The 57,671-nt window shown below is 40.7% G+C and carries 49 protein-coding genes and 2 pseudogenes (1 of these 51 running past the window's edge); 18 read left to right on the top strand and 33 right to left on the bottom strand.

The window, feature by feature from the left end:
- From R7P36_RS15255 to R7P36_RS15300, 10 genes are all read right to left on the bottom strand, one after another.
- On the bottom strand, nt 1-251 hold a 251-nt coding region (locus tag R7P36_RS15255; protein ID WP_206937370.1), incomplete at its 3' end, for a transposase.
- 34 nt (nt 252-285) lie between these two features.
- Entirely contained in the window at nt 286-801 is a 516-nt protein-coding gene (locus R7P36_RS15260; RefSeq protein ID WP_203347280.1) for an SMI1/KNR4 family protein, read from the bottom strand.
- A 351-nt stretch (nt 802-1,152) separates the two neighbouring features.
- Nucleotides 1,153-1,560 carry a hypothetical protein gene (locus R7P36_RS15265; RefSeq protein WP_025767067.1) on the bottom strand — a complete coding sequence of 136 codons (408 nt, stop codon included), beginning with the start codon at nt 1,558-1,560 and terminating at the stop codon, nt 1,153-1,155.
- A gap of 75 nt (nt 1,561-1,635) precedes the next feature.
- On the bottom strand, nt 1,636-2,022 hold the full coding sequence (locus R7P36_RS15270; RefSeq protein WP_025634012.1) for a hypothetical protein: 387 nt from the start codon (nt 2,020-2,022) through the stop codon (nt 1,636-1,638).
- Nucleotides 2,023-2,024: 2 nt separating this feature from the next.
- Nucleotides 2,025-2,432 carry a hypothetical protein gene (locus tag R7P36_RS15275; RefSeq protein ID WP_025634011.1) on the bottom strand — a complete coding sequence of 136 codons (408 nt, stop codon included), beginning with the start codon at nt 2,430-2,432 and terminating at the stop codon, nt 2,025-2,027.
- A complete protein-coding gene (locus R7P36_RS15280) occupies nt 2,429-3,784 on the bottom strand; it encodes a hypothetical protein (protein WP_025767068.1) in 1,356 nt (451 codons plus the stop codon). The genes R7P36_RS15275 and R7P36_RS15280 overlap by 4 nt, the downstream gene beginning before the upstream one ends.
- Before the next feature lie 52 nt (nt 3,785-3,836).
- A complete protein-coding gene (locus R7P36_RS15285; protein WP_203347292.1) occupies nt 3,837-5,477 on the bottom strand; it encodes a DotG/IcmE/VirB10 family protein in 1,641 nt (546 codons plus the stop codon).
- Nucleotides 5,478-5,489: 12 nt separating this feature from the next.
- Nucleotides 5,490-6,566 carry a DotH/IcmK family type IV secretion protein gene (locus R7P36_RS15290; RefSeq protein ID WP_025634007.1) on the bottom strand — a complete coding sequence of 359 codons (1,077 nt, stop codon included), beginning with the start codon at nt 6,564-6,566 and terminating at the stop codon, nt 5,490-5,492.
- A gap of 59 nt (nt 6,567-6,625) precedes the next feature.
- Entirely contained in the window at nt 6,626-9,340 is a 2,715-nt protein-coding gene (locus tag R7P36_RS15295) for a type IV secretion system DNA-binding domain-containing protein (protein WP_206937375.1), read from the bottom strand.
- A gap of 1 nt (nt 9,341) precedes the next feature.
- On the bottom strand, nt 9,342-10,964 hold the full coding sequence (locus R7P36_RS15300) for a hypothetical protein (RefSeq protein WP_025634005.1): 1,623 nt from the start codon (nt 10,962-10,964) through the stop codon (nt 9,342-9,344).
- A 708-nt stretch (nt 10,965-11,672) separates the two neighbouring features.
- On the opposite strand from R7P36_RS15300, the gene R7P36_RS15305 reads away from it, so the two are divergent.
- The 6 genes from R7P36_RS15305 to R7P36_RS15330 are packed head-to-tail and all read left to right on the top strand — an operon-like array spanning nt 11,673 to nt 15,392.
- Entirely contained in the window at nt 11,673-12,035 is a 363-nt protein-coding gene (locus R7P36_RS15305) for a hypothetical protein (protein ID WP_025634000.1), read from the top strand.
- A 5-nt stretch (nt 12,036-12,040) separates the two neighbouring features.
- Nucleotides 12,041-12,418 carry a hypothetical protein gene (locus tag R7P36_RS15310; RefSeq protein WP_025633999.1) on the top strand — a complete coding sequence of 126 codons (378 nt, stop codon included), beginning with the start codon at nt 12,041-12,043 and terminating at the stop codon, nt 12,416-12,418.
- A 9-nt stretch (nt 12,419-12,427) separates the two neighbouring features.
- Complete coding sequence (locus R7P36_RS15315) at nt 12,428-13,117, top strand: DotI/IcmL family type IV secretion protein (RefSeq protein ID WP_054574978.1); 690 nt, start codon at nt 12,428-12,430, stop codon at nt 13,115-13,117.
- Entirely contained in the window at nt 13,114-13,734 is a 621-nt protein-coding gene (locus R7P36_RS15320; protein WP_025767073.1) for a DotI/IcmL/TraM family protein, read from the top strand. The genes R7P36_RS15315 and R7P36_RS15320 overlap by 4 nt, the downstream gene beginning before the upstream one ends.
- Nucleotides 13,731-14,609, top strand: coding sequence for a hypothetical protein (locus tag R7P36_RS15325; protein WP_025633994.1), 879 nt, complete (start codon nt 13,731-13,733; stop codon nt 14,607-14,609). Before R7P36_RS15320 ends, R7P36_RS15325 begins: the two co-directional genes overlap by 4 nt.
- A gap of 6 nt (nt 14,610-14,615) precedes the next feature.
- Nucleotides 14,616-15,392: a TfoX/Sxy family DNA transformation protein gene (locus tag R7P36_RS15330; protein WP_025633992.1), complete on the top strand. Its 777-nt coding sequence runs from the start codon at nt 14,616-14,618 to the stop codon at nt 15,390-15,392.
- Nucleotides 15,393-15,591: 199 nt separating this feature from the next.
- Here the strand turns inward: R7P36_RS15330 and R7P36_RS15335 are convergent, their stop codons facing one another.
- A complete protein-coding gene (locus R7P36_RS15335) occupies nt 15,592-17,835 on the bottom strand; it encodes an ATP-dependent helicase (protein ID WP_025633991.1) in 2,244 nt (747 codons plus the stop codon).
- A gap of 118 nt (nt 17,836-17,953) precedes the next feature.
- On the opposite strand from R7P36_RS15335, the gene R7P36_RS15340 reads away from it, so the two are divergent.
- From R7P36_RS15340 to R7P36_RS15355, 4 genes are all read left to right on the top strand, one after another.
- Complete coding sequence (locus R7P36_RS15340; RefSeq protein ID WP_025633990.1) at nt 17,954-18,559, top strand: transglycosylase SLT domain-containing protein; 606 nt, start codon at nt 17,954-17,956, stop codon at nt 18,557-18,559.
- Nucleotides 18,560-18,561: 2 nt separating this feature from the next.
- The gene (locus R7P36_RS15345; protein WP_077284299.1) at nt 18,562-21,177 is read left to right on the top strand and encodes a DNA topoisomerase; all 2,616 of its coding nucleotides are present in this window, start codon (nt 18,562-18,564) and stop codon (nt 21,175-21,177) included.
- Between the two features lie 15 nt (nt 21,178-21,192).
- Nucleotides 21,193-21,714 (top strand): hypothetical protein, encoded by a 522-nt coding sequence (locus tag R7P36_RS15350; protein WP_077284301.1) that lies wholly within the window; start codon nt 21,193-21,195, stop codon nt 21,712-21,714.
- Between the two features lie 74 nt (nt 21,715-21,788).
- On the top strand, nt 21,789-22,100 hold the full coding sequence (locus tag R7P36_RS15355; RefSeq protein WP_025767076.1) for a hypothetical protein: 312 nt from the start codon (nt 21,789-21,791) through the stop codon (nt 22,098-22,100).
- Between the two features lie 635 nt (nt 22,101-22,735).
- On the opposite strand, the gene R7P36_RS15360 is transcribed toward R7P36_RS15355, so the two are convergent.
- Nucleotides 22,736-23,245, bottom strand: a complete 510-nt coding sequence (locus R7P36_RS15360) for a hypothetical protein (RefSeq protein ID WP_213899629.1) — start codon at nt 23,243-23,245, stop codon at nt 22,736-22,738.
- A 421-nt stretch (nt 23,246-23,666) separates the two neighbouring features.
- A complete protein-coding gene (locus R7P36_RS15365; RefSeq protein ID WP_213899630.1) occupies nt 23,667-28,148 on the bottom strand; it encodes a hypothetical protein in 4,482 nt (1,493 codons plus the stop codon).
- Nucleotides 28,149-28,482: 334 nt separating this feature from the next.
- Between R7P36_RS15365 and R7P36_RS15370 the strand changes: the two genes are divergently transcribed.
- Nucleotides 28,483-29,787, top strand: coding sequence for an FRG domain-containing protein (locus tag R7P36_RS15370; protein ID WP_213899631.1), 1,305 nt, complete (start codon nt 28,483-28,485; stop codon nt 29,785-29,787).
- A gap of 212 nt (nt 29,788-29,999) precedes the next feature.
- Here the strand turns inward: R7P36_RS15370 and R7P36_RS15375 are convergent, their stop codons facing one another.
- The 3 genes and pseudogenes from R7P36_RS15375 to R7P36_RS15385 form a co-directional block, all read right to left on the bottom strand.
- The gene (locus tag R7P36_RS15375; protein WP_213899632.1) at nt 30,000-30,416 is read right to left on the bottom strand and encodes a hypothetical protein; all 417 of its coding nucleotides are present in this window, start codon (nt 30,414-30,416) and stop codon (nt 30,000-30,002) included.
- 235 nt (nt 30,417-30,651) lie between these two features.
- Nucleotides 30,652-31,083 (bottom strand): hypothetical protein, encoded by a 432-nt coding sequence (locus R7P36_RS15380; RefSeq protein WP_077284305.1) that lies wholly within the window; start codon nt 31,081-31,083, stop codon nt 30,652-30,654.
- A pseudogene (locus R7P36_RS15385) lies at nt 31,073-31,990 on the bottom strand (hypothetical protein). The gene R7P36_RS15380 and the pseudogene R7P36_RS15385 overlap by 11 nt, the downstream one beginning before the upstream one ends.
- 342 nt (nt 31,991-32,332) lie before the next feature.
- Here R7P36_RS15385 and R7P36_RS15390 point away from each other — a divergent pair.
- The gene (locus R7P36_RS15390; protein WP_025767120.1) at nt 32,333-32,788 is read left to right on the top strand and encodes a hypothetical protein; all 456 of its coding nucleotides are present in this window, start codon (nt 32,333-32,335) and stop codon (nt 32,786-32,788) included.
- A 146-nt stretch (nt 32,789-32,934) separates the two neighbouring features.
- On the opposite strand, the gene R7P36_RS15395 is transcribed toward R7P36_RS15390, so the two are convergent.
- Entirely contained in the window at nt 32,935-33,963 is a 1,029-nt protein-coding gene (locus R7P36_RS15395; RefSeq protein ID WP_176043453.1) for a DUF4238 domain-containing protein, read from the bottom strand.
- A gap of 269 nt (nt 33,964-34,232) precedes the next feature.
- Here R7P36_RS15395 and R7P36_RS15400 point away from each other — a divergent pair, with 269 nt between their 5' ends.
- Together R7P36_RS15400 and R7P36_RS15405 are read left to right on the top strand one after the other, a co-directional pair.
- Nucleotides 34,233-34,937, top strand: a complete 705-nt coding sequence (locus R7P36_RS15400; RefSeq protein ID WP_025767122.1) for a S24 family peptidase — start codon at nt 34,233-34,235, stop codon at nt 34,935-34,937.
- On the top strand, nt 34,927-36,216 hold the full coding sequence (locus tag R7P36_RS15405) for a nucleotidyltransferase (RefSeq protein ID WP_213899633.1): 1,290 nt from the start codon (nt 34,927-34,929) through the stop codon (nt 36,214-36,216). The genes R7P36_RS15400 and R7P36_RS15405 overlap by 11 nt, the downstream gene beginning before the upstream one ends.
- 368 nt (nt 36,217-36,584) lie before the next feature.
- Here the strand turns inward: R7P36_RS15405 and R7P36_RS15410 are convergent.
- From R7P36_RS15410 to R7P36_RS15425, 4 genes and pseudogenes are all read right to left on the bottom strand, one after another.
- A pseudogene (locus R7P36_RS15410) lies at nt 36,585-37,064 on the bottom strand (DUF4118 domain-containing protein); the annotation flags it as partial.
- Nucleotides 37,065-37,227: 163 nt separating this feature from the next.
- Entirely contained in the window at nt 37,228-38,067 is an 840-nt protein-coding gene (locus R7P36_RS15415) for a mechanosensitive ion channel family protein (protein WP_104965929.1), read from the bottom strand.
- An 81-nt stretch (nt 38,068-38,148) separates the two neighbouring features.
- The gene (locus R7P36_RS15420; RefSeq protein ID WP_039428122.1) at nt 38,149-39,117 is read right to left on the bottom strand and encodes a calcium/sodium antiporter; all 969 of its coding nucleotides are present in this window, start codon (nt 39,115-39,117) and stop codon (nt 38,149-38,151) included.
- Between the two features lie 12 nt (nt 39,118-39,129).
- The gene (locus R7P36_RS15425) at nt 39,130-39,933 is read right to left on the bottom strand and encodes an undecaprenyl-diphosphate phosphatase (protein WP_039428124.1); all 804 of its coding nucleotides are present in this window, start codon (nt 39,931-39,933) and stop codon (nt 39,130-39,132) included.
- A 672-nt stretch (nt 39,934-40,605) separates the two neighbouring features.
- On the opposite strand from R7P36_RS15425, the gene R7P36_RS15430 reads away from it, so the two are divergent.
- The 3 genes from R7P36_RS15430 to R7P36_RS15440 all read left to right on the top strand — a co-directional run bounded on the left by R7P36_RS15430 (nt 40,606) and on the right by R7P36_RS15440 (nt 43,827).
- Entirely contained in the window at nt 40,606-43,212 is a 2,607-nt protein-coding gene (locus R7P36_RS15430; protein ID WP_086484042.1) for an S-type pyocin domain-containing protein, read from the top strand.
- Between the two features lie 2 nt (nt 43,213-43,214).
- A complete protein-coding gene (locus tag R7P36_RS15435; protein ID WP_025767126.1) occupies nt 43,215-43,469 on the top strand; it encodes a bacteriocin immunity protein in 255 nt (84 codons plus the stop codon).
- A gap of 91 nt (nt 43,470-43,560) precedes the next feature.
- Nucleotides 43,561-43,827, top strand: a complete 267-nt coding sequence (locus tag R7P36_RS15440; RefSeq protein WP_025767127.1) for a hypothetical protein — start codon at nt 43,561-43,563, stop codon at nt 43,825-43,827.
- 372 nt (nt 43,828-44,199) lie between these two features.
- Here the strand turns inward: R7P36_RS15440 and R7P36_RS15445 are convergent, their stop codons facing one another.
- On the bottom strand, nt 44,200-45,135 hold the full coding sequence (locus R7P36_RS15445) for a nucleotidyl transferase AbiEii/AbiGii toxin family protein (RefSeq protein ID WP_025767128.1): 936 nt from the start codon (nt 45,133-45,135) through the stop codon (nt 44,200-44,202).
- Nucleotides 45,136-45,137: 2 nt separating this feature from the next.
- Nucleotides 45,138-45,542, bottom strand: coding sequence for a DUF6088 family protein (locus R7P36_RS15450; protein ID WP_025767129.1), 405 nt, complete (start codon nt 45,540-45,542; stop codon nt 45,138-45,140).
- A gap of 984 nt (nt 45,543-46,526) precedes the next feature.
- On the opposite strand from R7P36_RS15450, the gene R7P36_RS15455 reads away from it, so the two are divergent.
- On the top strand, nt 46,527-46,805 hold the full coding sequence (locus R7P36_RS15455) for a hypothetical protein (protein WP_077284317.1): 279 nt from the start codon (nt 46,527-46,529) through the stop codon (nt 46,803-46,805).
- Nucleotides 46,806-47,136: 331 nt separating this feature from the next.
- On the opposite strand, the gene R7P36_RS15460 is transcribed toward R7P36_RS15455, so the two are convergent.
- From R7P36_RS15460 to R7P36_RS15505, 10 genes are all read right to left on the bottom strand, one after another.
- Complete coding sequence (locus R7P36_RS15460) at nt 47,137-47,934, bottom strand: hypothetical protein (protein ID WP_025767132.1); 798 nt, start codon at nt 47,932-47,934, stop codon at nt 47,137-47,139.
- A gap of 42 nt (nt 47,935-47,976) precedes the next feature.
- On the bottom strand, nt 47,977-49,476 hold the full coding sequence (locus R7P36_RS15465; RefSeq protein ID WP_025767133.1) for a UvrD-helicase domain-containing protein: 1,500 nt from the start codon (nt 49,474-49,476) through the stop codon (nt 47,977-47,979).
- A gap of 121 nt (nt 49,477-49,597) precedes the next feature.
- A complete protein-coding gene (locus R7P36_RS15470) occupies nt 49,598-51,070 on the bottom strand; it encodes a S8 family peptidase (RefSeq protein WP_077284319.1) in 1,473 nt (490 codons plus the stop codon).
- 11 nt (nt 51,071-51,081) lie between these two features.
- Entirely contained in the window at nt 51,082-51,984 is a 903-nt protein-coding gene (locus R7P36_RS15475) for a hypothetical protein (RefSeq protein WP_025767135.1), read from the bottom strand.
- A gap of 136 nt (nt 51,985-52,120) precedes the next feature.
- A complete protein-coding gene (locus tag R7P36_RS15480; RefSeq protein ID WP_148299822.1) occupies nt 52,121-52,741 on the bottom strand; it encodes a hypothetical protein in 621 nt (206 codons plus the stop codon).
- Nucleotides 52,713-53,711 (bottom strand): recombinase RecA, encoded by a 999-nt coding sequence (recA, locus tag R7P36_RS15485; RefSeq protein WP_077284321.1) that lies wholly within the window; start codon nt 53,709-53,711, stop codon nt 52,713-52,715. The genes R7P36_RS15480 and recA overlap by 29 nt, the downstream gene beginning before the upstream one ends.
- 366 nt (nt 53,712-54,077) lie before the next feature.
- Nucleotides 54,078-54,953, bottom strand: coding sequence for a hypothetical protein (locus R7P36_RS15490; protein ID WP_139351515.1), 876 nt, complete (start codon nt 54,951-54,953; stop codon nt 54,078-54,080).
- Nucleotides 54,902-55,354, bottom strand: coding sequence for a hypothetical protein (locus R7P36_RS15495; protein WP_138058892.1), 453 nt, complete (start codon nt 55,352-55,354; stop codon nt 54,902-54,904). The genes R7P36_RS15490 and R7P36_RS15495 overlap by 52 nt, the downstream gene beginning before the upstream one ends.
- Nucleotides 55,344-55,664: a hypothetical protein gene (locus tag R7P36_RS15500; protein WP_025633960.1), complete on the bottom strand. Its 321-nt coding sequence runs from the start codon at nt 55,662-55,664 to the stop codon at nt 55,344-55,346. Before R7P36_RS15500 ends, R7P36_RS15495 begins: the two co-directional genes overlap by 11 nt.
- A gap of 44 nt (nt 55,665-55,708) precedes the next feature.
- Nucleotides 55,709-57,671 carry the 3' portion of a hypothetical protein gene (locus tag R7P36_RS15505; protein ID WP_077284323.1) on the bottom strand. It continues 953 nt past the right edge of the window, so only the last 1,963 of its 2,916 coding nucleotides appear in the window; the start codon falls outside the window, past its right edge — the gene reads right to left on this strand; its stop codon occupies nt 55,709-55,711.

Genomic DNA, 57,671 nt, shown 5'->3' on the forward strand with positions numbered 1-57,671 from the left:
CGTTCAAATACGCCAGCATCCCGCCACTCCTGAAATCGGCGATGAGCAGAGCTTGACGAGCATATACCGGTGGCATTCAGCGCATTCCACTGGCAACCCGTCCTGAGTACGAAGAAGATGGCGTTCATTGCAGCGCGATTATCAACCCGCTTGCGGTGCGTACCCAGAGGATGGTGAGTTTTATGCTCCGGGATGAGAGGAGCCATTTTCTCCCAGAGTTCATCACTGATTTGCCACTTGTTGCCTGCCATACGTTGCCCTCAGAAATTATCGTTATTCATTATATTATACGATAATTCCTTTTGGGATAGGCTCTAAATCCTTCTTGAAGTTAGAAATTAATTCAGCTAGAGAATCGGCAAGCTTTAAAGCGACCTTGTAGTCATAATCTATGAGAATTACCTGTCCGAAACTACCTTCCTCTGTTGGACTTAAATCAACGCAAATTAAACAAGATGAACAGTCATCCGCAATTGGGATTCTACTTTTGCCGAAGGTATACTCTTTATCTATACCTTTATCGGTATAACTGAGTACGTTTCCATCACCATCATGGCTATAGTTTTCTACAAGGCTTGAGGTCTGTCCGATAGAGAGTAAAGCGACGCCATAAGCAAAATTTGCTTGCTTCTCGGGGTCCTGCCCTTTAGATGTTTTGTACAGTTCAACTAAATCTTGTGGTAGCTCTCTACCCACATTACAGCGAAGCAAATTTATTTCTTCTTCCGACGCTGGCTCTAAGAACGCATCAGCAACTAGTGGTGCTTTATTAAGTATTTCTTTTCTTACTTGCTCGAACATTAATTTTCCCTCGTTTTCATTGTAATCTTCGGGTTTGAAAGAATAAGCTTCAAAATCGAAGCGATGGTATTAATCTATTTCTTCTGCACTGCTCCAACTCAAATACCAGAAGTCTTAGTTAGAATGAGTACTAGTTATGCGGAACATAGGAAACTCGTATTACCCCTATTAATTAGAGGTAATGCGAAATGCGGTTAACTTGAGCGAGTATGAGCAAAGAAAGAGCCGTTTCCTAACTTCTAAATTTCTCTGTTTCATGGGCATATTTGGGTCGGAGAGTTTTGACTGCTCATCACCGTGTTGCGCGCATTAGTGTAAAACTGGTAGATTAGAATTTTAATAAAATAAATGTTACATCTCTAGATTTTGAACGAATAACCCTTCACGATTCTTATACTTGTTAACGGCTCTTATATCAGTAGAAACGTAATCACCACCTTTATTATCAACTTGTCTAATCTCGTATCCTCCGCAATGAACAGAAATATTCGCTTCTATTGAATGCTCATTTTTTGTTTCACCATTTACTTTCTTTGCTGACGAAACCCATTGGAAGCAAAACCTATCTTGATTATCTAAATATTCCGTAAGAGCAACTGATGTCCCTTTATCCACTTCGAAATAATCAATTGATAATATCTTGGATATGCCAGGATATTGGTAAGATGGGTTCTCTACTGTTGGTTCACTTAGTTCGGTTTGATTAGCACAGCCAGCAATAACTGATAATGTCGATGCCATAAGTAGTATTTTCTTCATTTTTGTTCCTTGTAGATGATAAAATTAGCCCCACGATCTATTAACGCTTTCGATAGTGGGGTTGTGTATGTTTATCTAATTGTTTACGTTTTGAAGGTCACGATAATCAACAGACTCATCAGCACTTGAGATGCTTGCTGCCTCACCGAACATTGCTATGTAAGCACTTGGGAAAGTCAAAGCGGCCCCTGCTATACCACAGATTAGAACGAATTTTCCTACGCCCTTACTTTGTGGTGAGCTTTCTCGGCTATTCCATGCCCAGGTTGCAAGGCTAATGACAATCATTGCAATACCAATCCATAAGCCTATGGTATATGTAGCACTACCACCTGCAGCTGAAATTGCATCCACGTTTTTTGCAGCTTGCTCTAGCTTTGTTTCATTGGCTGCCATCGTAGTTACAGAGGTTAGTGCTAGAGCGATACCCAGGGCACCGGACCATTTCGTTAGTTTATTCATAGTTACTCCGTGCTATCTCCTTCATCGAAGATATAAGTTGTGTTAGAAGAGAGGTTTGCCCGACCAGATGAGTCGAGTGTTATTGGGTCCACTGTGTCACTAAAGGTAAATACCTCACCCACTAGATCTAAACCACCGTGGAAAGTTAATAATGCGCCAGCTATTGAGAAGGATATTGGCCATAGAACAGAAACATCATTATCCGCTTTGTTTGCTTTGTACCAACCGATGAAACCAAACACGACAAGACCGAGGCCAAGTACTGCTCTCAAATTCCAGAGAACTGCAATCCAAAGTCGAACATGTTTAATTACATTTATTCCGCCATCTGCAATGGTGGAGTTATGCGTTTCTGAAGCGAATGAACTACTGGATAATGTGTAAACAAACATCCAATACCACTTTTTCATCGAAGCGCTCCAATACAGTAAGTATCTGAACAGATTGTTCCGTCAGCCGAGATTTCTCTAACAGTTCCAATGAAGTCGTAGTATTTTCCTTTTTCTACGGAAATAGTTCTTTCGCCAGAGGTCTTGGTAAGATTTACGACTAGCGCACTGTTTAGGTCCTGCGACTTAGTGATCATTGCGTAGTCAGGAAGAAGAATTCGCCCATCCTTGTATGTTACTCCCGTACTTGGAACTACCATTTTTGGCGCTTCTATTGGCTGTACTACAGTCGAGCTAGATGCTATTGCCATCGTTGGCTGTACTACTTTGCTATTTACTTCTGTATTTTTACCAATATGTTGGGTGGTAGTCTTAGCAACCTGTACTGCCGTTGGCTTTGTAATCGATTCTTTAGCAGGTTTTACAACTTTCTTTTTAGACTGCTGAGAGCGTCGAAGGTTGGCTAGTTCAGTCGGCGTGTACTCCTGGCGTTCTTTATCAATAAAGTATTTGCTGCCAATAAGTAAAACTCCGTCTTCTCCCTCACCTTTAATGTTGGTGACTTTATGGTTGCCAATTTTTGATTTGAACGGCTCACTTTTGTAAAGAGTGATGTAATGTGGAGAGTTATCGGATCTATCTGGTGCACGTACAGCAAAAACCCCCTCAGCAATCTCATCCACAACGTTGAATTCTTTTAAGCGTTTACGCTCACTACTTCGCGCTGCTTTCGTATGTCCGTTTGAAAGGCTATTGTTTAATTTAGCAAACTCGCCTTCAAATGAATTTACATCGCTTTCCAATTTATCCAATCTATTGGTTAAACTAACGTTAAAAGTTTCTTGAGCAGAATTAAATTGATGATATGGCTTCAATCTCATTGTAATTGAGTCATCAATTTGTTGCTGTAAGGTCGAACTGATCGTCTGTGTAATATTCTGTGACGCAGCTTTCGAGGTTGACTTCACAATCTCACTTTTTTGCTTACCAAATTCATCCTTTACTTTGCTAGGAATGTCTATTTTAGTAATGATTGATTGAGCGATTTCTTGTCTTTGTAATTCAGTGATAGCACCAAACTCTTCAGACTTAGTAATCACATCTATTTCAGTCTTAATGAGTTCAGGCAATGATTGCCTGAGAGCGGTGATCTCACGCTCAAGATTTCTCTCTAGCTTTTGTATTTCTTCTACTTTGGAAGGGCCTCCAAAATCTGGTATCAAACCCATTTTATGTGCAGCTAAACTAGCACCACCAACAAGCAAAGTAGCTCCTACGACATAAACGAGTAACTTTACTTTTGGCTTTGCTGAGCTGCTTTGGCTTTTATTCGCTTTGCCAGCATTTGCGTCTTGAGCTTCGTTATCGCTCATGATGATCGCTCCTTGTTTTTAATTGAATAATGTATTATATAAAAGATCTAAATTAATTCCATAAACGAGTTTTGTTGTCACTCGGGATTGATACATTTTGCCCAATATTCGATTTGCGAATTTCAGAGCTTAGGTCAGTTTCTTCGGAATTAACTTCTGTTAGTCTATTTTGCTCCGCCATCATCTTGAGAAGATCGCTCTGATTCGGAGTTTGAATTTCATCCGTTTCTTGTACTTGATTCTCAAACAATAAGTACATAGTTTGACCTTTCGGTATCTCTACCTGAACAGGTCTTCTCGCATTATCGTATAGGATAGGTAAAAAGCCTTGTGCAGCTTTGGCGATACTATAAACAATTCTGTCTCTCGTATTATCAATCGCACCTGTCGAAGTTGTTGTTTCCCCATTTGATGTTGTCACTGTCGTATCAATGAGTGAATCCAAAAAACCTGTCATAAACAAACCAGCAAACATGCCACCAAACCTCTGGATGTAATGGTGGTCTACTTCACCTTCTATAAGCGCCTTTTCAGTTTCAGCAGATAATACCCAAGCTTTTACAGGGATTTGTTTCCCATCTCTAATAACAGACGTTACAGTTAAGGCAACACCTGGAGCTTGTTCTATAAGCTCCATTTCACCGAACGCAATACTACCTTCTGCTTTTCCGGTTAATAAACGAATTCTGATTGGGCCAGGAATGTCTGAGTCGATAGGCAAGGTGGTACGGGCATAAACCAACTCACCTGCATCAAATACTATAGACTCTTGGTCTACTTCAACTGGTGGCTGTCTATATTTTTCATTAGAGGTTTCTTTTTCATTGTCCGTATACCCAACTGTGTTTTCTTTCTTATAATAATTAGGATGAATCCCCATTTGAGTCTGACCTCCATCAGAACGATACAATGCTGAGGCCACTTCTTGTTCTGCATCACTCGGGTCAAAAACGAACTGTGATGTTTTACTATAAATGTCAGCCTTCTTACTATAAGTGATTTTGTACTTTTCGCCTGTATCTGGTGCGTAAGGGAGACCTGAAAATAATGCTTGTGCACCTTCTGATATCTTTTTTTGTCGCTCAGCTTCTAATTGTATCAACCGCTGACGCTCAGCATCGGCTTTGTCGTTTCGATTCTTTATTTCTTGAGCCTTTAAACTCATTTTAGTCGTTGCTAGTTCGTTTCGGAGATCTTCTAGCTGGCTTGAAGTTTCTATATCTTGTTTAGGCAACGGTAATTTTACGTCTCTACCTGCACTATTCTCTTCTGTATCTGAATTTGTCTTTTTAGACTCAGCATCTTTGCCAGACTTAACTTCTTGCCCCAGGGGATCAACCTCCTGCGACTTAGGCTTGTCAACTTCGGTTTTTGTATCTGGTCCCGTTGCTGATTCTTGTACGCGAGTTTTACTGATATGGCTCTCGCCATTAGTAGCAGCCTGTTTACGCGCGTTCTTCTCCCTTTCTTCGGTTTCTTTAGCGATAGGTGAATTTTCAGGAACACTGATTGTCCCATCAGTTGAGTTCTTAATCACATCGTCAGTTTTAACGACAGGTCTACCTGCTGTTTTATCACCTTTGCCCGAAAGGTCTTCTGTAACTTGATTGGAAGCCATATAGATTGCGTATCCAATCCCTCCGGCGGCTACTACAAACAAACCTACAACGATTGCTATTTTTTTTAATTTCATCGGTGAGAAGCCTTATAGTTCACTTGTATCCACAAACGCTTTTACTTTCTGTCGACCATCGCTAAACCAATAGAATGAACGGGGGTAAAGTTTGTAAAGGTTGTAATCACCGACACTTCCCTCTCTTACCAAAGAGCTACCTTTGCTTCTTAAAATGGCTGTTGTTCTGATATAAACAAATTCATTATATAAATAGGCTTGGCCATTGATTCCTTGCAATTTAGTTTCTTTGGCACCAGGCACACCTGTTGTCGTACCTGAAAGAAAAGAAAAGAATTCTGGACCAGCTTTATCAAGATCTACACTTGAAGTAGAACGGTATTGTATTGGCTTGGCGTTCGGGCCAATTAGTGGAATGATCACTTGTCTTCGAGAATTGTAGTAATCTGTTTTTTCAGAACTAATCATGAAAGGAATAGTTGTATCTAAACCCTTCAGCTGAAACCAGCCCGAATGAGTTACTCCAGGTAAACGAGCTTCCAAGCTATATGCGTTACCGGGTGTTTTTCCAGCCTCGAAGGCTCCCTGAGCTCCTAGCTTAACATATACAATAGGCCAAGGAGCTCCTGTCTGGTCGAAAAATGAAATAGACCCAGGGAAGCCAGGGTACACCTGCAAAATTAACTCCTGAGGTAGTGAAGGATCGAATTTAATCGTATCAATTAGACTTTCCGGGGGCCTTACTAAAAGTTTATTTTCTGCAATTAGCCTCTGCCTTTCTATTTTACGCATCCTTTCAATAAAAGCAGGGTCGGAGTTCATTTTCTCACTTTTAATGATGTCATTCTTTTTATTCTCAGCCCTCAGTATCTCAAGTCTGTCTCTATTTTGGTAATTACTCTGGAGTTTCGAGTATTCTAGATCTGTTATGTACGTCTGAATTGCATTTTGTTCATACACCTCAAGTTCACGCATGTTAATCAATATATTTTCTATACTTCCATATTTCTTTAACAATGCATCCGCAATTGCAGCATGACTAACTTGGTTAGTTTGATTAGCTTGAGAAAACGCCGACAATGACAACACCACCGCACTTACTGTTAAGCGGAAATAGGCTTTCAGAGAGGAGATGTTTCTTGAGTGCATTGGTAATCCTTGAAGTTTAACAAGCGTAAATATATTTCATTTATGTATTAAAAACAACCCTACTCAGACAAACCTAACGATTGTAGTGTTTTCTCTACAATATCACTGACTTCTTCGTCGCCGAGAGGTTCTGATTGGAGTTCTTCTTTAGGATATTCCAATATGTCCTTGACTTGATTGATCGCCGCCTCTGTGGCTCTTTCAGCATTAGGCTCATCTAAACCAGCTAACAAATTTATATCTATAGTAGTGCCAGATATAGTGCCTTTATTGTTCTGCTGAGCGCTTTCAAGAAATGGATCTGATAGGTTAGATGAAACATATCTACTGTTATAAGCGATATCCAACTCGCCGTATGCATCATTGTCAAAATTAGCAAGGTCTACTTCGGAGGTCTCTTCGTTCGTACCTAAATCTTGAGTGGATAAATATGCTGGTGGCGAAACAAATTCTTCGCTAGTACTGTGCTCAAAGGGGCCTTCGGCATAGAAGTTGTTGTACTGCATAATTGAATCAAAGTCGTGTTCTTCTTCAGGCCAATCCTCATCACTATAGGTGTTTTCAAAGTCATTAAAATCGAGTTCATCATTAAAGGCTGAAACTTCTTCATTATAAGCCTCCATAGAGCCCATAATCTGTACTTCAGCATCTGTTTGTGCAAGACCAACAAGCTCTTCATCGAATACATCTACTGGTGATTCTTCAGGTCGTATTTCTTCGACTTCTTCAATGGCGCTCTCCGTTATCAACGTTGCGTCTTCTTTAATTATCCCTAAACCAATAGCCATCATCATTTGTTTAGAGATGTTTTCAGTTAGGTTCAATGCTCTTACTTCAGTTAGATTATTTTTTAGCTCTAAGAACTCCAACATTTCGACATTGCTATCGATATAATCGTTGGCCTGTTGAACATATTCATTGGATTTTACTAACTGTTGCCTCTTAGCCGTTTCTACCTCATCATCAGAAGGCTCAAGCACCTGAGCAAAATAGTTCAAACGAGAAGTTTCTACATCAGGGAAGTCGAGTTTTAATGCTCGGAATGGGTATACATCACCACCAAAAATGTATAAGCCTTCTCCAGGTTCAGCACTAGCAAGCATCTTAGCGTTTACAGTATCTTTTTCTTCTACTCGGACATCATCGTTATCATGGACCGCCCCAGCCAAATTATTCTCTATTCTATCCTGACGGGAACCAAACACTTTGCCAGTTCGACCAAGCGCCAACTGTAACGATTCACCATGGTCTTCATTTTTAAGAATGAATTTATTGTTTAAGTTGCCCATTAGTGCTTCATATTCATCCCGGCCGCAAACCTTCTGGAACATTCCGGCTGTCTGTGCTCCAAAAAGAACGTGAAAACCATATGAACGAACCAAGGCAACAATCATGTAAAAACCTTTAACCGCATACATTCCGTACTCATCAAAGAAAAGTCGTACAGGATATCTAGCACTGGAAGGCCTATTGTCTACTGTAGTAATTCGAGAACCTTGTAGCTTGTAGCCAGCAGCTCTCATCAAAATAGGCCGTAATCCCTGCAATAGAAGCCTACCCAATGCTGCAACGGAATCGGGGTTTTTGGCAATGGAAGGAAGAAGAACTAATAATACTCGCCCCCCTAAGCATACATCCGTCATATTTACTTCCGAAAGTTTTGTCACGAATATATGCCCCATGGTTTCACTCAGGTCAGCCATGGTTTCACTAATCATCATCACACAATATGTGTGCTGTTCATCTGCTTTACTATTAAGATCAAGGTTGTCTATCTGTTCCTCAGTCATATCAAATATGGCATCACTAATAGAAGGCAAGGTTTTTAAATATTGCTGGAGTGGTTGTCGGTACTTTAAAGGCACATCTTTTCGCGCTGCCTTTTTGAGCATAGTTTTAATGACAAGAAAGTTTCGAACCACTTCGATGTTTAAATCTAAGCCTTCCACATCCCTTTCGTAAGCAAGATACTGATATGCTCCCCCAATCATAGTAGAACTACGACCTTCCCAAAAAGAGCTATCCCCTCCATCCGTTTCACGCCCTAACCCCATGGTTATAGTCTTCATCTGGTCAGGGGTTCCCGCATTTAGAATATTCATGTTATTCGAAATGCGATCGTCGTCGTGCATGTTAGTAGTATCTAAGGAGTCCATGGGAGTCAGAAAATTGAGAACCAACAAATCGTGGAGTCTATCTAATCGTTTCAAGATAGCGAAAATTGTCCAAAACAATTTTATATCTGCCTTACCATCAACTATGACTGCTGATGTTCCTCCTGGCTGGAGAAGTGCTTGAAATAGCAATGTCAGTATAAGTACAGTTTTACCCGAGCCCGTACTGCCCATGACGAGTGTATGTCTTGTTTCCATATCCGGGTTGGATACGAGTAACCTACGTAGAAAAAATTCAAACCCGAATATTAATGTACCGTTTCCTCTTTTACGCTGGGGAATAAGATGGCCAGCTTTAACTGCGTCTTTTAACGACTCCTTTTTTGAAATAAACTGCTCCCACTCCGGCGCGTCAAAAGGATATTCATGCTTCTCTCTTGAGTTTGTAAGCTTCAGACAAATTGCAAATGCAAAAATAAAGTCCCCATTTTGAGGGAACATAAACAAAGCAATCCCGCATGCAGCAATTAATAAAGGAAATGACACATTTACTGCTGACTGTATTCGCATCCACATAGTGCGAGAATCACGATGAAAGAGCTCTGGGTTATTCAGTTCAGGGTTTGTGTTTAGAACCGACTGCTTCTTAAAACTGGCCATACTAATCAACTTCCTTGTACTGCTTCATTAACTCAGGAATATCCTCATAAGGGTCATTGAAGACTTTCTCATCCTTTTCTATATCGACACCTAGTGACTTTAGAATCTGTTTTGCTTCATTCTCTCGGCCATCAGCCTTTTTCTCTATCTCGCTGAGATCAAATAATCTACTAAATTCATCCTCATCCATGTTCAGGAGGTCTTCTCCTTTCTTACCTGCTGTTAATATTCTCTCTGCATTAATGTGAAGGTCTTGCACTGCTCCTAGGACACTTGGAATTGTCATTCGAAATCCGGCTTTTCTTTCCATAAGAAAATGCGAGCGAGTACCACTTGCTTCTAAGAAAGGCGTTTCTCTGCCGATAGACTGCAATACCATTCCTAAATTTCGGTCATGCTTAGTTACCCAAGTAAACTCGTTTCCTGCAATACGGTTTACATCTTTAAAGAGAAGCATCAACGCCCAGATTACAGTAGTAGAATAAGCATGCTTCTTTGTTACCATTGCATAGAGGATTTCTTCGAATGTACGGGTTGTCTTTCCATCCATTTTTTCCTTAAGCTGTGTAAGAACCTTTCTTTCAATACCGTTAAATAAAAGTATTGTGTCTTCGATGCTGCCAGCGTAAGGGACGCCATCATTCAATAAAGTTGTTGGACGAAAGCCACCTATTATCGCTCCTCCTCTCTTAAACTTATCCGCTTCATTACCCTGTTTATCTACATATTCAATTGGAATGGTTTTCCCATTATCATCAAACAACCGTGCTAGTTTATCTTCCGAATGTAGTTGTTGCGGTAAAGGACAGAGGAGAAGCCTCTCTAAGCTGATAGTCGCTGTTCGAGAGCAAAACTCTATTGTTGAGTCTTTCGGGTTCTCGCAGTAATAGAAGTAACAAATAGGCCTAAAATTGCTAACAAACCCCGTTTCTTTTTGCATTTCTTTGTCACGTTCTATTTCATCTAATGTGACACCCAAAGGAGGATTTGCTGTGAGCATTTCGTAAGGAGATACACCCATAGCGTATCGGTTTTCATAGTCAGAGCGATTTTCGAAATTGTAATCATGTGAATAGTCACAAGGGTTTTCACCCTCTAAACGTTCTTTATATTTAGGAAACATCCAGCCAATGGAATATCCCATCAATTTATCGTAGAAGTTGGGCGGTACTATACGTTTTAAATGAGGATGAACCTTGGAAGCAGCCCGTATCATTGATTCAACGTTGTGTTCTTTTCTGGTTTTAGAGCGTATTGAATATTCTTTACAACCTAAGTAGATCAGAGCTAAAGCGAAGGGCCATTTAAGTATATTTCCGAAAATAGAGTCGTAAGCTCCAATATACTCGGGTGTAATCATCGTATAATGCAATTCTAATATTTGATATAGCCCCTCCTTAAACCCCCATCCTTGAAATCCTGTTAGCCAAGAGGTAGTTACAACCACGAGGTTCTCAAAAGCAAAAAATGTAAACATCTGAGCTATCTTTAGCATTCTCCACACAAAAGCAAGTATGTGGAAAAAGTGCGCGTAAACCCCGTAACCCATACCTATTGCTAATGCTAGAGCTAGGGCGACTGAAGCATTCAACTCTGATTCTTTTTCTGGCGTACGCTGACTCATAACTTAGGAATCCTTAAAAATTATGTTTGTGTCATCAATACGTCGCTCTTTAAGAATCATTTTTAGAGAATCATACTTTCCTTTGGTCAATGGAATGGGTAACACAAGCCGTGCCCTTAGACCTTTTCGATGAAGTATAAAGTTTACGGTTATGACGAAGTAGTAATAGAGGAAGACAACACATCCGAAAGTCGTTAAAACTTTTGCCGAAAAGTTCTTGTCGGAAGCTGTTAACGATTGCATAGCTTGAGTTATTTCGAAGGTTAAGACGATACTGATCACACAAAATATGACCGAAGCTCCGACAATCGCTTGCCCTACTAAATGTGACTTAAGTACTGGATGTATCGTTCTGAACTGTTTCCACATTCCGATATATGTGACGAATAAACTAAGTACCGGAGCAAGAAGAGAAACTCCACCTGAAACAGGCATTAAGAGTAATGAAAGATACTGTAGAAATATTAAAGTTAACATTTTTGCACCGTTGCTTTTAATCCATTTAAGGCATATATTTTTCACATCATAGCAAATTTATCAACGGATGGAATGGTTTTAGCTAAACGAAAACAACCAAATCTAACATCTCGTTCAACCCTCAAAATCAAATCAACCAAACAACCAAACACCAAAAAATATGGCATTGCTTTTCATCCGTAAAAGACATATATTTTTGTGATTATAAAATATGTCATAGGTAGTAGTAGTTTGGAGTCACTGTTAGGAAGCAACGTCATTTTGTTTTCTCAAAAAGAAAAAGAAACTTTATGCATTATCTCGAATGTCGAATATGGACGCCGTGTTGCTGAGTTACAACTATCTTCGGCTGATAGCTACAAACCTGTTTTGAGTATTCTTGTCTCTATTGTCGATAGTAACCATCCAGAGTTGGACACCCTCGATCGCTGCTTCCTTGTTAACTCATCAATCTCTACAGATTCCATTGAATTAACAGAGCTTTTAGAAAAGTTTAAAAGCTCAACCCAGTCATACCAACAAACGATAGAGATTGATGGTGTTGAATTTTCCTATCTGCGCAAGGAAATAGAAAGGTTACAACTAATAGGATAAATGTAATGGAAAACGAAGAGTCTGTTGGCTTTAAATCAGTTACCCAATCTGCCGAGTTAATTATCCATGCAGGGTCTTCTCCCATCCCAGGAGAAGTCAGAAGCCGCCTAGAAAAGATACCAAGTATAAAGCCAAGACCAGCGCGCAGAATAATGGGTGTGAAATTGGCTGAATTGGGTGTCAATAGAAACCCTTATGTTGCAAATAGAGCAACTAAGGCTTTACTTGCACTGACTTCAATTACGTGGGGCCTCACCCTGCTTTTATTGACTGGTTCGCTGGTTAATTTTTACCTGCTTGAAAGAATAAATATCAGCGCTACCTCCCATGACGCAAGGATTGAGCCTACTGGCAAGCCTGTACGCATCGGTAACTTGGATTAGAGGAAGGATATGTTTCGCTCATCCGTAATTAAGAATCATCGAGGGCTCCTATCTGGTTTCGTAGTGCTGGTGGTCATTATCTATTTCTTAGAGTTTGCACTAAACACTCTTACAACAAATAAATCTGGTTACTACAAGATCCCCACTTACAACGATAAGGGCATTACCCGAATAGTTCCTCAGGTCCCATTAAGTGACCGTCTTTTTTCTGACTCTGAAGTTATGGATTTTGTAACTGAAGCTATGTACAACACACTCTCTCTATCTTTCGATAGTTATGAATTGTCTATGACAGAATCAGCATTACTATTCTTTACTACTTCTGGCTGGAAGTCATTCTCAAGCGCAGTTCAAGAAGCAGAAATTTTATCAACCATTTTCTCTAATAAAGAAATTATTGAGTTTTACCCTACCCGAGCGCCTTTTATGGAATTCAGTGGCACAGTTGACGGGAAAATTGATGGAAGATTCACAAAAGATGCCTACTGGGTATGGCGAGTTAAAGTTCAGGGCAAGATTATGAAAAAATCTTTGAAGGTTAAAGACGCAACTGAAACTGAGCTCGAGGCTATTCAGAATCAAAGGCACCAGGCCGCTAATGTAACTTTCTGGCTTGATTTACAACGTGTGCCAAAGGGTAAGGGGGCAAGTGCAGTTAAGATCATAAGTTCTTCTAATTGGGATGTTGATTGGTTATGAATATTCCACGACTTATTCGCATACTTAAATTCGACTGGCCATTTGTGCTTGCTATCGTTTTATCTGTTTTAGCTATTTTTAAACTTTCCGATTTCAATGAAGAACTATTAGGGAACCCGGATAGAGTTTTTCTTTATTCTGATGGTAATGGTGGTTACACAAGGGCCTTTGTATCACGTGACCCACGCTATACAGACGAGAAGGTTGTCAGGTTTCTTCGTCGTATGGTGAGCTCATGCTATACCGTCGATTATAAAACCGCTCAACACCTAATGAACGGTGAACGCGATAACGATTATGCCAACTGTATTGAAAAGCACTTTGCGCCAATAGCCGCCACATCACTGTTCAATGTTTATCCTACTGACCCTATGATTGAGGCGATTCTTATGTCAGAAGGTAAGGCTAACGTTGTTGTTCCTTACGATCCTATCGTTACCTTAAAGAACAAACCTGGTAAGCCTTTAGTTTGGGTAGTTGAGGTTCCGATAATGGTAACAGTCCAATCGGTATCAGGAGACCAAACAACCTCATTCATTGCTCACTACACAGTTCTACCTGAACCTAGAGCGGATAACGCAAGTTCATTACTCATCGACAGGGTGGTTTTTAGATGAACGTTAAAGACCTATTCAATTTTATTAGTACAGCTTTGGGGAAGACTCCGTTAACAGGAAGACAAAGTTCGAAGTCTACTGAGGATAGCTTTGTTAAAGGGGATACCTTTAGTTGCCAATCAATACCCTCCAGCGAGGTTAACCGTAACCACGATGCCGTGTTTGAAACAGATAAACGTCATAATTTAATCTATGACAATTTTAAGTCTGTCCAGCGATCTCCATACTACGCTCTGGTTTTATTTTTCTTAGCTATTGTTGCATTTTTATACGCCTTGAACCTGTTCATAGATACCACAAAGATTACTTCAACAAACTACTTTATTGCATCAACGACAAGTGATACTGCTGTATACCCAATACCCACAGATAAGCATATCTTGCCGACTAAGGACCAAGAAAGAAACCCTGGCGAAACTTACTCTGAAGAAGAGTCAGAAGTATTAGTTCGTGAATATCTAGTTGATAGCCTTAAAGACTGTTTTTCAATGAACTACTTAAATGCAGCAACAGTACTGTCTAGGTGCAAGTCCAACCATTTGGACTCTGAAACAGACACCCAAGACATATTTATTGAGCTTCTAAGAGCAAGTAACTATATAAATATAATGAAGAAATACCAGACTTCTGCATTACTCCACGTAGACACAAGCTCTATTAAACTTTTGAACAAAGCAATAGCTCAGCGTGAAGCCGTACCTGGCAGCGGCGTTATGCGTAGCCGCGCTGTCTGGATTTACCAACTTAAGATGCATTATACGATGGAGAAAGTTTCTGTCTCTTCTCCCACCTTGTGGCAAGTTGAGATGATCAGAGAATCTGCTTTCAACAAAGAGTTCCCTGTTTCTATCTTCAAAATACGCGATATCGAGTGAGTGAACATGAAAAGTCAAAATAAAGAGCTTCAAGTTAACCCGAGAAACTTTCAACCGTCTTTGTTGCAAAAAAATTTACATAAATCACGCAAAGGAAAGTCAAAAACTAAAAAAGCGTTGGCAAAAGCTCCAAACTACTATAGAGACCTTTTTCAGCCAATTGAAGGGGTCTTTAGCCGACCTTCATTTGGCGAGTTTCAATTCACTTACTGTGGATACATGATAGCTAACCAGCGTGAGGGTGTTCTCAATATCTATGTACCACAAGAAACAGACTCCCCATTACTAGAGTCACTCGAATCATACGGGTTTTATCTATGTAAAAAGTACCCTATTTCTGTACCCAATAGCTCTAGATCCTCAAGACTTCTTATGAAGCGCTATCTTTCAGAAAAAGTATCAGATCAGCAAGCTGTGGAGACAATAATGCAGTTAAAGATCATGCTAAATGCAGCAATAAAAAAACAACAACAAAGTGAGGATTTAGATATATCGGCAATGCCTAGCCTCAGTCCTACAATATTTAAGTCACTAAAAGATATCGGTATAAATAAGCAATCAGAGTTAAGGAAGGCAGACTTAAATGTTTTGTTCCATAAGATCAAAAGTGGAAACTCGAAGAGCTATAAAGGGGTACGCTTGTTATTTCAGCTACATTGCTTAAGAGAGGATACTCAAGTTCCTTACTTATCTAACGATACCAAACAACGCTTAGTTGATTCTTATAATTTTTTCGCCAAAATTAGAGGATACGCCCCTCTGACTTATATGTTTTACAGCTAGAAAATAACCTTGCATTAGTTTCTTTCGACATGCAATTAAACCATCAGTTACAAGGTAACCAGTCGCTCATTAGGCCTCTATTTATTAGTTAGTTTCAAACAGCAATAGATGTTGAATGTATGTAATTCTCCACAAAACATATGGTGACGTTAGCTAGGTATCGTTCACCATACTACAAGTGCTGATTCCCTCATTAACTCTATATTTTAAATCCTTCGATTCTAGTTTCCTTTACCTCTACTGTTAGCTTGGGGTGTGGTAACTGTCCTCTAGCCAGCATTTGAATAGGATTTCCTGTTCGTTTTGTAGTGGTTTCTTTATTACTTTTTTCATACGCTACTTTGGGTGATATTGAAGACTCCCAGTAAAGAAGGTCTACTGGAAGAGCGCATAGAAATTGTAGAGGTTTCCGTGTCTTGAACTCACCGTGAACTAAGCGCCTTTGTGCATATGAGTAAATTAGATCCTTTTCTGCACGAGTGGTGGCCACATAGAATAGCCTAAGCTCTTCATGAACATTGTCTTTCTCATTACCTTTGAAGTGTGCTTCTTCTTCGCAGCCAATGACATATACACGCTTAAACTCTAAGCCCTTACTAGCGTGTTCTGTCATTAACTGAACCGCACTAGCCCCTTGCTCACCAGAATCCACCAGCATGTTAAGTTCTTTGATACAATCATGTAAGTGTCCATGAACCTCAGTGAAAGCAAAAAGGCGCTTTGTTAAGGTAATGACGTTTTGCTCTCTTTTATTAACTTCTGAGATTACTTCTGCTGTCATCTCTTGAGTTTTATACTTCTTCTTAGCGTTATCTATAATTTTGGGTTTGAACAGCTCGACCCAGATTTGATGCAAACCTTCCTCTAAGCCAGAAAGTACTTCTCCCCACTTATTTCTCAGTTCAGAATCACTAAGTTCATAGTTATTTATTTTTGCTAAGTCAGTGATTGAACCGCATTCGAACAATGCTTCTTTGATAATTGAGTGGCACTCCAACAAAGAGGCAAATCCAAGCTTTCTATCTTGAGATTTTACAGTTCCATACGTGGTCATGTACTTACAGTATTCAATAACTGTTAGGTTTTTATCAATGAGCTTTTGGCGCATAGTTACGCCCTTAGTTTTAAGGCTTGCTGCATCAATGACACGTGAAGCAGCCATAACATCCTTCTCATTAGCACAGAAACGTAGGAATGCACTCCAGTCCTTTACTTCTTTACTATCAAAGAAATCCTTGTCGCCAACAACTCGGTATTCTACCCCATGCTCAATAAGTTGAGCTTCAATTGGGTCTTTGATTACTTTTGAACGATACAGAATGGCAATTTCTTCTGGTTTTAATTCACCAGATTCGATAGCCTGTTTAATCTCATTGGCTGTCGTAATTGCCTCATCCTTGTCATTGGCAAATTGTCGGGCAATTGGCTTATCACCCTGAATATTTGCCATTGCTATCATATGTCCGTCTGTAACCTTTTGGTCTTCATGCATTAAGTCAGCAATAGCATTGGCCACATTTACAACTTGTTCAGTTGATCGAAAGTTCTCTCCCATCTGAACAATCTTCATGTCTCCGAATTCTTTTTGAGCATTTAGTAACTGACCGACATCTGCAGCCCTGAAAGCATAAATACTTTGTTTTTCATCACCAACCATAGTTAGGTTATTGCCTTGACCAACAATAAGTTTTAACAATAAGCCTTGGACTGGGTTAGCATCCTGATGCTCATCGGCAAGTACTGCTTTAAACTGGTTTTGCAACCAGGTTCTAAAACCTACATCATGTGTGAGAATTTTTACCGCATGGACGAGAATGTGGTCGTAATCAATAGCATTCAGCTCAATCATTCGTCTGTAGTAGACCTTCCAGATACAAACGCAATGGCTTAACAAGGCTTTCTCATCAAAAGTCAGATTTGGGTTGGTTTTGGACTGGTGCTCGAACTCAGACTTAGGACCACGACCATAGGACAAGGATAGCCCCATGAAGTTTTGAACATACTTTGCACCACCGTGCTCTTTTAAGAACTCATAGTCTGAGTTCGATAATGTTTTCTTAGCTGACTCATTTATTAGTGTAAGGGACTCAGTTTCATCCAAGATAACTAAGTCACTCGATGTATAACCGCACTTTACAAAATATGGGTGTTGCTTTTTGATGGCAGGTTTTATGACTTGGTTTAGTGCAAAGGAGTGCCAGTTACAGATAACAGCTTGATAAGCTTTGATACCTATACGTAAGTAAAGACGCTCTAACATTTCCGCAGCAGCTTTCTTGGTAAAGGTTATGGCACAAAGTCGACAGGGTTCCAAGCCTGACTCAATGAATGTCGCGGCCTTCTCCACAATAACGCGAGTCTTACCACTACCTGCCCCCGCATTAATCATGCAAGGTACTCCAGTCGTGTTGACTCCTTCATACTGACTCGCGGTTAATTTCATTCTCATCCCTCCCATTTAAGTGTTTATATATGGTATTTTAATTCAACCTCAAAGTCAACTTTAGTCTATTGTTTTTTGTTGCTAAATGATATATTTCATTTAACGGAGGATTGCGTCTATGTTTGAATTTTTGGGTGTAACAGCAGCTGACGGTCTTGAGCAACTTAAAGAACCGGAAAGGTCTTATTACGAATATGTAATAGAGCATGGCGACACGGGGCTGTACAAAGCCATGCCGTGGAAAAGTAAACGAGATTTACTTCTTACTTACAAAGGTGAGATTGAAGAGTGTACTTTAATCTCTAGCAAGCTAAACAATATACATCCTAAATACATACGTACAATCATGAGAAGCGAGAATGGTTGGCCAGGAGCTGACCAGAAAGCCAAGAACGGTTCTGGTGATTTAGGAATAATACAAGTTAACCCTAAGGTTTGGGATCAAGAGTTTCGTAAGCTTGGTGTGACTATAAACTGGGAAGACGTCAGAGATGATGTATGTGCAAATCTATTTATTGGTGGTGTCATTCTGGCCAGAAGATTAAACGCAACGAATGACATTTTTAAAGGCCTCGCTAACTACCATCGATATGCAACTTCAGACAATAAATATTTTCATTACTCGTACCGCCTGAAAGCAATGAAGCACTTTGCTGATATTGAATCTGAGTATGGTCGTTGGATTTCTCACCGAATACACGCAGTCAATAAACTAGGAGAATAGCCATGTGGGTCGCTATTGCAGAGAAGTCTTCTCAAGCTGAAAAGATCGCATCAGCTTTGAATCTTAGAAAGCAAGGTGGATTATATTCAGGCTTCTACAAAGGGCAAGAACTGATCCTTTGGTATGCCGCAGGTCACTTCCTCGAACTGTCTCCCCCTACAGAGCAAATACAGAACTTCAGTTGGAACGATCCTCGTACTCACGAACGCATCCCTCGCAAGGTTCCTTATAAAGTTTGTCCGGACATACCAGCTCGTGACGGATACCCGGCAAGAAAACCAGGAGAGCGAATCCAATTACTTAAACAGTATGTCGACAAAGCGACTTTAGTCATTGGTGCTACAGACCCAGACCGAGAAGGTGAAGTCATATACCGTAGCATTTTAGATTTCCTTAAATACGATGGCCCATTAAAACGAGTTTGGTTAACAAAGGGGTTATCCAAGGATGCAATACAAACCTCTTTCGATGAAATGGTCGATGCATCTCAATACTACGGCGAATATTTAGCTGGGTCTAGTCGTCGTATGGCAGATTACGCAGCCATGGTTCTAACTGCCACCTACACTTATTACTCAAGAAGGGGAATGCTTGGAAAGTACCTAGGCTCAGGGGATAAGAAAAGCTCAACGACATCTGTTGGTCGAGTTCAGTCGACTGTTGTAGGTTTTACTTACCATCGTCATCAAGAAAGAGCAAACTTTAAATCTGTAACTCACTTTCGTCCGGTACCGCTGATCAGGTGTAACGGCGCTGTAAGTTTTGAAGGCCGATACCTTCCAGAGATAAAAGACTCCGACTATGACTCCCCTATCCCTGGCGTAAAGTGGGATGAAAAAAATCTAGCATCCAAAATATCGCCTGATATGTCTGAGGAAGAAGTCGAGGAGTTAACCATAAACAATAGACCTAAACCTCTTTATATCGACAAATCTATTATGATGGATTTTACGGAAAGGCTTAAGCAAGCGAGCATATTGGATTTAGATATAAATGAAAGTATGGCGACTTCTGCCCCACCAAAGCCTTTATCACTGACCAAACTACAGAGTCTGATTAGCAACGCTAGTGCCACTGATGTCCTCAATGCAGCACAACGCCTATACGATTCTGGTTTTATCACTTACCCAAGAGGTGAAGAACAAGAGATTTCTGACAAAGATTACAATCCTAGGGATATTGCCGACAAATGTACTCAACTAGCAAAATGGGACCAATTTGGCCAAGCCGCCCTTAAAGTCGCTGCCATTCAAACGGGACAAGACGATACCTGCGCAAGTTTCAAACCAAGCTGCTATACGCCAGGAGATAAAATACACGATGCTCTAGCTCCTGTTGTTATACCTAAACCAGGAGAGCTACAGGGGCTAGCTCTTCAGGTCTTTGAAGAAATTACGTCGCATTACTTGCAAGCACATTTGCCTCCATCAAAATATTTAGTTCAAGAAGGGGTTTTAAAATTCGATACCCATGGGCTTTTTGGAGAACCGGTATCTAGTTTCAAGATCACAAAGCGATCTTGTATAGAAACTGGGTGGGAACATTACTTTAAAGGTAAAGAGACCGTCCAAACTATCAGCTTAAACGATTTAGACAAAAGCAATGTTTCAATTCCAGATGTTGAGCTAAAGGAGTCTACTACAACTAAGCCCCCTCTCTTCACTGAGGCCTCACTACTTTTTGCGATGTACCATGCGGCAAAATTCGAGCCTAATCCTATTCTTAGGAATTCACTCAAAGAATCAAAAGGCATTGGGACACCAGCTACTAGGCCAACTCAAATCGCAACTATCTTAATGCGTGAGTTCGTAGCGTATACTAGCAAGGGTAAAAACCCTTCGATTGATATCACCCCAAAAGGGATTGAATTGTATAAGGCACTACCTGATTCATATAAAAGCCCTGGTACTACTGCCAAATGGGAACTCAAACTTTCTGACATGAGTAAACTCCCTCAACGAGAAGCAGAAGCAGCGTCTCTGGAATTTATAAACACTCAAATTGAAAATACTGAAAAGCTAATAGGTTTCCTGAATAAAAACCTGTTTGATAAAACACCAAGAGACGGTGTGAATCCTAACATGCCACTTTCAAACCAAACCAAAGATAAACTTCAGAAGCGTTGTAAAGGGCTCGGACTACCAATGCCCAGACAGGCCTTAGCAAGTGAGGCTAAAGCGAGGCAATGGCTACGAGAGCACCCTTGGTTGGTAACTGACGCTATGCGAAGAAAGATTTCACAAATATGCTCTTTCAAAAAGATCCAGCCGCCAGCGCTTAAAATGACTGACTTTGGTAAAGCTCTAGAATTTATAAAAGCTCACGAAGATGATGTCCCAAGTACTCCATCTAAAAAGTTTCTTGATTACGCAAAACAGTTGGAATCGAAGACTGGCCTGAAAATTCCTTCTCAAGCGATTAGTAACGCCAAATTACTATCTAAATATGTAGAAGAGGCAAAACGTATTAAGAAACCAAGTAAAAAGACTATTGCTGCTATTAACGAGCTGGCCAAAAAGCTAAACGTTAGGGTTCCTGCTAGTGAATTAGAAAATGACGAAAGAGCAAAAAACATACTTAGCCGTATGAAAGCAATGATTGCTACAGCATCAAAATAAGGGGTTCAAGTAGATATGATGAATGATATTCTCGAAAAGTATAATATTCTCGAAAAGTATAAACAGGCGTTCCTAACTTCTGACTTTTATAATGACCAAAAAGTTTTAGCACCGGATGATTTAGTCCCGATGATAAGAGGGTTTCTCCATGCTAATGGGGAAGATTTATTAGTGGACAATCACACTAATATCTCTGCGTTCGCCAAGTCAGTCTTTGCGGAGACCAACCAGGAAAAGTTCGAAAGCTTCTTAACCGAACTAAAGTTACTTGTAGACGAGCTTAATTTAGACTTTAGAGGTTCTGCCGACATACCTAACTATGACAATCTCTCTATTACGCTTAGCTTCGACACAGCAAGCGAAGACCAGATTGATAGATTGATCCGTTTCGTCAGAAATAACCTCACGAATAATTTCCGAGCATCAGGCCAATACCCTTTAGCTGTATGGAAAGCTTTCATTATCTCCTCAGATTGCTGGTCGGTAGAGTTCCGATTCTCACCGAGATGGGAATTTAAAGAAGATATCCAAGGATAGAAGATTTAGAGTTAATGGTGTTAAATGCTGGAGGACATTATCAGTATTGGCAAATCAACTAACTAGGAAGATCTATGCACAAGGTGACTACGATATTAAAAACAAACATTGGGAACGTGGAAGGTTACTTAGATGAGAGCGGTAGCCTGTTTATTCTGAACCCGGCTAAGATTGAAAATCGCAAGCTTGCTCACTTCCTCCCAACACCTTCGCAACGTTCAAAAGATGATGTGGAACAAAACCCGAATAACTACCTAAAGGTCGAGGAACCGAGTGAGTTCGCAGGGGTTTGGGAAGTGAGTGGACCAAATGTAGGAAAAGGGGATGCGTTAAGAACTTATCCTTTTATGTTTAAAAGAGTGAGCCCCCCATCTGAAGGTAGTTAATACGGCACAACTATATTTTGGGTGGTTTCTTAATTGTCAAGATAAATATTTTTAGGTGCGGTTATTTCTAAATCGAATTAACAAACCGTAATTTGGACTTATAGACAGGGTCTTATTCAGTTAGTTAGTGTTCACTGACTGATATTTTGAATTTTGCTTTTTATCCACAAATGATCCTCGAACTGCACCTTGATAAACTTTTTTTATCGCACTATCTTGATACCCGTGAGCTCAAGTAGTTCAGTGCATGGAAGCAAATAGTAGCTGTGCTTAGTTTCTTTCGTGATATTAAACTGGAGCTCAAAATCACTTAAACCCCACCATAGGCAGGGTTTAAGAGAGAAGCCAAATCGAGTAGCTGCAACTACTCATTATGGCTGCTGGGTATCATTCTCGACACCTGACACACGAGACTATAGATCACCAGTAGCCTATTTGGCAATTTTCTTGTTCAATAGTTAATGGTGATTAATATGTACCCACAAAGGTTTATCTATCTGATTATGAGAGTATGGAAAGCAATGGTCTCGGTATTCAAACTCAATCCACACATATGTATCAAAGGGTTAATGTATCTAGTCGAGTTTTTTAGAGACTAAACCATTTGTATGTACACACTTCTTAAGGTGTGTACATTATTTAGACAAAAATGTTAAGTCCGTGTGCTCTAACTTCTTATACACATTTGGGTATTGGGCTCGAGAAATCTTTAAGTTTAAAAGACCTTGGGCTATTTCATCACTTTTAAATTCGGAGAGGTCAAGTTTGCTTTGCAAATATCTACCATAATCAAACATTCTATTTACCTTAGCTTGTAATACTCCCAGCTCAACTAGTTGATATTCCGCATCTTCTCTCCAACTAGGCCTACGGCTCGACTGCTTATTCTCATATTCATTTTCTACTCTAGCGGATAAGTACTGAGTCTTACTTAGTATTTTTGCCATTACCAGAACAACATCTATGTCTGCGTTTTCCATGCATTTTGTGAATATGGCTGTTGTATTGGCCAAATCTAGTTTCGGTGGTACAGGCTTCTTACCTGTTCTTTTCGGCATACCTTTCCAAAATTCAATTGATTCGGTGTAGAAGCTAGCCATCTCAGTTGTGTATTTAGTTAAGTCAGACAGAGTTTGAGGTAACAATGCTCTTGCTGCTAAAAGTTGGCTCTCTTGTCGCTGAACAACAAAGATTGAAACTTTTCTGTTACGCGGGGCAGATTGCTACGTGACACTATAGCAAAGAACTGACAATAAAGATCAAAACTCAATTTCACTCAATAGGCCAACTCAAAGCAAGAAGTAACAATAAAGTTCGAAACTTTTCGACGCTTTTTGTCATAGTTTGTCTTTTGCTGTAGCAAGCTTTTGCCCCTTTCCTTCTTAGAGAAAAAACCGTTCAAATACTGTTAATTAGATTTTCCCTACGAAAACTAATCTGGATGGTCGGTTCGAGCGTTTAAAAACAGAAGCCAGTGAAAGGAAAATTCTCACTGGCTTTGTCGTAGTATTGTGGTTCGAAATACACCTGACTTGTAATAGTTGGCGTCTTTAGCATTAGGTCTGGCTATCGTTTTGTATCTTTGTTCCAAGCGACTTTTTGCCAAGCTCCTCCCTCACGCCACACAATCCCCTCAGAACGACGCCAACAAGACTCATCATTGTTTCCGTTAGGCCACGTGTTTCGCTCCGCAATCATTACCCACATTGGTTCTATGTCAAACTTGCTAACATAGTCATGAAGAGTTTCATCATCAATAACTACTGCAGTTTGATGCTCAAAAGGCTCTTGAGCTTGTATTACAACATCACCATGTATGTTTAACCATTTGCTTGGCTCACTTTGAGACAACGAAAGTTCAAGTTCATCGGCAAACCATTTTTGTGGCATATAATTCGAAAAACCATCAGGAAGAGATTTGTCTAAATGACTTTCCCAATGGTAGTTAACTGTAGGTATTGCAAATGTACATTCTTCAGGCCCGTTCCAAAGAGAGTCTGAAAACTTTTCAGATTCCCACGTATTGCGCCAATATGCTTCGCGAAGGTACGGACCGTCAGTAAACTCCCTCGGTTTAAAAGAGTCAACATCAATACTTTCATTCTCTCTAAGAAACTCGGCTAGCTTTCTCACACTTCCTTTTTTAAGAAATACGCAATAAAGGAATCTGAATTCTTCATATCGCATTCCATGCATGCCGACTCTACGACCTTGATATTTTTCGCTAGAACAATTGAATTCATACAGCACACTCCACGCCTTATTATTTTCATCAATCCTAGAGAGCTTCTCAATCATCGTCAGCGTCGGATCTTCTTCAAAAGGCCACTGCTTCAAATTCTCTTCTGTAACTTCGGGAAGCTCGATAATTGGCTCTACCATCCATTTTTCAAGGTGGAGGTCTTGTTTTACGGGAGGTAATATAGTTGGTTCAATATTTCGTCGAAAGTCATGATGGCTATATCGATAAATACACGGCTTTTCAGCTCCCCATCCGCCTTCAAGAAACCAGTAGTTGTCAGCTAATCGGGCTTGAATTTCGTCTAAAGCAATTCTTTGGTATTTTTTACCTATCCGCTCTAGGTCATTTTCATGTCTTGAGTTACTAGTACCATATCCATCTCTAGGAAAAAGATCTGAGTTCCAACCAAGTTCATAGGCTCTTTTAGTGATCCATAATCTGCATTGTTGTATATCAACCGAATCAAACTCCTCGTAGCCACCATCACGAAGGTAGTCCAACGAAAGTCTTTTCCTCTCGTCTTCACTTAATAAGCTTTCTAAGCGGTGGCGAGCATTAACTATTGCTTCTTCTAGAGCTGTAGCTTCCGTTTTGACAGCCTCATTCTCTGGTTGAGCAAAAAATATAGCTTGAAAATAATTGGGACTGGATGCTTTTTCAAACTCCTCTAGAGCGTCGACGCGCTCAGTGAAGGGATGTATCACTTCCTCTAAAAAAACTCGCTTTAGTTCTTTCTTCGAAACTGGTTTTGGACTACTAAGGGGAGTAGTTAAAAAATTTCGCACACGACCTGGGATACTGTATTTCCCATAGTCCCCCCACTCACTTGAAGCAGAACTAAATATTTCTTTGCCTCCTCTTTCTTCAGCAATTTTCTCTACTTCATCTTCAGTCAGACCAAATATTGGAGGTTCAGAGCCTAGAGGGTGATAGCAGTCTTCTAGGTTAATACCTTCACTCAATGCGTGCTTGCTATTTGCAAGTTCAATTATCCCCAATGCATAGTCTCTAGTAAGTAGTGCTACCGGTGGCTGTTTGTCTGCAAAAACTTTGGCGAAGACTTCATGCGAGTAAACATTTAGACGTTCAGAGCTTTGATCGATGCAACAAGCTCCAAAGGCTGCTGCATAGAGTCGCTCTATAACATACGGATCATCGCAATCGTGCAACTTTTCGAGCAGGAAGGTAAATATGTTTGAGTTTACTAAAAATAGCGTCGTTAGTGCTTTGGTCGCTTGGTCACGCAATGTCTGGTTAGACGAAGATAAGGACCATACCAAAACTAATGACGCTAACTCCAAATGTTTTAAATCTGCAGTGCGACTATGCTTTGATAACGCCCATGAGACAATTCTTTCAACTTGATTGAGTTCTTCTCGCGACGCCCAATTAATCCAACGTGTCCAATGACTATCTCTTTCTGGCATTTGCCATTGCTTCAGACGTTCATGAAGGCGAAGAGCGTTAAAAGGATGGTCAATAGTCATTGAAACTTCCAAGAGTAACCCTAGAGGCTCAACATTGTAGCCATCTAATCGGTTCAGTAATTCTCGCGAGTCATTCGAAAAGGCATCTGCACTCCTCCACTTGAAGCTTTCCGCAAAGCTCTCCTGCAGTGACTGTTCTCTTTCCCAATGTAATTCCCAATCGGGTAGAGTTTTAGCAAATTCTACCCCGAGTTTCTCTGGGTAGATTGTGGATAGAGCGCTAATCAATCCTGTATATTGATAGTGAAGACCATGGTCTGGCTTCCCATCATAAAATAGGAAATTCAGAGGAAAGCCCGCATCGAAAGCCGTATTTAACTGTTCCCTAGACACTTTCGAAAGCAAGGATGTCGCCATGAGGTGATCTTGGAACCTCTGAAATGAGAAGCGCACTAGTTCTGATGGGGGATTAAAGGGATCATAACATTCCGAATAAGGAGGCGGGTCGCGTCTGAATAAACTTGTTTCTATTAACACCTGTAGCCAAGTTTTTCCTTCTGGCGCAGTTCTACCCTTAAAGCTCTCGTCTGCAATTGCTATCGCATCTTCGACTTCTATGAAATCGCAACCATTCATAGCCATCATACTAGCGACTTGAACAACACATTTTTTAATGGAATTTGAAATGGTAGCTGAGTTTGCTGTTTGTATCCCAGTGCGCCAACTCAACGCATCGAGATACAGGGCCATAGTTTGTGATATTCCGTTCAACCCGCGAGGAAATTCCGTAAGTCCTTTAGCATGCAAAGCCTCACTAGTCGTTTTTAGGAATAATGGATTGTTGAATTCTGGCGATAACCATGGTGTATTGGGCCGAGCTATGCCTTTGGTATCAAGGTATCGAATTGCTGCACGTTCCATCTCCTCCGGAGTGGAAAACCCATTTATCCGATATTTAGGAAGTTTTTCGAGCAAACTATCCGGAACCGCATAAGGAAGATACTCATCACGACAAGAGAAAACTGCTGATAGGTAAGGGTATTTTTGAATCGCGTTAACTATTTCCGGGAGATTACACTTCCAGTAATGTGCACCAACACCCTCGTTGATTGCGTCAAAGAGCAGAATGGTCCGCTCACCTTTACGTTCGCCAGCTGTATTCAGGGGGCCCAAAACATCATCGACTGTTCTACCCTCTAGACCACAAATTCCGCCGAATTGCTCCCAAAATACTGACGTCGAGAAACTCTGGCCTAACACTAGGACTGTTGGTAATCCTGCACTAGTTCGCTGCTCTGCAACTTGCCCTAGAATATGAGACTTTCCCGCACCTGCAGGTCCATAAATTAGAGCGCAGCGTAATGACTCTGCTATAAAGTTAGAATTTCTTAGAATTTCTCTTAATGAAAAGCAAGAGGATGAAAGCTCTTGGAGACGTATACGCACATTTTCAAGTTTGCTTTTATCATCCTCTATCAATATACCTTTATCTACCGAAGCGTACTGTCTTTCAAGTTTCCAAACAGCGTCTTGAAGCCGATCTAAAATACTCGTTGCTACCTCAATGTTCCATTCTTCATTTAAGTCGTGTGTAAACGAACCTTTAAGCTGAACAAGTTCCTGCCATGTCTCATTTGCAATTAAAAGTGTGTCGGCATCTGATGCAAGATCTGCTGAAGAGAACTCTATAGTGGGAACTCTTGATTCCTCAAGCTCATTGAATGCGCCTATCAACTGCTCAGTCGTGCTTGGACCTCGAGCTATGGTGTCAAACAAAGATTCAACCGAGACTTCTACGTGATCGTGAGGATTGAAACGGTCATCTAACGCTCGTTTCGCAGTATTAACTTGGTCTTCAAACCAAGAATCGTTTAGTACATCACCTCCAAACCAAAACTTGATCAATGCGGCATTCTCTTTTCGAAGGAGCATTTCTTTTAGAGTAGTTTCGGACCAAAGCTCGAATTCAATGTCAATTGACTTTTCTTCTGCCCAACCTTTCCACTTATTTACTCGCTCATCCCACTTTTCTCGCTGAGATTTACCTTTCGTCCCTCTAGGTGGAGTTAAGTCTTTTGGTATTGCGAAAATATAAGTTTGAAGTTCAGGGTGTACCTTTAACGCTTGTTCTACCGACTCATCCATTTGACTCCATTGGGAGTCACCAATCGAAGTGAAATACTTTGCTTGATAACCAATTTTCCTTCCATTGTTTAGAATCCAAAGAGCCTCTACACCTCCATCTCCTCCACAACCATCATTCGGTTGGAATTCAAGACCATTTTTAGGGTTCTCTCGACGAGCAAGCACACAAATTAGATCTTCAAAGGACTCTCTAGGCCCTTTGTTGAACGCATTTATAGAAGAAAAATCAATCAAGTTTGTATGTCCTTTTCCTGTCTGGAAGGTTGCGAAATTGGGGTTTGAAAGATAACAACTAGGAAAGAATAATATATCAAACAACTAGAATACTTTGTTGACGTAATTCAAACATCCAATCAATGACTTACACCTCATTAATAGGAGTAAAACTCAGGTCTAACCGTCTTGACTCGTTTATGCCCCAAAGCTTGCCAGCCAAAGATTTAGGACAAATTTCTTTTGTCATAAATTGACCAACTTTTTCTAGTGGATGATTATGTACTTAGTTTGATACGAAGTTGTAGCTCGATTCAGAAACGGTAAGTCCAATTATTTTGTATATGGAGACAAAGTGAAACAGTTAAAAGTAAACACGCTTCATGAACTGCAAGAGTTAATTGCCACGTATGGCGAGGCGGTACTTTTCAGGGGGCAGCTTGAACATTACGGTGAGCCTAGTCATCCTTCTGTTATAGCCTCATTTGACCGCAGAGTTTGCGTTCCTTCTGAAGCCGTAAAGTGGATGAGTTATGCCAGTAAAGTTCTTGAGGTCCTTATTGGTGACCATGTTAAAGATATTAGTTATGTACAAGCACTTTTACAGCATTATGGATGGAGATCATTTTATATTGATTGCTCATCCAGCCCAGCCGTGAGCGCATGGTTTGCTAGTCATAAGTACACTGAGTCACTAGGCATCGATATGTGTGAAGATTGTGGTGAAAACTTTCTCTGGGAGCGCAAGAAGTTTGCGCAGTATAATTTTGAAGAGGGTGACGGGCATCTTTATATAATTGATAAATCAATCGCAAAAGAAGTAGGACTTGTAGATTTGTCTACATTAACACTTAGTGGAACTTTTCTCCGAACAGATGCGCAAAAAGCATGGCTGTTAGGACCGACTTTAGGGAAACCGATACCCAAGGAGTGTTTTGTTGCTCATATTACAGCGAGTAGGAGCATCTTTCGGGACTATGCAAGCTTACACGATTTAACAAACACTGATTCTTTGTTTCCGCCAGCTTCAAAAGATCCAATTTTGAAAGCACTACTAGAGTTGCCGTGGCGAGAAATAAAGTCGCTCCGTGATCCAGAGTTTTCGGTTCCAGTCTTTCAGCGAGCACTTGAATTGCCAGAATATCAAAACAGTTTTGAAAAAATCGCTTCACCTACAACTGCTTTTTACCGAGGTCAGACGATAAGTGAAATGTTCGATTCATTAGAGTCTCGCTATGGATTACTGACTGGTGGTGAAATTATTTCTGCATCAGAATTAATTCTTTTCGGAAGTGCTGATACAAACACACCATTGAATTTTCCTAAAATCGAAAAAAAGCTTGAAGGGAATAACTACCTAGCATTTGAAATAGATGAAATCGTTAAACATCCTAATGTGGGAGATAACATTATTTATCAAAAAGGGGTTGGTATAATTTCTCACTCATCGGAACTTTTTGAAGTTTGCGCATTAGTCGTTATGCATCCTGGTATTGAAATGACCAATGCTGGATTTAGTCCAGGCTGGTTCTATCGTAGAAAGTCGAGTGGTTTATGGGAACGGGAATATCATGAATATGAATGCGACTGTGGTAACGAGAATATACATAATCGTAATATTTCTGCACTGCACATCGCTGAAGAGCTTTTAACGTTGTAAGGGGAATAGTTTACATGGACCATGAAATTACCAATTACGTAATGGCTTATTAAAGTTCGCCACGAGTATCGAGTTTTCCCTACATGAAGTAATTCGTGGTTTGCTAAATTAAGTAAATACTCTAAATTGATTCTGTCCAAAAACGATTCTGAGATTAAATATCCTTTATAAGGAGCAGTGCTTATCCTGTAAGCACTGCTCCTTATAAAGTTTCAATCTTTAATGTAAAAGTGGCGAACTTTATCGTCAGAGTTTCGATCTTTGTTGTCCACCGACATCTCTCGATTCTTTTCTTCGTGATATTTAGCCGCATAAACCGCCAATAAGCTTGCTGTAAAAGCAATCATTGCTGCATTCAGAGTTTGCCAATGAGACCAAACTTCTTGGACATATGACCAATTTCCACCACCATCAAACCATGGCTTTAATATCATCATCACGAAATACACCCCAATCAAAATACAACCAAAGGTAGAAAAGTATACTCTTACAAAAGTATCCAAGAGAGTTTTGGGAGACCCCATTCTTTTCTGTATTGAGCTAAGAAATTCAGTACTGATACCGATAACTTTGCGAAGATAATTGGCCCCATCACGAAGCTTCTCTACCCCAGATAGTTCTTTATCCATGTTGTACCACTCCTAGTAAACAATTTTTTAAAGCTTAAGGTTACCAAATTGTACTCGTTTCTATGCATAATGAGCGCGATACTCAACCACAGTCAACTAAGAGGTTCATAGTTTCGTGTCTATGCTCTAGATAGCCGATTAGGTTGAGGAGCTCTCGGAAGGAATTAGACCAAGCGTAAGTAGTAAGCTTACGCTTGTTAGAAGAGTTCTTAGTGAGGATTAGAGACGTTCTTGGTCAATGAGTTGCTCTAACGTATTTCAAATGTATTCCCGTAGGAGTGATATTGGTTAAATCTCGGCTATATACATACCCATACTTTTGTAAGAGATCAATTGAGTGATACGTCCAGCCAGCGGCAAAGGCTACACCAGCCAAGGCAAAATAAACACAGATTTTATTAGCTAGCTGCATTGCACTTTGAGAGTAAATTTCATTGATTTTTTTCCCGCACAACATAGCTTTTGGGGCCATAAAAAAAATACAACCTAACGCCCCTAATAATCCAATCGGCACCCACAGAGTTAGAACGGATAGCTGAACAGTGTCTGCTTTATTCAGTAGTTCAAGATAGTCTCTATAGACTACATAAGATGGATAGCCCCAACAAATTATCCCAAACAAAAGAACAAAGATACCAGCCAAACGTAATCTTGTTTTATGTGACATTCTCAAGCATCCTTACGACTTGATTAGAAACTTTGTATTCACCCCAAACAACCTCAATTAAGACATATGTTGCTGTAACAAATAGCGCACCAACCATTACGGGAGCTCCCAGAGCTGCCGTAGCAAATAACAGAACTTCACCAGCTGCTGTTTGCAACATGAATTTGAACATATCGGCACCTACATTGCCAAACCAATCCACTAAGTGATAGTCGTCTTTAAAAACTAAGTCGCTGGTGGCTAGACTAGCGGACACCACAAAGGTTAAGGCACCCGCACCTTTGAAGTTTGCAGTTCTAGATTGAGGACTAAAGCCTGCTTGCACCGACTTAAATGAATTTAGAGGGTACTTCTTACCATTCATATTAAGCCGAGTACCATTGACAAACGCATGCCGTAGCACTTTGCCATTCTCGTTTGTCCCTGAAAATGCGACAAATAATTTACCTCGGCTTTCTACCAAATCAGCTTTAACGCCTAGATCGCCAAACTGTTTAGCAATTGATATCGCATTAAACATAGGCTCTGTGTGATTGAACCAAGACTTAACGGTGTTAATGCTCAAGGCGATAGCAGCGACATCCTTACCAGACTCCAGCCAAACGTTATGTAATATTTTATGTGCATCCTCTAAATCTGTAATTAACACATGCTGGTGGTTTTTAGCCATTTCATCCCCAAGTGAACACTGTAATCCTATTGAGTCACTGAGAAGCTGAGGAGCATTCAATCCTAGAGAAGTAGGTCCTAACCCTGCTTTTTCTCTATCTCTAAGAACCCTCTCACGATTTTCCATCGCTTGCTGAAGGAGTTAATTCAGCTCTACGCTCTCGTTGCTGACGAGCGAAGAGCTCTTTTGTGGTTTCCGGCTTTCTTCTGGGGTAACAGGGGCAGATTCATATCTCATAGGATCATACTTACACTATAAAAATATGATTATATCAATATTTTCAATACGTTATCATTATCAACAATGCCGATCTACGCTTTAACTGCCAGAAAAGCCATTATGGCTAGTTAAATGTTCACATTGAAACCTAAATCACATCAACTTGAACTCAAGTAGAAAGCTTTTAAAGAATAGTTCCCAAATTGGTATGTAATTTATGATATCGATACTATTCATCTCAGACCACTGAGTTGCTTTAATGTGAACTGGAAACAGCATCAAAACTTTACTATTAAAACTAAGAGTCTATTGTAAGGCTTCCAGACCTTTTATTAACTTATAACTAGGTACTTATAAATAATGAAGATTCTCAGCTTTATAACCAAAATCTTTATAAGAGAAAATCAATTAAGTTCCCAAAAGTTTTCAGCTTCACGTGACTTGAATGAACTTGCATTCCGTGCCCAGCAAAACTATCGAGCTAATCCGGATAAGCTCGCAAATAGAAGAAATATAACAGCAATTGTGAACGCATTTCATGCACTCCATTCAAACTTAGCAGCTCAGCCTCACGACAATTATTTCTTTGGTAATTTAATCAAAGACCATAAAAATGGTTATACCAGCATGGATACAGCAGTCAGTTTAACTCTTGACCTTATCAATGAACCTAAAGCACTTTTCTCATCACAATGTGAATATTTTTCAAGGAACTTAGAAGTCATCCTAAGAGATTACTCATTCACAAGTCCACCTGAGAAAATTATATCCCCTTACCTAAACGAAATAAGTGATGTGGCATACGGAGGCATTTAACATCTCCCTAGGCTAACTATAAGCTAAATTGCTTGCATGTAGATGGTGTAGTCGGAACTATTCCCTCATCTCTAATTTCCCGACATAGTTCCTCTACACCTTTAACAAACGCCATGTACCACCCTGAGCCATTATTAAACAGTTTGCTAAGTGTAGTAATCGCTGTAAAACACAGATTCTGCGCCTTGGTGGGCTAAATGCCAGTTTTTCCAATGCTCCCTTTCGGCTTCAACTTGTTCTCTATCTACAACCCTAGGGAGCAACAACTCGATGCCTCCCCTTTCTTCATGGGATATTACGCAGTTATGGCAATTCTCGACTATCATTCGGTTAATTTTATGTGTTTGGTCTCGCGTAAGTTTTGTACCTCTTGGAATTGGAGGAGAAACTCCAACTTGTGTATACAGCAAATGCCTTGGTCCCAGTGGTAAAATGACCTCACTGTTTGGATTTGCCCAGCCACCATTAAAATCATAATTTTTGCTATCTTCATAATTTAACCGTACCACTGGATTGTCTGACGTATACCAACTCATCCCCTCAGCAGGAAGGAGTATGGTCCACTTGTTTCTATGTAGTTGATCAGCAACAGTGGTAAGGACATGTTTTATAGACCACAACCAAGAAGCTCTTCCAACCAAAGATGTAACTTTTACTACAAACTCACCCTTAGCATTGTCTATGATCTCCACTCTTAAGGGTAAGCTATCATGGTAACGAGCCTTCCCATCAGGCTTATAACCCGGAGGTATTTTTGATTTAACCTCTTTAAGGACATCTTTGACCACTTCATTAAGTGCCACTTCATTGAAACGCTCTAAATGCTCTAGGTAACGCTTTGGAGTCCGTAAGTCCTGAAGTGCAACGAAGTTAGCTAATTTCTTATAATCATTCCTTGTAAGCTTCTCATTGCGAGCTACTTTCTCAATCGACTTACTGGCAGGAAATTCATACTTAGAATCGAACCAATTTTCTAATATATCATCTGGGCTACCGTTTTGAGTGTTTACATACAAATATTTATGGTAACCGATCGCTGATGGATAGTAGTCCTTCCATAATGGCACATTCTCGTGTTGAACAACTTTCCTATAGTGGAATACCTTACCCTGCTCGTTGCACCAATTTTTTAGATACATCTCAGGTAAAAAGTGATTGTCTTTTTTTACACTCAATGAAGCCTCCATTTTCTCTTTTAACGCTGCATTATGGTGCTACAAAACCTTACCGTACCACCGGGCTTATACCTTACTACTCGAATCTATAGTGCAATTACAGTGTCTCTCCATGCTCATGAATCGTATACTCAAAAACCTATGGTTCACAGATGTGCACCAGGCCATCTAACCATCCCAATAGCTCATGCTCTTCCTTACATTGCACCAGTACATAGCTGGATATATAATTACTGTATATACATACAGCAGTCAGACGTGTTTTTAAAATGGGTGTTTTACAAATATTTGATCAGTCAATAAATTGCGGCATAACAGGCTTTGAAGACCCAACAAGCGGGAGTGTCCGTAAATCCCTGTCATTGTCAAAACAGCTAGTTCATCATCCTAGCGCAACCAAATTAACTGTTGCTCATCAAGATGTACCTTACTTCGGTATTTCAGATGGCGATTACCTGCTTGTTGACTCAAGCCTTCAACCTGAAGCAAACGACTGTATTTTGGTTGAATACCTTGGCGAAAACGCTCTTGTGTCATTTCAAGAGATACAAAAGCAAGAAGATATTGTAGTTCAAGGCGTTGTATCTGCTCGTTTTCATTGGTACAGAAAAGGCTATTCGATACCTATTCATAACTCATTGAAAGAGTTCGACCTTCATGAGTTATTAATACCTCCTGAGCAACAACATACATGTGTATTGATGCGTGCAAACGGTAAGTCTATGTTACCAATCATTGATAACGGAGATTTGCTACTCCTTAACCGCAGCCTCTCATTTAAAGAAGATCATCCCGTTATCATGGCTTTAAATGGTGAATTGGTATGTAAGAGGTTGAACAAAAGACTGAAAAAAGCATACAGCGACAACCCAAAGTTCAGATCTGTTTATCTATCATCAAGTGACGAAATTCGCATTTACGGCTGTGTCTCTATGGCTATCCGAATTTACCGGAGAGAACTTCGTGGCCGATAAATCATTCGCACTAATAGACGGAACAGGATTTTATGCGCACAGTAGTGCTCAATTTCATCCTGGTTTAAAAGGGAAACCAGTACTCGTGTCAGCAGGCCAAGGTATTAGTATTGCCGGAGCAAATATAAAGGAATTTGGGATACCCAAGTTCTCTCCTATTTGGGAAATCGACTCTAAAGTTGCCATGCATCATGGCGCAATATTTAAGTGTAATTTTAATACCTTAGGGCAGATATCTAGGAACTTTAAGCAATCACTTATAGATGTTTCCGAGGGGCTACCCATTTTTCATTACAGCGTCGATGAATCTTGGGTGGAGACTACGGAGCTACTGAAGAATGGCATTGACCTGGAACGCGAAGCTTGGCGTTGGCGTGAACACATTTGGAAAACAACGGGTGTTCCTACAGGAGTCGGGATTGGTCCTAGTTTAACTCTTTCAAAACTGGCTTCGTTTGCAGCCAAAAAACTTCAGGGTAGTAACGGTGTATTTGTCATTAGTAAAGACAATTTGATTCAGACATTAGAAAAGGTACCTGTTTCAGAGGTTTGGAACGTAGGCAGGAAGCTATCTAAACACTTTTCTCATATGGGCATTTATAGCGCGTTAGATTTAGCTCGCCAAGATCCTAAAAAAATGCAAAAAGCCTTTTCGATTTCCGTCGCCAACACGATCCATGAGTTAAATGCCACACCTGTCTACAATTGGAACGACACACGACCTAAGAAGCAACGAATTTGGTCCACCAGCTCATACCGGGACCGTTTACAATCAAGGGAGTCCATAATGTCGGAATTATCTCTTCACCTTGCAGAGGCATTTTTTAAATTACGAGCGCAAAAATCAGAAGCCCTGGCTATAACAGCATTTGTGTCCACATCCATACATGACGATCCTCAGGAGCAGTTTAAGGCTAGCCGGAGCATACACTTCAGTTACGGTGTATGCGATACCTCTGTAGGTCTAAAGACTTTGAGAGCTATTCAGGGTGACCTTATTCCTACTCAACCGACAAAAACGCGCATTTATAAGGTTGGAGTTGGCCTTACTAGTTTAATCGACGCAGAACACAAGCAAGCAGATCTATTTGAACCAGAGGTTAATAACCATAAATTAAGCAAAGCAATCGACTGCATTAATTCGCGCTTTGGGAAAGGGACAATAGAATTTGGAGCACGTACAAAGCGGTACTCAGAGCGACCAGGGAATGTAAAGTTGCTAGAGCTGGAGAATTATTTCAGCGATTTTAATGAGCTACTTGAGGTTAAGTGTATTTGAATGTATTGGGTTGTGTGAATTAGTGAGAATGCAATCTGTCAGTTTGGTCTCCTGAGGGAGATAAAATCTGAAAAATCTGAAAAATCTGAAAAATCTGAAAAATCTGAAAAATCTGACAGATTGTTTATATTGCTATAGGAGAGGAATAAAGTTTCATACTAATTCCTACTACAAAGTCTGAGTCACGCTACAACTTAGTAATAAAGTATCATAATGGTTGTCTTGAGCATCCACAGATTGAGCGGTCCCATTTAAACACGTTTCTGGACAGAAGTTTGCCAGTGATTTTACTAAATTAGTAATTCATGAATAACTTTATGTATCGAAAAGCCGCTTAGTGAAGTGTCCAGTCTGGCTGGAGCAGATTAGTCGAGCAGTTCATCCTTTTCTTTCGCTTGAAGTTGCGTCTGATATTCTTTGAAAGTGGTGAGATTACCGATAATCCCCGCGAGCGGGGTTCTCAAATCATGAGATACGGAAAGCAAAATTTGGTGGCGCAGTTGAACTTGTTCTAGCGCATTTTGTTGGCGTCGATATCGCTCAGCGAGCTGACTGGTAGTAAAGGCAACCACAATAAAAACAAGTAAGTTGATGATGTCATCTAAGTGGAACATCTGAAGCGAATATCGAGGCGTGGTAAAGAGGAAGTTAAAACTGACGGCTTCGGCAATCGCAGCCACATAAGCTATTTGTGAGTGACATTGAAGGGCAATCACAACGATAGAAAGCTGGAGTATCAGCAACACCGCAATGGTTGAGCCTAACCAGTGATCAAGTCCTAAAGATACGACAAGTGCAAGAACAAACACCGATGCCGATAAGAGATAACGCTTCTGTAGCCAACTCATTGCCATATAAGTCATTTGAAAGAAAATCTTAACAGCGACTCTATCAGATGCGCAGTCAGGGTTCGCGTAAAAAAAGCGTAAAAAAATGGCGAAATCTAGAGGCGTTATATCCAATCAGAGGAAGTCACAAACAGCATCATAACTTCCTCGACTTATGTATTGGTTAAGGTTTTGCAGAGCCTTCATCAACCCACTTCATGTTCAGATCTCTCTGCGGGAAAGGGATGGTTAGCCCCGCCGCTTCGATATTCGGTTTCACTTGCTTCTGCACCGCCCAATAGGTTTCCCAGTATTTGTCCGTCGGACACCAGGCGCGAAGTTGGAGGTTCACTGAACTATCGGCCAGCATGTGAACAATCACTTGAGGCTCAGGATCTTTAAGGATATGTGGCTGGGACAACGCCAACTCTTTAAGCACATTCAATCCGATTTCTACTGAATCTTGGTAAGAGATGCCAACCGTGATATCCATACGACGTTTGTTGTTTCGGCTAAAATTACGAATGGTTGAATTCCAAACCGCACTGTTCGGACTAGAGATGTAGAGACCGTCCGCTGTCTCGAACACAGAAGTGAATAGACCAATATCGACCACGCTACCAGAGTAGCTTCCGAATTCGACGAACTCGCCTTTTTTGATTGGCTTCAGAAATAAAATCATGATACCTGCGGCAATGTTACTCAGTGTGTCTTTCAGAGCTAGGCCAATCGCTAAACCCGCTGCACCGACTAAGGCAACCAAGCTGGCAGTATTCACACCAAAGAGGTCTAGAACAATGACCAACGCGACTAAATAAACCGCATAAGACGCGACTTGAGAAAGCAAGCGAGCGATAATTTCATCCCCACCGCTGACTTTCTCTGTTGCTTTAAATACCCCGCGCTTGACGAGCTTGGATACCACAGAAGCCAAGATAAAAATAAAAATCGTCAAGAGCGCATTTTGCAAGATCTGCATAATGAGTGCCTGATGAGTATCGTAAAAACCAGCGATATGTTCCATGGTTACTCCTCTATCTCTTTTTGTACGGATTGATAATGGTTACTACGTGAATCAATAAGTTCACCGTTCAGTATTTGTCTATTACAGCGCTCCATAGATGAGATAACCATTGTACCCCAAATAACACAACAACAGAACAGCGCCTTCACTGCGAGAAATCGTCTGTGATTTGCCAAAACGAGCGGCGGTCAACAGCAGTAATCCCGTGACAAAAAGCATCGATGTCCAGTCACGCCAGAAGACTTCAGCACCAATATTGGCAATAGGTTCAATGGTACCAGCAATACCGATGACGGCTAAGGAGTTAAACATATTTGAGCCGACCACATTACCCACAGCTATATCATGCTCGCCTTTACGAGCTGCCACGATGGATGCTGCTAATTCGGGTAAGGACGTTCCTAAGGCAACAATAGTTAGGCCAATCAATAAATCGCTGACACCGAGTTGTTGTGCGATTTCCACCGCTCCCCACACCAAAATACGCGAGCTGATAATCAGTAACACTAACCCTGTAATCAGCCAGAAAATGGATGACTTCAGTGACATACTTTGGCTAGATAGTTCGTCGTCCATCTCTTGTTCTAAGTGGTCTCCCTTTGAGCGTAATGCGCTCCAGATTGACCAACCAATCAAAAGCATGAATCCACCAATCAACGCCCAGGCTTCTAATGTGCTGATATGGTGATTCCACAGCATTGCGCCAATGACAAGCGTGACGACCAAAAGGATGGGAAGTTCTTTACGGATGATGCTTGAATGTACAGCAATCGGTGCAATGATCGCGGTTACACCGAGTATTAAGGTAATGTTGACAATGTTCGAACCGACAGCATTTCCGAGCGCCAGAGCAGGGTTGCCATCCATAGCCGCCATAGCCGAAACCACCATTTCAGGTGCAGATGTACCGAATCCGACGACCAACATACCAATCAATAAAGGTGGCATTCCTGCGTAGTTGGCACTAGCGGCTGCGCCTTCAACAAATTTATCTGCACTCCAGACAAGCAGTGCAAAGCCAGCGATAATCGCGAGTGAAGCTAATAGCATGTTTAATCCCTATTAAATAACGTAAAAGTATAGAATAACGGCCAAAATTAATCGGTAGATGACATAAGGCATCATCCCAAATTGATTCAGGAATTTGAGGAAGTAGTGGATCGCAAGTATTGCGGTGAGAAAAGAGGTAACGCTACCAATTAAAAGTGCCAGCCAATCTACGGTTACCGAACTATCCATCGCTACTTCAGCGATTTTGGCTGCTGCCGCGAGAGCAGTAATCGGTATTGCAAGCAAAAAGGACAGGCGAGAAGCTGCTTGTCGATTAAATCCTAGTATCAATGCTGCGGTGATGGTTACACCTGAACGAGAGGTGCCAGGGATTAAGGCTAATGCTTGCGCACACCCGACAATCAGTACATCTCTCCAACCGAGAGATTCTAACTCTCTAACTTTTCGACCAAAGATATCGGCTAAACCCAGCATCACGCCATAAGCTACGGTTGTAAACAGAATAACCATAACAGAGCGAAGCTGGTCATCGATTAAGTCAAGAAGAAATAACCCAGCTAATGCCGCAGGAAAGGTTCCCCACAAAATCGCCCAGGCTAAGCGACTGTTGGCGGAGGAATATTGACGTTGAGTGATCGATTTACCCCATTCAGTGATCAATAGAGCAATATCTCGTCGAAAGTAGACGAGCACGGCGAGCAGCGTACCGATATGAGTGGCGAGATCGAAGCTAACTCCCTGATCGACTACACCAAGGAAGGTCGGCATTAAGATCAAATGAGCAGAGCTAGAAATGGGGAGAAACTCGGTAATTCCTTGCACTATCCCTAAAAACAAAGCGTACCATGCATCCACAGCAGGTTTCCTTTTGTCATCTCGGGCAGGCAACAACAAAAGCAAAATAGCAATCCTGCCCGCATCGCTATTTTGCTTAAGTCTTGCCAGAACATGTTGAACGTGAATACCACAAGCATAAGGCTTGGAGACTGTTGATATTCACTCCACTACTAATCAGTAGTGGAAGGCTACTCCCTTAAACGAGCTGAATTGTAACTAACAAATACGATTTATATCAAATGTTAAATAAATAAGTTGAAATAAGAAAAATTGGGCTGAGAGTTTGTGTGCGAGTTTTTGCTCTAACTAACAATACACAGTTTCACAATCCATCAGAGATAAGTTTTGTGAGGGCTACGCATAGTACAGTTGACAGTAATGCTCTTTGCCGCAAAGAAGGAATGGGGCAAAACCGTCTTAGAACTATTACATACACAACGTGCCCACTACGAATGTGTTCACGGGTAAAAACACCATATGTATCGCTTCAACTAAACAGGTACCGTACACAAAGACCACAGCCAACACCGACCAACTTCTTGGATTTATATCCAACTTTTTGGCTCGATAAACAAAAAATTGTATCGGCGTATACTACTATCATCCTACCTGGCTGATTTTGCAGAAGAAAGTTCATGGCATGCTTACTGCTTATTGCCGTGATAACTAGTATTCACTTTAGGTATTTGTGTGTCCTATAAAGTTCTTCCACTGTCGGAAGTAATGTCTCATGAATTTGGATTGATAGAGGGCAACTTCCATAATATTTCGGAAGCGGATATCGCCTCTGCTATTCCTTCACATCTTACTTTTGAACAGCTAAAGCAGCATCTCTACGAAGGCAATCTCGTACTCGTGAGTGATACGCCTCAAACTCCCGCTCTACTTAGTTACAACGACCCAATAGGTCCTAAAACTTGGAGGCTGAACTCTGAGGTTATCCCAGCATTCTCTGATGATGCCGCTAATAATTTATTAGCAAAAACGAAAATCACCAGAACAACGGGAGGATACAGCTCTTGTCTAGGGGAAACCTCGACGCTCGAACGAGTTTACACGCCGCAGCCAATCGCAACCGAAAGTGAAGAGGAAATCACCAAGGAATTTGAGTACAGCTTCGAAGTTGGCTGCTCGGATGCCACCATAAAGAAAATGGTGCACAGTGACTTTGCTTTAGCGAAAACTGAAAAAGAGAACGCGTTAACTCGCTGGGAACAAACCAATACCGAGCAAGGCACCCGCTACACAGCGTTATGTGTATTTGATGAGCCAAAGCGTTTAAATATCCACATCGCTGATGACAATCTCGGGCTGACGCCACAGGAAGCCGTCACACTAAAAAAAGTCGGCAGCCATAAAGCTGAGGAAGGTTTTATACCTGTTGTCCCTGCAGTGCGATTGGGCGAACGTTTAGGTTTGCCTACTGAAGGCTATTACTACCACTTTAATGATGGTGAACTTGTCCAAGAATACAAAATTCTTGGGGAAGAAAAATGGGCGTTTTACGCTACGCAATCGACACAAGACAAGCTCAATGACGAGCGTGGTTTTACTAAAGACCAAAGCGCTATTTTGGTGTATTGGAAATTAGCCGATCAAATCATCGAAAATCAATACATCATTTATCTTGAGCGACAAATCACGCGTGAAGAGCTCGATAATCTCAGTGAAGATTGGCTGTGTGAAAACGGGATAAAGTTGGATATCCCCGCATTGTTTAATGCGGTCAAACAGCCGGAAGAAGCGCGCTCAGAAGGTAACAACGATGAGACGCAAGCGGAACAAACCGCAGCGACGCACACCGTAACGGTAGGGGAAGACTGGCAAAGCATCGCTGAACTATATGGTATGGGAGCTAAAGCCTTGCTCTTGCTTAACCCAGTGTTTGAGGCCGACCCTCTGTCACTTGCGGTAGGTGATGAAATTATTGTTGCTGAGAAACAGCAACAACAAGCACCGGACAAAAAGAATACCTTTCCGCCGCTGCGCCCACAAACTTACAACAACATCCGCAACAGTCATTATCAGCACAGTGATCCATTGCTCGGGTTGACCAAATATAGAGCCATTAACACTGCCGATTGCATAGAAGGCGATGTGGTAATCCTCAATTTAAAAGACGCCACAAGCTCGCTCGTGTTCGCTAAATCCTGCACCAGACCAGAGGGATGTATTGAAATTGGCGACCAACAAGAGTCAATAAGTAACTTTGGTCCTTGGTCATTCTTCTTTGCACAAGCCAATGCAAACCCAGCTGCTGTCATACCCGCCATTCAAGCGACACAAGCACAAATGGCTATGGGCAGTTCCGCAGCTGTCGCCGGTTCCCCAGAGCAAATGCAGCAAACCCAAACCGCAGCGATGCAGTTAGATAAACTGGCCGGCACATTGAAAGACAAAATCGTCGAGGGCTACCGCTGGCAGGTCGAAGGTATTGGCGCTTTGTTTGCCATGCAGCAAAGCTTATTTGGCGATAACACCCAATACACAGACCAAGATTTACGCCAAGTAACCACGGCGCAAAGCCGCGTTCGTGTCCACATTACCGAGCCCCAAGATGGCGAGTTTTATCCGCACGTACAGGGCTATCATGTAGATGACACACGAATCCCCATCAAATATGTGAAACAAGGGAACAATGGTCAGTTGTCCGTTGCGATTGAAGAGAACGGACCAACCATATATTGGACTCCAGAAGAAAACGGTGAAGCAAGTTGGCAAACTACCCCCGATCATAGTGATGGGTTTGAAAAAGACGATATACTGGTCACGCCAATCCACTCGGATAGCGATGCGAACGTCACCGTTACGCCTGCGCCTGAAGAGAAAGACTGGCGTGATGCGATCTTGGTATTCCCTGAAAGCTCAGGCATTGCTCCGCTCTATGTAGTTTACAAAGAAAGACTGAGGGATAAGCCCGGAGTCGTTACTGGTAAGGGCGAAGATATCTTGGGTATCTGGTTAGCTGATGCGGGTAAAGATTTAGGAGCTCCAATACCGTCTCAAATTGCTGATAAGCTAAGAGGAAGTGAGTTCAGTAGCTTTGACGATTTTAGAAGAGTCTTCTGGGGCGAGATTGCCAATGATCCTACTCTATCAAGTCAATTTATACCTGCGAACCTTAAACGGATGATGGATGGCAAAGCTCCTCGAGCAAGGTTTAAGGATACCGTTGGAGGAAGACGTTCTTTCGAACTACACCATGTTGAAGAAATACAACATGGCGGTTCTGTATACGATGTTGACAACTTAAGAGTAAACACCCCCCGTAACCATATTGATATACACAAGAGTTAACGATGGAATTAAAAGACACACTGAGTGCTTATACTGAAGCTGATTTCATAAACTTAATAGATGAGATAATTGAATCAAAGGGCAGCGATGATTATCAAGATAAGTTGCTTGAACACTTCATATTAATTACGGAGCATCCGGCGGGTTCAGACTTAATTTACTACCCAGAGAACCCGGGTGAGGATACGCCTGAAGGGATAGTCAAAATAGTGAAAGATTGGCGTGCTAGTCAGGGACTTCCTTGCTTCAAAGAGTAAAAGCTAAAAGGCGTCACGATGACGCCTTTTCTCATTCCCATTCCTCAACCTGCTCTAAAAACCGCTCAAAATCCTCTTGTGTCAGAACCTTATGGCAGCTCTCGGTGAACTCAATATTTTGTCCATTGCGATTGAAGATAACGTACCAACCATCAATTGGACGCCAGAAAAAACGGTGAAGCAAGTTGGCAAACTCCCGATTCAAGTCAATTTATACCTGCTAACCTTAAACGGACGATGGGTGGCAAAGCTCCTCGAACAAGGTTTAAGGATACCGCTGGGGGAAGACGTTCTTTCTAAATGCACCATGTTGAATAAATACAACATTGTGGTTCTGTGTACGATGTTGACAACTTAAGAGCCCCCGTAATACAACATGAGGATTAACAACGAATAGCATTAGAAGAATGGATTACTTTTAGTAAGGCAAAACCCAATTAACAGGATATGAATGAGTATTTACTCTGTCTTATAATGGGGCAAAGGTGTGTTTGCCGTGATTCAGCGATATCACATCTCTGGACAGAAATGAGCGGGAGTATTAGCTCGCAAGCATCTTCTTCGGATAACTTAAATTTGGGGTAACTATCAACTAGCTTAGTAAGCTCATCACCCACATATCTAAACCTATGTGGCTGATGCGATAGAGGAGGTAACCAACTTAGGCTTTTTCAGCATTGTGCCCTACAACTGGGAGTGTAGCCCAAAACAGGGGTAGGCATTGGAAGGGTTAGCTAATAAGCTGCTCTGAAATACCTTTGAATGAGGCAAAACAGGTATCAAAGTCATGCGGCTCTGTGTTGTACACCATTGGAGCAACAAACGCGTCAAAACGTTTACGAAACTCCTCGTTGGATTCTAGCTCTTCTAATCCTAGTTTTAACTCATTGCGCGGATCATCGACAAACTCATGATGTTGATTGCCATATCGCGCCCTGTCTTCTTCCAAAACGGTATCAAACATCGGCTTTAATACGCCCATATCAATCGTATGCTCGGCGCTAATACAGTGAACATCGTAGATATGACGAACCAATGTTTCGTCATCCTTACGCTGTGGATCTCGCTTGACTGACATGGTGCGACGCAACATGGAAAGCACTTTTTCAACCAACGTCGAGTCAATAGATATACACGACATTGTGCTTACTTCGGCAGGTTGATTGTAGCTCTGCGCGACCAGCGATGAAATAGAGCGAGGCTCAACGCCCTGAAGTTCGATTGTCTCGATAAATTCCAGTTTGATATAAGGTCTTAGACACGGTGCTTGATGGTATTGTTGTGGGTACTCTATTTCGATTTCAACATAGCGATAGCTATCACGTACCGTTTTATCGCTATAATTCAGATAAGTGTGGTCAGCTAACCTCGCTATGAGGTGCTCGACTAACGCTTTGCGAGCTCTTCTCTTCGCACCAGGGCCCTTATCGAGAAACTCCTTAGTTGGAATTAATTTTATGTCGACGTCTTCAGACATTCGCAGAATCTTAATATTGGACTTGGCCAAAGCAGTTCCACCTGAAAAAACAAGCTGGTGGTGCTCACTTTCCACACCTTCCAACATGGCAAGCAGAGACACCACCCAATAGTCCTTTTCCGCGATCGACGGGTTGCCTAACTCAAGGGCATCAGATACTTCAAGAAATTGATTTTTTAGTTTTGATATACTCATTGTCGCTTGTTCAATACTCTGTTACCAACCTTAAGGCTGCGATTGAAATGCTTAGAGTCCCACTTGTACCTGATGGACGCTGGTATTTGAGTGGACTGTCCATTGATACTCTTCAATGACATAGCATCCAGCTCAAAGTCTACACCGCGCATTTTTAGGATCTCACGCATGATTGCGTCAGTACCACCGGGATTCGTAGGCATAGGTTTATTAGTTAAGCTGTTGATTGTTGACTTGGTGTATAAGCCATACCCGATTTTCATCAGCACACCTTTATCCACAAGTTTCTTCAATACACGACCAACCTGGTCATAGCTAGCATAGTTGTCGAAGTCTTTACGTTCGAACACATAGCGTCGAGAGCGCTTTATCTTTTGATAAATAAGATCAGTTGCTGTCATGACTCACCCTCCTACATAGTGCTTGACCCTAGTATACTCGAAGCCCATCGTTATTTGAAACACATACGGCATTCATTTAAGAAAAAATACGACGTGCATATTTTTAATAACAACCTATGAGTATGTTTTTACTTGATTTTTTTTCACTTACAAATTAACGACCTCATTTAAAAAAAATAAGCGACCCAATTCAAAAATAAACCTTTACATTGGTGTAAATGGCTATATAGCGCGTGACTACCGAATGAAGCTCATGTGTGCTCACTGACAGGGAGGAGTTATTGGGAGGAACTGATTGTAGTTGATATGACCGAAGCTATTCATTTGTCTGGTATACTAATTTCAACGTTTAATGCTCATGTTTATGTCGGGCGGCATGATAATGAAACTAATGAATAACTATTGGCTGCTCCTTTCAAAGAGAATGAAACCAATGGAAGTATTGATTTAGCTTAAAAGTCTTAAAGGTGAAAAGATGCAGGACTTTGATTAAGCGGCTCAGTCCGCTTTAGAAATGCTTGAGGCCAAGATTCTGGAATTGTTAGTGAAAGCAGATAAAGATGGATTATCCGAGGCCGAAAGTTTCTACTTTGAAGATTTGCTTCAAGAACGTCACGAGTTAGCAAATGAATTAGAAACCAAATAAGCGGGGAAAAGATGGCTTTGAAAACAAGCAACTAGTGATTCTGATATTTACGCAGCATTACAACATCTAATGTCATTACCTCATACTGTGACTGCAACAATGCCGCAACCTTGGGCTAAACAAACATTTTTGGAATGGTTGAAAGAATCACTCCCCAAAAAGATTCAGTACGGGGATCATTTTGATGTTGCTACTGGTGTTTACGCGCATGTAGTTCCAGTTGGTCACGGTTACTCAAAATGCCCAAATGATGATCGATACTTGATTGTTTTGTCTATTCGGTCAGGTAATACAGATTTAGACCATTTGAACGAAATTAACTGATAAAGGGAAAAAACGTGGATATACATGATTTTACAGGTTTCAAGCTTGAACTTGTTCCTAACTGCTCAGAGTCTCCAATGATCTTGAAGATTGATGGAACAGCGTCCCTTAGCATTGAATTACCATCGACAGGAGAATTTCATATTTTCCCTGCTGATGATGATTCCGATTATCACGTTGTAATGTTCAAAATGAATGGAGCGAAAAATAACCCGCCTGAAGTTAGTTTTCACGTGCTCGCGTCAGAGCTGGAAACATTCAAGAATACTACCGTTCTGCCAGTAATCAGTTAGAGAGGAAAATTCATGGCTATGAATCTAAAAAGTAAAGCAGATGATGGTTGATGTCGAGAACGCAAAGCAAGGGATGCGAGGCTACAAAACTGCCTAGAAGCTTGGGTGGCATGGCTTCGATGATTCAGGTTTGTTTCATTGTTCAGGAAACAATTGTCTATGGATTTACGCTGGTTGCATTGTGACCGTTCTTGGCTCGCTACTCAAATAGTAAAAAGTGGCAGTGAAACTAGGTAACGCTGCCAATTTAGTATGAAACTTTAATGCTCAGTATGAAGCTTTATTCTACTCACACTATTACATAAGAAAAAACCAACTAAGAATTCAACACTTACTGCCTACCAGTACTCTCTTTATAGTCAGGGAACCTTTCCTGATATCGTTTAGCAATAGAATGATTGCTATTGTTTTCTGAGACAGCCCTGCCCCCTTCTAAAAACAAAATGTGCCTCACTGGTATACGTTCTCTGAGTAATTCTTCTAGTTCACTAAAATCGAAACGTTTCCCTAATTTACATTTGCAAACCGTACGTACTAAGCTCCCCATTTTGGAAACCCTTTGCTTCTCTAGAGCAAGGGTATCAATATCATTATCACTCCAAACGTTCGGATTAGGAGGAATATCATTATGGTAGTATGCAAGATAATGGAGAATACAGGTAGAACCATTAGGATTTCGGTCACCTATAGGTGTACCATTTGGTTTGCTTGAATAAAACTGCTCCCATACAACAAATCCCTGTTTGTTAGGTACTACCTGACGGGCTATTTGAGATGAAAAGTGAGAGGTAGGTGGTTGATAATTAGGTTTCAGATAGTCCCAATTTGGCCGATCACTTTTTGCTTCAAACAAACATAGTTTCCCGACTCCCTTGTCATAATCAATCAATAAAACACAAGCATCAACGCCCCATGCTTGCTCTTCATTTGATTTCAACTTCTGTGAAAATGCAGCTGATTTTAACGGTAGCCTAGCATTAATCCTATTACGAATTTCTGCAGTTAGGACAGATGTATATTCATTTTCACTAGAAATGATACCTATACTAAAATCGGTTCGAAGATCAACATCAACTTGATTGATCAACTTTTCTATCAACTCTCTCGTTTCTCTGTCAAAAAGTGCCATTTACTTACTTCTCCTAATTTACTCATCTCGATAGAATTATGATTAGCGTCTCTTTTTAAAACGGCCTGAGCTACTTCTTTTGTTCTTTTGAAACTCTCTTGCCAGTTCAAAAATGTTTTGTGAGCAACGTCGTACAGAATGAAATGGATGGGATTCTACGAATCGTAACTTGGCTCTTGTGATGGCGACATACATTAGATTCAACTCATCTCGAATTTCGTCTTCTGTACGCTCGATTAATTTCAATTGGTCACAAAAATCATCCCCTAGCACCACCTGGTCAAACTCTAAGCCTTTCGTTCTGTGGCAAGTTCCTACGACAACTTCAGCAGCCTCAATTTTATCCACTTTAGAAAGCTTCAAGTTCTCATAAATATCAAACAAACCAGTATCATATTTAGAGACAAGTCTGAGGATTCTAGCCATATCGATGTTTTTCGTTTTTTTCGCAACTTCTACGAAATCTTCGAATGTAGTAAAATCACGCTTAAAGTCGCGTGAGCGTATTTTATCGTACTGCTCTAGCTTCAAGTAGAGTAAATCAAAGAGCTCGTTAAATGGATAGTTATTAAAACCTCCAGTCCAGTAAATGCTCTTGCCACGTTCGTCAGCTTCTATCGCGACTTCAATCGTTAATACGATCGTACGGTTGATATAGGCTATCTGGAGATTTTCATCTAAATCGTTTTCTGAAGTTAAAACAGACTCGATAATGCCATTATCGGTCCCCTTAAGCCGTTCATGAACACCAAGTTGGTTCAGAAAGGCATTGGCATATGTAGCAACCTGTTCATTGAAGCGAAATGACTGGGTTAATGAGAAAACTTCGGCTCCACTATTTTCTTGAACTTTCAGTGCATCTTCGGCACCGCGATAACGATAAATTTGTTGCGACTCATCACCACATACATAGACTCTCATATTAGTTTGAGCTTTCATAAAAGCTCTCACTGCAGGGTTAAGGTCTTGCCCCTCATCTACAAGTAGCACATCAAAATGCTCGCTCAAATCTACTTGGGCAATAGAGAAACCTTTTAGGTAACCATCGTGCGTCATGGGAACCGGACTTTCCAATAACTGCATTTCATTCCAGATTTGCTTGGCACTAGAAACTAGCTGTTCTTGAATATCCAATGATTTTTTATTTTTGGGGTTGTATGGAGCGTGTTTTTTTTCTATTTCTTGATCTTCACTACAAAAATAGTTTTCTAAAGTAACCATAGTCCCGTTTGCGATGGACCAGTCGCACCTGAGGTGCTTTCTAATCAGCCCCATGCTGAGGTTTTCTGCAAACTTGTGGCGGTAGTATTTTCCTACGAATTGATATGCTAACTGATGGCCAGTGAGTGATAGACAATTGGGAGGTAAATTAGCGGCATCTGCGATCGGACGATTATAAGTAATATAGAGCATTCTTAGCTCTGGATATGCATTCGCGAACAATCTAAATAATGTAGTTTTACCAGTTCCTGCAAGCGCTTTGATCACAGCAAGCCTAACAGGTTTGTATATGACGTTTTGTTGTTCTAACGTTGGTTTCATTTTGCCCCCAAAGCTGTTTTAATATGGTATATTGTGACAGCAAAACAAAAAGCAGTCAACTATCATATATAATAAACCCCGGAAAATATCCAGGGTTTATCAATTAGTTAGATTTCAGTTTCTAGAGATTACATTGGTGAGGTTTTTCGAGATTAGAAACCGTTAGTGGCGTTAATTCATCGCTAAAGCAATGGTACTCATCAACGAAGTTCTTTTCACACATACGGTAGGCAAAGAGCTCATTACCCACATTTGGAAGCATAAGTTTTCCATTTGTAGTGTCTGTAACTAATTCAGCACCTGCCACATCTAATGAATCAAGGCTTGAAACTTTATAAACTTCTATTTTGGTGTTATCGCTAGTGACATGATCATTTAACTTAAACTCCCCCATTGAACAAACATCAATAGAACCACCGAGAGTATCTAAGTAAAACTCTACATCACACTCACCAGCTAGTGGACTTTTTAACGCTACCCCTTCCTCTGACAACTTTCTCATTTGAAGCATTGCCTCATATGCATTCAAAACACCATAGCCGCAATATCCATTGTCACAAGAATAATTAAGAAAACCACTTCCCGCTTCACCGACCACTGGTTTGCCTGTCGATTGTTTAAGAATGGTAATGATTTCTGTAGGAGTTAAATCGGGATTTTCGTTGAGCATTAGTGCAATTGTGCCCGTTACTAGAGGTGTCGAAAGACTCGTTCCAGCCGTTTCGGTGTAGTCCAAAGCTCCATCATTATTCGAATCAACGATTGTCGGCAATGAGAGGCGGTCACCATAAGCAACAATGTCTACGTTAACATCAAAGTTAGAAAACCCAGACTTATATCCATCTAATTGGTTTGAGCCTACTCCGATCACACCGGGACAATCTTTTGGTAACCCTGTTTCATAATTAACGCCTCGATTCCCTTGCGCTGCCACAAAAGTAATCCCCTTATCTTGCGCTACTCGAATCGCGTCTTGAACGTCACCACCACACATTGTGTTCCGCAACGTTAACGACATATTTATAACATCAACTGGCTCTGAAATTAGCGGTACACCAGGAACCTCTTGTCCACTCAGCCACTTGATTGCAGCAGTTAAGTCTTCAACTTTTGCTTCACTACATTTCAGTGCTCGAGCTGCAACCAATTCAACATCAGCTACACCTTTTACGCCATCCCCTTGAGGGTTGGCACCAATTAGTGATGCAACCATATTGCCATGACCTATATCGCAGTGTTCACCACGGTCAGATATCGGTGTGTCAAAATTTGCTGTGTAACCTTCAGTTCCGATAAAACTATATCCATCAACAAAAGGAAGCTCTGGAGTATTTAAAAAGCCTCCATCTATAACACCCACACGTGTCACGTTATTGGTTTTTGCAGTATCTCTGGCCTTAGAAATACTATTCGCCCCTTTAAGTAAGTCTTGGTCTGCCCAATAGGTATTTAACTGTGACTGGTGGTAACCAGTTGAGTCTGACATCGCTAAAGGATCGACTCCTTTAAATAAGATAGGTTCTGCAATGTTCGCATGAGCATAACCTTTAAAAACTGCAGCGCTAATTAGTAGAGATAGGGTGATTTTGTTCATTCTATTTGTCCTTAAATGCTGCAATTGCCGTAAGTAGGGTCAGTTAAATTTTCAACAAACTGAAATTCAGGGTTGAACTTGAAAACTGACAGTTCAGTAAACTGACCGTAGTTCACATTACCTTTAAAGAATGAATAGCCTGTCGAAGAGGCATTGAAATCCACTGCTGGGAGTACACTCAGGCTATTCTCTTTTGCGGCAATCTTGTTCAGATGATCTATGTATTGTTTAGCGCTTGCGTTTAGTTCAGATTCAAAACTTGATAATGGATTAACAAGTAGAGTCTCTATACCACCATTATGCACCTTGCTTACTGCCAACTTGATGTCGTTTAGTTTGTCCAGGTATACCTGCTCATCAAATTCGGGTGTAAATGGGAGCTGACCATGACCCATCAATAAAAAAACCTTTTCATAAGCATGTTGGAGTGATTTTAGCTCCGAAAACTGCTTAATCTCTTCACTGTTATCGATGTACGTTGAAGCGACTTCAAGACGCTCATTAAGACTTGTGTTAACAATATCAAGGCTAAAGTTCGTAGATATTTGCTCGCTGCCATCTTCAAGTGTCAGTGTGAGGCTCAAATCACCTGAAGACTTAAGTAATTCATCTGCTGAAAGAATTAAATTCGATTTATTTACAGACCAATGAATATTTTTTTCATATTCACTTAGAGGAATTTGATTGAGAACCGACTGTGGATCTCTTACAGTAAGAGTGTAGTTATCTGATTTTGAGTTTGTTTCTAATTGGACGGTTATTGACGCCCCATTCTCCACTAGTGATTGAGTTGGATCTGTTACAGTAAGTACAAGTGACTTATCGCCACTACTGCTATTGGTGCCACCACCTTCTCCGCCACCACCACAGCCAGATAGGACTACTAAAATCGAGAGTGCTAAGTAGTTTTTCACTTCAAATCCTTTTTTTTATACGTAAATGACATAGATTAGTTTTCTAAATAAACCAGCGATTTCGCTAGTTTATTGATTGCTCTCAGATTATCCTTATCCAGATTCACGTTTTGAGCTTGCAGTTCAACTTTTGTCGTTAAGTTGAGGACTTAGAATGCTTTTTCATAAGCTTTTCTTTCAAAGCGGGCAATTTTCGCTCAGATGTCTCGTATTCGACAGCTAGTTCCAAGAGCTCATCATTACTAAATCGACTCGTTAACCCAACGATCGCTGCCAAGCCTTTTGACATGGCGCCTTTTTTTCGTGCGTTATCCACAACGCTATTACGAGTACCCAATAATGAATACACCCCTAACTTCGACATACCCAGCTTCAGGAGACGACTCTCCAGAGCATCATAATGCTTCACTTTACAGCGCTGTGACTCTGTAACGCTTAAGATAGGATTGTTTACACTCTGAGATAGAATGTGGATCTGTTGCTCTTTTGGCATTTTCAAAAGAAAATCAACGCATCGAATATGCGATTCCTTTACAGGTTCGTCGGGATTATTTTTGTACTTTTGAATCGCGACTTCATTTGAGCCAAGAAAATAAGCTAATGAGCGTACAGACTGCCCCTTTCTCCGTGATTGCAATTCATCAAAAGGTAATTTGTCTAGATTTTTCTGAAAGTCACTAAATAACATTATGCCTTTATGTTGCGGTTTTCCCGCAACATACCTTAATCTAATTAATCCGAGATAATATCTCTTCAAGAAGGACTTTGTCGTTTTCTAAGGCCTCTGTCGCTGACAATCTGCCCTGCCCAAGCTTAAGGTTTTTGTAAAGGTACCAAGTACCACGTTTGTCTATAATTCGAGCATCTAAGCCTAAATCAAGAACTTCACCGTAGTAATCGAAACCCTTACCAAACAATATTTTGGTTTCAGCTTGTTTAAATGGAGGGGCAAGTTTGTTTTTGACAACCTTAATCCTGGTTTCATTACCCATTGTACAATCGGTGACTTTATAGCTCCCCGTTCTGCGAATATCAATTCGCGTTGTAGCGTAGAACTTTAAAGCATTTCCACCTGTTGTTGTCTCAGGGTTTCCAAAACCACCAATTTTAAAACGAATTTGGTTTATGAAAATAGCCATGGTATTCGTTTTCTTTAGAATACCTGTTAGCTTCCGGCATGCTTGCGACATTAACCTCGAATGAAGGCCCATACTAGCTGCCCCCATCTCTCCTTCTAACTCCATTTTAGGACACATTGCTGCGACACTATCGATAACAATAATGTCTACTGCTCCCGATAGAGCAAGAGTTTCTGCAATAGACAGAGCTTCCTCCGCACTATTTGGCTGCGAAACATACAATTCTTCGCTATTAACGCCAATTAATTTGGCATATCCAGGATCAAGCGCATGCTCAACATCAATGAAGGCACAAATACTTTCTTTCTTTTGTGCTTCAGCAATGACTTCCAATGCCAATGTCGACTTTCCGGAGCTCTCCGGGCCAAAAACTTCATGAATACGACCTCGCGCTAACCCGCCCACTCCTAAAGCTTTATCAAGCTTAGGTGAGCCTGTAGATACGATGTCAAGATTGTTAGTTGTTGCTTCGCCCCCAAGGCTTTGCACAGCACCCTTGCCAAATTGTTTTTCAATTTGCCCTAAAGCAGCAGCAAGAGCCACGCTTTTAGGTGAAGGATTGCTGTTATTGCTAGCTATTGTAACCATAACTACCTCGCTCTGTTTTGTTATATATTATAGTTGAGCAAAGTGTTTGTCAATGGTATTTAATACCATATTAAATCATTTTATAGCTACTGTTTATTTCTGGAATGAGGTACTTCGGTAGGCATATAGGTAAGAATTGTATCCAGATTGATCAGGCTGTCATCTGGCTCCAGATTTCCGGCTTTTGACTCTATCTGACTTGCACTTGCATTATCAATTGGGCTAGGTAATAGCTGAATCCCAAGTACAATGCTAGAACACAGAAACCAAACAATGAGTATCGTCTTTTGCAAATTATCTCTACGCTTGTGCATCTCTAACCCTCCAATTTAATATCATATATTATAGATTGGTTTGTAAATTTTTCTATCTATATTCGGGCTTATATCGATATAGACGCAAAGTTGAGATATAGGGTTGCTCTTCAAACTTACTACGAGCTTTACTAGACCCCAGTCTTTTAGACTTTGGGGTAGACTCAATCGAAACCATAGAACCAATGAGTACCGTTCTCGCTGAATCCATATCGGTAGTTACAACAAATATTGGTAACGAAGCAACTCTTGAATGACTTTTCTCTCCCACTCCTGGTACATATTTAGTGATGTTCGCTTTAATACTTGTTGGACTTGGCGTCCGGTGCACAAGAAACTCCGAATCAGAAATCTCTGCAATTTTCTTAGAAACGATGTCAAAGCTATCAGAACCGTTATCAATGATTTCTTTAGCTAACTCAAGCGCTTCTTCTTTTGAGTATTTCTTTTGGTTACCCCACCCTTTTGATTCGTTATAAAAAACTATTTTTTTAGGTAGCGCCTCTTCTACCACCAGCAAGCGTTCACATTGTTTAAAGTGAACCCTTTGCATGCCTATCTCTGTTAATAATTTTCTTACATAATTCAATGCGGCAGTATTGCTTTTGCATTTACTCGAGGCCTTAGCTTCTTTTACAGCGTCTGAAAATGCCTTTTTGGCATGATTTACTTCTAGTAATTTGGGAACTACATCTTCAGGAATGAAGACCACTCCAGGTAACTGGTTTAACTCTCGTCCTGATTGGTATTCATCGTAAGTGATCGCCGTTATAGCTCTAATGACCGCTTTAATTGGTTTGATGTCAGAGGGATTGTTTAACTGAACGTTAAAGTACGTTTGCTCTAAGGAGTGAGCAAACGCATGAAGTGAGGATTCTAATGACTGAAGTTTTCGTATGACTGGCACACTGTGTAGTGACTTGGACACTCTTCTTCTCTCTCTATCATTTTGGATTGATTTGTTTCAACCCGCTTAGAGCCCCTTTGAGAATAGGTTGCCACCTTATCAAGGAAACCTCTATCGTTAAAAACAAAGTCAACATACTCTTCATACATCGGCAACCCAATTTTATTTTCCCAATATCTATAAGTAACTACTCTACCCCATGGGAAACTTTGGGTTAGTTGGGGCTCACCGAATATCTTAAATAGTTCAGTTTCAGTAGTTAACCCAGGATCAACTAAGTATGCTGGATTATTAGGGATTCTTGTACCACCAGCACCATATTCACCAGTAAAACCAAATACTGGATCAAGACTATCATTTTGAGCACAACCGAAAAGGGAGGCGCTCAACATTACAGCTAACATTAATTTCTTATTCATCATCTTTTCGTTTCGTCATGATATTGAGGGTTTGTTTTACAAAACTAAAATCAGGTACAACTGGCATAAATGCCGCTCTCATATACTGTCGAACTGTTCGATGTATTGAGAACAAGAACCGCCCAATAAAACTATCTATTTCCGATTCATTTAGTTCTTTGTATGTCACCTTAATTTGGAATATTGAGGCGACTACCACGACGCACACTACTGGAATTAACCAGTTAGGAACGAGTGTGTAGTACATATTCAACCCCCAAAAAATAGCCGCTATAACACCAAGTAATGGAAGAAGAGCAATTGCAGCAACCATAGGAAGCCTCCTGTTGTTTTATAATAGGTTACAGCATATACAACTTAAAATCCAATTCCTAAATTCATATCAGTGTCAACCTCTTGTTTAACTTTTTCGTCTACTTGTTTGCACTTGTCTTTTACTGGTCCAGAAAGCTTATTGAGAATTTCATTATTCACAGATGTATCTATAGTGAACTCATTAACTATATTACCAAGCTTGGCTTTAACAACTGCTGGTGGAGTTGGTTCAGCCCTGTCAACAGCTTCTATTTCAGTACTTATGTTAGAATGCAAAGATGGTTTACCTGTCCACGAACTTACCTCAACCTGCCTTAATATCTCAAGAAGGTCCTTGGGGTTTGCAGAGTACGGTAGGCTTAACTGACTACCTTCAAGTTTGGGTTCATTATTATTATCGAAAGTGATATTTAAGAGTTTAATGTGCCCATTGTTCGAGTACTTATGGATAAAGTCTTGTTTAGCTGCAATCTGCACCTCTGTAGATAAATTTCTACCAGCGTCTAAATTCGCTTTATAACCACGATACAGGTCAAACGACTGATGCTCATGTTCAACATAACCTGTTTTTCTAACGACCAAACCTTGATCAATTACTTTACCATCAATGAACTGGTTGAACTCTCCAGCCTTTTTAATCGCGTTTACCAGGAGCTCATCCACATTTAAAGAGGTCTCGGTAACCTTGCCTAATTTCTTGAGAACAGAGTCCCTAAACCCTTGGAGCTTGTTAACCAATGAAACCTTAATAACTGGCTGTATACGATCAATATCTCTTAGATCAATACTTTCAGCCTTCATTGCTAACCATTCTTCCGCAAGGCTACGTCTATCTAGAGGCTTGTTTTCATCAAGGTGCCCATAGTTTTGTTTTATTGTAGCCTTGTCTTCAGTGGAAATGTTTTGCCAAACAGTCTCCATAAGGTCCACATACTCGGAGTTTGTGAACATCTTCTTAAATCCCAAGTGTACCGCTTCATGTGCAATAGTCTTTCGAAGTCCTGACTCATATGCGTTATGTTCACTTTGTAGATTCACATGCATTTCACCATTGTGGGCAACCCCAGCGAGTGTAGAGCTGTAACTTTTCAGATCATTACTAAGAAAGTTCATTGAATCTATCGTTTCATGTACACGAATCTTTAAGTAAGGGTGATTAGCCTGAATCTCTTCAAGAATCTTTATTGATTTGGGGATATCCAGCTCAGGATCTACTTGGGAAGTGGGAGCAGCACCTATTGTTCTTAACGTGTCAGGATTATGTTTTATAAAAGAATGTACAGCTTGAGCTTTACCATCACGCTCGAGCTCACTGTAAAGAATAGTTTTACCTTTAAAGCCTTCCTCCCTCAGCTTCTCTATTGCCAACATTTGATCGATAATTTCAGGCTCAGTTACTGCTTCAGGTAAAATGATTGCTCGAACATCTTTTATGGTCAGTTTTTGAATGGGGTCAGCTTTCTCAGAACCTATTGGCGAAAACCTTGTAGCCTCAGCTAGCTGGTATAATTCATTCGATAAACTATCGCTCAAAGCTTCTTGCGAAACAGGTTTGTTTAGCGATAAAGATTCCACTATTCTACTGAATACATCTTCCTTTGCTTTTGATACATCAATACCTTGGTCCACCGATAACTGGGATACTATCCCTTCAAATTTTTTAATAAGGTCCGCATAATACTCAGATGTATGGTTAGTTGACCCAACAAGCTCACCATCCAGGGTCGCTTGTATTTTACTAAGGTCTTGGTTAGATAAATGTACTAATGCTGCCATCATCTGCGGAATAGTGACATTATTGGAGTTTTCAAGGAAGGCCATAGCTTCATGTTTACTTTTTAGTTCTACACTCGGCTCTAACTTGCATTCTAAGATGTTGTTTAATAACCAAGTATTGAAAGCATCCCTCTCACTGTACTCATCCAACTGCAAATTTAATTGTAATGATAGAGCTTCATGGTCTACTTCTGATTCTTTTGTATATACGTCTAGTAGTTGTTCAAGG

The organism is Vibrio sp. 397 (assembly GCF_033339395.1).
In the GTDB taxonomy this organism is placed as follows: domain Bacteria; phylum Pseudomonadota; class Gammaproteobacteria; order Enterobacterales; family Vibrionaceae; genus Vibrio; species Vibrio alginolyticus.

Excerpts from the sequence above, each read along its gene's own strand:
- R7P36_RS15345 (WP_077284299.1), top strand. The coding sequence starts at position 18,562 with ATGTGGGTCGCTATTGCAGAGAAGTCTTCTCAAGCTGAAAAGATCGCA.
- R7P36_RS15290 (WP_025634007.1), bottom strand. The coding sequence starts at position 6,566 with ATGCACTCAAGAAACATCTCCTCTCTGAAAGCCTATTTCCGCTTAACA.
- R7P36_RS15315 (WP_054574978.1), top strand. The coding sequence starts at position 12,428 with ATGTTTCGCTCATCCGTAATTAAGAATCATCGAGGGCTCCTATCTGGT.
- R7P36_RS15350 (WP_077284301.1), top strand. The coding sequence starts at position 21,193 with ATGATGAATGATATTCTCGAAAAGTATAATATTCTCGAAAAGTATAAA.
- R7P36_RS15400 (WP_025767122.1), top strand. The coding sequence starts at position 34,233 with ATGGGTGTTTTACAAATATTTGATCAGTCAATAAATTGCGGCATAACA.
- R7P36_RS15295 (WP_206937375.1), bottom strand. The coding sequence starts at position 9,340 with ATGGCCAGTTTTAAGAAGCAGTCGGTTCTAAACACAAACCCTGAACTG.
- R7P36_RS15375 (WP_213899632.1), bottom strand. The coding sequence starts at position 30,416 with ATGGATAAAGAACTATCTGGGGTAGAGAAGCTTCGTGATGGGGCCAAT.
- R7P36_RS15355 (WP_025767076.1), top strand. The coding sequence starts at position 21,789 with ATGCACAAGGTGACTACGATATTAAAAACAAACATTGGGAACGTGGAA.
- R7P36_RS15310 (WP_025633999.1), top strand. The coding sequence starts at position 12,041 with ATGGAAAACGAAGAGTCTGTTGGCTTTAAATCAGTTACCCAATCTGCC.
- R7P36_RS15450 (WP_025767129.1), bottom strand. The coding sequence starts at position 45,542 with ATGACAGCAACTGATCTTATTTATCAAAAGATAAAGCGCTCTCGACGC.
- R7P36_RS15285 (WP_203347292.1), bottom strand. The coding sequence starts at position 5,477 with ATGAAATTAAAAAAAATAGCAATCGTTGTAGGTTTGTTTGTAGTAGCC.
- R7P36_RS15300 (WP_025634005.1), bottom strand. The coding sequence starts at position 10,964 with ATGAGTCAGCGTACGCCAGAAAAAGAATCAGAGTTGAATGCTTCAGTC.
- R7P36_RS15260 (WP_203347280.1), bottom strand. The coding sequence starts at position 801 with ATGTTCGAGCAAGTAAGAAAAGAAATACTTAATAAAGCACCACTAGTT.
- R7P36_RS15320 (WP_025767073.1), top strand. The coding sequence starts at position 13,114 with ATGAATATTCCACGACTTATTCGCATACTTAAATTCGACTGGCCATTT.
- R7P36_RS15465 (WP_025767133.1), bottom strand. The coding sequence starts at position 49,476 with ATGAAACCAACGTTAGAACAACAAAACGTCATATACAAACCTGTTAGG.
- R7P36_RS15335 (WP_025633991.1), bottom strand. The coding sequence starts at position 17,835 with ATGAAATTAACCGCGAGTCAGTATGAAGGAGTCAACACGACTGGAGTA.
- R7P36_RS15325 (WP_025633994.1), top strand. The coding sequence starts at position 13,731 with ATGAACGTTAAAGACCTATTCAATTTTATTAGTACAGCTTTGGGGAAG.
- R7P36_RS15340 (WP_025633990.1), top strand. The coding sequence starts at position 17,954 with ATGTTTGAATTTTTGGGTGTAACAGCAGCTGACGGTCTTGAGCAACTT.
- R7P36_RS15420 (WP_039428122.1), bottom strand. The coding sequence starts at position 39,117 with ATGCTATTAGCTTCACTCGCGATTATCGCTGGCTTTGCACTGCTTGTC.
- R7P36_RS15415 (WP_104965929.1), bottom strand. The coding sequence starts at position 38,067 with ATGGAACATATCGCTGGTTTTTACGATACTCATCAGGCACTCATTATG.
- R7P36_RS15435 (WP_025767126.1), top strand. The coding sequence starts at position 43,215 with ATGGAATTAAAAGACACACTGAGTGCTTATACTGAAGCTGATTTCATA.
- R7P36_RS15460 (WP_025767132.1), bottom strand. The coding sequence starts at position 47,934 with ATGGCACTTTTTGACAGAGAAACGAGAGAGTTGATAGAAAAGTTGATC.
- R7P36_RS15495 (WP_138058892.1), bottom strand. The coding sequence starts at position 55,354 with ATGATGAATAAGAAATTAATGTTAGCTGTAATGTTGAGCGCCTCCCTT.
- R7P36_RS15380 (WP_077284305.1), bottom strand. The coding sequence starts at position 31,083 with ATGTCACATAAAACAAGATTACGTTTGGCTGGTATCTTTGTTCTTTTG.
- R7P36_RS15440 (WP_025767127.1), top strand. The coding sequence starts at position 43,561 with ATGGCAGCTCTCGGTGAACTCAATATTTTGTCCATTGCGATTGAAGAT.
- R7P36_RS15330 (WP_025633992.1), top strand. The coding sequence starts at position 14,616 with ATGAAAAGTCAAAATAAAGAGCTTCAAGTTAACCCGAGAAACTTTCAA.
- R7P36_RS15390 (WP_025767120.1), top strand. The coding sequence starts at position 32,333 with ATGAAGATTCTCAGCTTTATAACCAAAATCTTTATAAGAGAAAATCAA.
- R7P36_RS15500 (WP_025633960.1), bottom strand. The coding sequence starts at position 55,664 with ATGGTTGCTGCAATTGCTCTTCTTCCATTACTTGGTGTTATAGCGGCT.
- R7P36_RS15270 (WP_025634012.1), bottom strand. The coding sequence starts at position 2,022 with ATGAATAAACTAACGAAATGGTCCGGTGCCCTGGGTATCGCTCTAGCA.
- R7P36_RS15265 (WP_025767067.1), bottom strand. The coding sequence starts at position 1,560 with ATGAAGAAAATACTACTTATGGCATCGACATTATCAGTTATTGCTGGC.
- R7P36_RS15470 (WP_077284319.1), bottom strand. The coding sequence starts at position 51,070 with ATGAACAAAATCACCCTATCTCTACTAATTAGCGCTGCAGTTTTTAAA.
- R7P36_RS15275 (WP_025634011.1), bottom strand. The coding sequence starts at position 2,432 with ATGAAAAAGTGGTATTGGATGTTTGTTTACACATTATCCAGTAGTTCA.
- R7P36_RS15280 (WP_025767068.1), bottom strand. The coding sequence starts at position 3,784 with ATGAGCGATAACGAAGCTCAAGACGCAAATGCTGGCAAAGCGAATAAA.
- recA (WP_077284321.1), bottom strand. The coding sequence starts at position 53,711 with ATGGTTACAATAGCTAGCAATAACAGCAATCCTTCACCTAAAAGCGTG.